A 57259-nucleotide genomic window follows, 5' to 3' on the forward strand; every position below is an offset into this window, starting at 1 on the left:
ATTGGTGGCCAGGGGCAGAATCGAACTGCCGACACGCGGATTTTCAATCCGCTGCTCTACCAACTGAGCTACCTGGCCATCTTGCTTTTGTCACGCTGGCTTTAGAAGCTCACGCAAGGCCAGCATTATAGCAAACTTCCGCGTTTCGTCTAGCCAAGTTCCAAAATTTTCTCAACTTAATCCCTTGTTTAAAAAATCGACAGGCTAAGGTATGCTCCGGGCTTGATTTAAAAAGTGAATTTCATGATTTCCGCGCTCCCTGCATTCTCAATTCCGCCTCTGGACATGACTTTAAAGGCCAGCCTACAGGCCAAGATCGACAACAAAACCAAACCTCTTGGCGCGTTAGGGCAGCTTGAGAACCTAGCATTGCAATTGGGCCTGATCCAGCAAACCCTGTCTCCTGCGCTGCGCCGTCCGCTCATCCTGGTGTTTGCCGGAGACCATGGCATTACCGAAGAAGGCGTCAGCCCTTATCCACAAGCGGTTACGCAGCAGATGGTGCTGAATTTCCTCGCAGGTGGTGCAGGGATCAATGTATTGACGCGCCTACACGGTATGGAAATCAAGATCGTGGATGCCGGTGTATGCCATGAATTTCCGCCGCATCCCGGCCTAATCAATGCCAAAATCGGTATGGGCACTCATAACTTCCTGAAGATGCCCGCCATGAGCCAGCAGGCATGTATGCAGGCACTAACGCAAGGCTATCAACTGGCTCAGGCAGAAGCCGGTGCGGGCAGCAATATCATGGGGTTCGGCGAGATGGGAATAGGCAACACCACCTCAGCTTCCGCGCTGGCAGCCGTGCTGTGCGATTTACCGGTAGCGCAATGCGTAGGCCGCGGCACCGGACTGGACGATGCGGGGGTTAAGCATAAAGCCGATGTTATCCACCAAGCCATTGCGCATCACCAGATAGAGTCTGCCGACACCCTGACAGTGCTGGCTACCTTCGGTGGCTTTGAAATCGTCATGATGGCAGGGGCCATGCTCGGTGCGGCGAAACGCCGCTGCGCCCTGCTGATCGACGGTTTCATCGCGACAGCCGCCTTGCTGACGGCGAGCCGGATTGCACCGGCCATTCTCGATTACTGCATTTTTGCGCACTGTTCTGATGAGGCAGGACATGCGTTGCTGCTGGAGCAGCTCAAAGCGAAACCATTACTCAATCTCGGTTTACGCCTGGGAGAAGGGAGCGGCGCGGCTCTGGCTTATCCTCTCGTGCAGGCCGCCGTGAATTTCCTTAATGAAATGGCCTCATTCGATTCCGCCAATATCAGCCGCCAAGGCGCAACATGACAAAGTACGCCATGAAGCGTCAATGGCGCTTATTCCTGCTGGCAGCAGGCTTTCTCACACGAGTGCCATTACCCATCATCAAGGATTTTGATCCGGCAGCATTGAACCATGCCGCGCGTTACTTTCCCCTCGTTGGCACGCTTATCGGGGCCGTAGCCGCGCTGGTATTCTATCTGGCCGAGCTGGTATTGCCTGCCACCGTCGCCATCATCCTGAGCATGATCGCGTCCCTCTGGCTGACTGGCGCCTTTCATGAGGATGGTCTGGCAGACACCGTAGATGGCCTGGGCGGCGGTTGGACCAGGGAACAGGCGCTCACCATCATGAAGGATTCGCGCATCGGCAGTTATGGCGCCATTGCGCTGGTGATGGCCTTGCTGCTCAAGTTCTCCAGCCTGTCCCATATCCGCATCGAGATATTGCCTGCAGCCATGGTGGCCGCGCATGCCGTCAGCCGACTGGCTGCCGTGCTGGTGATCGCCACCCAGGGATATGTGCGTGAAGAAGGCAAATCCAAGCCTCTGGCGCACAATCCCTCGGCCAGCACTGTATGGATCGCCATATTGACCGGCCTTGCGCCACTGTTTCTGCTGCCAACCAGCACTTGGCTGATGGCATTGCTGCCGGTAGTTGCCATCTGGCTGTGGTTCAGCAGAAAATTAAAGCAGCGCCTGGGCGGCTACACTGGAGACTGCCTGGGTGCCATGCAGCAACTCACCGAGTTGGCGTTTTATCTTGGAATATTGGCTGGGAACATGTAAATGGATATTTATCTGATTCGGCACACAAGGCCCGATGTCTTGCCTGGCACGTGTTACGGACAAAGCGATGTCGATGTGGCTGCAAGTTTCATGGATGAGTTTACCTTGCTGCACCCCAAGCTTCGGCATTTGCCGGAGCCTGTCATTTACAGCAGCCCCCTGCAGCGCTGCGTCAAGCTGGCCGAATCGGTGGCCGCCACTTTTGGCTCCCATTTGGATATACAACACGACGAACGGCTCAAGGAATTGAATTTCGGGGAATGGGAAATGAAGTCATGGAATGACATTCCCCAAGGGCTGATCGAGGTCTGGGCGGAAGACCATGTGCGGCATGTGCCTCCCAATGGCGAATCCTATCTGCAGCTTGCCGAGCGCGCGATGTCATTTTTGACCGAGCTGGAGCACGATGAACAGCCGGTGTTGGTATTCACTCACGCCGGGGTCATCCGCGCCTTGACTGGCCACGCGCTGGGTTTGCCGCTGGTAAATACGTTCAAGCTGCAAGTGGATTACGCCAGCGTCAGCAAAATCGTGCTGCAAGGATCATTGAGCAGCGTGGGTTTCGTCAACCGCTAAGCGCTGCATGGCAGGCCGGTAAAGCATGCAGCCTGGTCTGCAAAAGCGTATGCTGAAGCTTGAACCATTTTTTCTGCCAGATTGCCATAATCAAGCAGGGACACCAGTTTCAGGCTCATCCTTCAAGCTATTCAGCAATATGGCAATACTCAAGCAAGCCGGGAACAACAAGAAAAGCGAAAGGGTAATGTAATGACATATGCCAAAACATTGATGGTTCAAGGCACCACTTCAGATGCAGGTAAAAGCACGCTGGTGGCAGCACTATGCCGGGTGTTGCATCGCAAGGGTGTACGGGTAGCGCCATTCAAGCCGCAAAACATGGCGCTCAATTCCGCCGTCACCAGCGATGGCGGCGAGATCGGCCGCGCGCAGGCGGTACAGGCGCAAGCTTGCGGACTTGCTCCGCATACGGACATGAACCCGGTGCTGCTCAAGCCCAATACCGATACCGGCTGCCAGGTCATCATCCACGGACAGGCCATCGGCAATCAGGAAGCACAGGCCTACCACGACTACAAACCCCAGGCGCGCGAAGCGGTGATGGCCTCTTGGCAGCGCTTGCGCGAGCAATATGAATGCATCATCGTCGAAGGCGCGGGCAGCCCGGCGGAAATCAACCTGCGCCAGAACGATATTGCCAACATGGGTTTCGCCGAGGCAGCGGATTGCCCGGTGATCCTGATCGCGGATATCGAGCGCGGCGGCGTATTCGCCCACCTTGTCGGCACGCTGGCCCTGTTGTCCGAATCCGAGAGAAAGCGCATTGTCGGATTCGTCATCAACCGCTTCCGCGGCGACATTGCGCTGCTCAAACCCGGGCTGGACTGGCTGGAGCAGGAAACCGGCAAACCGGTACTCGGCGTGCTGCCCTACCTGCGCAACCTGCATCTCGAAGCCGAGGACTCCATCGCCCCGGACATCGAGGAAAAACCGCAAACCTGGCTACGCGTAATCGCACCGGTGCTGCCGCATGTCAGCAACCACACCGACATGGATGCCTTGCGCATGCATCCGCACGTGGATTTCCAGTTCATCGAACTCAACGAACCCGCGCCCCCGGCGGACCTCATCATCCTGCCCGGCAGCAAGAACGTGCGCGGCGACCTCGCCCTTCTTAAATCCCACGGCTGGCAAGACAAGATCGCCCGGCACTTGCGCTATGGTGGCAAGCTGCTGGGCATCTGCGGCGGATTCCAGATGCTGGGTCGGCAAATCCACGACCCGCACGGGGTAGAGGGCGAAGCGGGCTCCAGCAACGGCTTCGGCTGGCTGGACATGGAAACCACGCTCACCAAAAAGAAACACCTCAAGCAAGTCGAAGGCAAGCTCTCTTTTGCCAACGCCAAAGTCATTGGCTATGAAATCCACATGGGTGTTAGCAGCGGTCCTTCGCTCAAACAGCCCTTGCTGCATATCGGCACCCAGCCTGAAGGCGTATTGTCTGAAGATGGTCAAATAGCGGGCACTTACCTGCATGGCCTGTTCGACCATGCCGAAGCCACACGCGCCTGGCTGAACTGGGCTGGCTACAACCAACTTGCAAAAGCGCAGGAAGAGATGGCGCATTACGACTACATCGCCCTGCGCGAAGCCAGCCTGGAACGATTGGCCGATGAAGTGGAACAGCATCTGGACTGGGAGAAATTGGCGGGTTATCTACCTTTTCGCGCCCCTTGAGACACGAGAAGGTATTGCTACGATAAATAATTAAAAAAAACCTTAAGATATGCATGGGGAGGGGGAGATTAGTGTATTTCACAGCTCAGACAGGAGCAGTATTGCTGGCCATAGCAGCGTTGTATGGGGTAGCGACGCAATTTCATAGGTTGTCTTATTGGCCCGTATTTGTGGTCTTGATTGCCTTCACCATACCGGTGTTCGTCAGTTTCTCTGAGAGTATTCTGTTCAAGCGGCGTGCCATGCTTGAAAAAGCCGCATTGTCCGATAGCACGCTCAGGCGCTGGTTCTGGTCTGGCTATTTCAATATGGTGGTGCAGGTCTGCCGCGCTTTCTTCTGGACAGTATTGTTGCTGTGTATGGCGACACTGCTAACTACCGCGCAATGGATTGTGATGGCAGCTGATGGCCTGTTGTTGGTGCTGCTGGCCCTGCTTCTCAGCAAACGGTTTTCGCGCCAGATCAAGGCTGATTACCTGGGTGTATTCGTTCGTACCTGGCCATTGTTCTGGCTGAATACGATCGTCATTGCGATGGCTTTTTGCTTGCTGGATTATTTTTATGGCACGACAGATACGCGATCTTTGCCTTGGGAGACATTGCAAGAGGAGATCAGGGCGAATGTTATCCATCATTCGGCAACCCGTTGGGTTGGCTGGTTGACCGGGTGGTTGGAGGTGATTGATCAATCTGTCTGGCATGTTGCCCAGACACTAATCCCCAATATAGAAAGTAAATCGATCAAAGTCATGCTATGGATACTGATCTTGCTGCCCGCTGGTATCACGGCCTATAGCCTGAATCACTATCTACTGGGGATCTTGAGTATGGTAGAAGGGCTGCGCAAACAAACATTGCGTAGCTTTGCTTCCAATGTGCAGTTGAGGGCGTTGATCGCAATAAGCGTCATCCTGGCTGTGGTCTATTGGCAAGCGCCTGGGATTAGTTTCAAGCCGGTGATAGATCGGGCGCAAGCAATATTAAATCCATGCGAGATTGATGTCGCCAAAGTGGCATCGTTGCGGCAAACGGTCAGCAATCAACTACAGAAATCGAGTGTCAGCGCCCGCAGCATTGCTCATCAACAAATCGACCAACAGGTAGACTTGGCTTTCAGAGGAGTAGAGGCCCGTGTGAATGACTATCTCGACTGGTATTTTTCAGTCATTGGTGGATATAGTCGTTTAGCCACAGTGGCTGCTGGCAAGGTGGGTGGTCAGACGCTCGAAAGTCTACTGCAGGAGAAGCTGCAGGAAACTATGTTCAATCCTGAACCTATCGATGCCTTAGTGCAGAAGATTCCGGGACAGGTTTTCGGTCATTCGAGCTTGGTTGTGCAACATGCCGCCAGTAAGCTGCAAGGCCAACTGATTCAAGAGGCCAGGCTCATGCCCTGTGCCTTGGGGGCTATACAAGTACCTGCGCTGACTAAGCTGGATTTCTCGCGTGATGCAAAACGTGCAGCAATATCTCTTGGTGCAGGAATGGCAATGGCGGCTGGGCAGCGAGTATCTCGCTTGGCTGGTACCCTGTCATCAAGGATTTCATCAGGCTCCATTATCAGGACACTACTCGGTAAACGCGGTGGCAGCGCATTAGGGAGTGCGGGTACTGCGGCGGCCTTGTGTGCTCCTGGCGGCCCGCTGGCACTGGCGTGCGGCGTGGTGGTGGGTGGCGTGACCTGGTTGACTGTCGATACAGCGATGGTGGCATATGATGAGCTTCGCTATCGTGAAGAAATGAAAACAGAAATACAAACCTTGCTGGATCAACAGAAAAATAATTTAAAAATACAGATCAAGCATATCCACGATAATGCATTGATACAGATGACAGACCAAATACATCGCAATATCGACCAGACATTCATTCCTGCGCGCGATGGAGTATAGGCAGTTAAGATACTATCTGCCTGATAGGAGACGCAGGATTCATTTTTGTGCGTTCTATCAGGCGGAATATATGGGCTTGCCTGTAGTGGTTTAATCTCATATTGATTCAATAAATGGGAATGGTAGCCATGGCATCCGCAGAAAAAATAGGCGCTAACCAAGGTGACGACCTCGGCAAGAAGCCCGGCATCGTCGCCTTGCTGTTGTCTGTATTCTGCGTACTGGGCGTGGGGGTGGGGATATTGGCGCTGCTTAAATCACGCGCCGCCGGGTAAGGTAAGCTGTTTGCCCTCCTTGCCATCGACATCAACCTAGTTTATAACATTTTGCTGACGCTATTCCTTGTCAGCGCTATTATGTATCCAAGGACGAGGCAGCTCGCGTAGGGCGCAATCACCATCGGGCATTGCGCCTTTCCGCATTTCAAGCCGTCATGCCGCTATGCCTTAACAAAGCATCAATGCTCGGCTCCCTGCCCCGGAACGCGATGAACGATTCCAGCGCAGGACGCGAGCCGCCTTGCGCCAGTATCTCGTTCCAGAAGCGCTTGCCGGTTTCCGCGGAAAGCACGCCGTTTTCCTCGAACATGCTGTAGGCATCTGCGGAGAGCACTTCCGCCCATTTGTAGCTGTAATAGCCGGCCGCATAGCCGCCCGCGAAGATGTGCGAGAAGTTGTTGGGGAAGCGGTTCCACTTAGGCGGGCGCACCACGGCGACTTCGTCGCGGATGGCCTCGATGAGCGTGAGCGCGGTGGTGGTGTCGTATTCGCTGAAATCGGAATGCAGGCGCATATCGAACAGGGAGAACTCTATCTGGCGCACGGTCTGCATGCCGGCCTGGAAGTTCTTGGCGGCGACCATTTTATCGAAGAGTGCTTTTGGCAAATGTTCGCCGGTATCGACGTGCTTGGTCATGTGGCGCAGCACGTCCCACTCCCAGCAGAAGTTCTCCATGAACTGGCTAGGCAATTCCACGGCATCCCATTCCACGCCCTTGATGCCGGACACGCCGTAATCCTCGACGCGGGTCAGCATGTGATGCAGGCCGTGGCCGAACTCGTGGAACATGGTGATGACTTCGTCATGCGTGAACAGGGCGGGCTTGCCGCCGACCGGCGCGGAGAAGTTGCAGGTGAGGTAGGCCACGGGAATTTCGACGCCGTGGTTCTTCCTGCGGCGGGTGATGGCCTCGTCCATCCAGGCGCCGCCGCGCTTGTTGTTGCGCGCGTAGAGGTCGAGATAGAACTGACCGACCGGCTCGCCTGCCTGGGTGGTGATTTCGTAGAAACTGACGTCCTTGTGCCAGACCGGCGCTTGCTTCTTGCGCACCTGCAGACCGAAGATGGTCTCGGTGACCTTGAACAGGCCTTGCAACACTTGCTGCTCGGGGAAGTATTGCTTCACTTCCTGGTCGGAGAACGCGTACTTTTCCTCGCGCAGCTTCTCGGAGGCATAGGCGATATCCCAGGCTTGCAGCTCGGGCAAGCCCAGTTTCTCGGCGGCATATTGATTGAGTTCCTGCATGTCGCGCTCGGCGAAGGGCTTGGCGCGCTTGGCGAGGTTGTTGAGGAACTCTTCCACCTGGGCCGGGGTTTCCGCCATCTTGGTAGCGAGCGAGGTTTCGGCATAGTTGCTGTAGCCCAGCAACACGGCGGCCTCATGGCGTAGCGTGAGGAGTTTGCTGATGATCTCGGTATTGTCCCACTCCGGCTTGCCGAACTCGGAGGCGCGGGTGGCGTAGGCGCGGTAAAGCGTTTCGCGCAGCTCGCGGTTGTCGCCGTATTGCAGCACCGGCATGTAGGAAGGGAAGTGCAAGGTGAATTTCCAGCCGGTTTTTTCATCGGCCTTGGCGGCTTCGGCCGCGGCTTGCAAGGCATCTTCCGGGATGCCTTTCAATTGGGCTTCGTCCTCGATGAACAAGGCGTAGTCGTTGGTGGTATCGAGCAGGTTTTCCTCGAACTTGGCGGCCAGGGTGGAAAGCTCTTCCTGAATCGCCTTGAAGCGCGCCTTTTTGTCTTCAGGCAATTCAGCGCCGCCAAGGCGGAAATCGCGCAATTCGTTATCGACGATCTTGCGCTGGGCGGTGTTGAGCTTGTCGTAGTCCGCGCTGGCACGCAAAGCGCGGAACTTGGCGTACAGGCGCTCATCCTGCGAGAGGTCGGCATAGAACGCGGTCAGCTTGGGCAGGTTCTCGTTGTAGGCCTCGCGCAATTCGGGACTGTTGACCACTGCATTGAGATGACCAACCTGTGACCAGGCGCGCGAAATTTGCTCCTCGAAATCTTCCAGCGGGCGGGCGAAGTTGTCCCAGGTCGGCGCGACGGTATCTGTTGCCAGCACTTCCACCAGTGCACGGCCTTTTTCAAGCAGATGGTCCACGGCTGGCGTGACGTGTTCAGGTTTTACCTGGTCGAACTGTGGCAGGCCGGAGAAATCCAGCAAAGGGTTGTTGGCAGTGCTCATAAAATCCTTAGTTAATCAGTCGCAATGTAAACGGGTAACGGTATTCTTCGCCCTTGCTGGCGGCAATAGCGGCCAGCACGCAGAGGACGATGTTGGCCAGCCAGAGAATGCCGGCCAGCAGAAAGCCGATGAGGACATACATCAATATGGAGCTGATGACGTAGCCTATCAAGAGCGTGATCTGGAAATTCAGTGCTTCCCTGGCATGCTCACCGATGAACGGGCTCTCATCCTTTTTCAGCAGCCAGACGATCAAGGCGGGAAACAGGCTGAACAGCGTCCCCGCCAGGTGGGTAATCACGGCGATATTTTTCTCGTCCGAGCTTGGCACGGTAATCAGGTCGTTCATGGCGCATCCCCCTGGTTGATTGGCCGCCTGCTGGCGGCGCTTTGAACAGATTCTTAGACTATTGATTGAGTTTTTCAAGCAAAGGTTCGATCTTGTCGCTATCGTACGCGTTCATGATCTTGCGCACGAGCGGAGTAATACCTTGCAGGTCGGTCTGCAATACCTGACGCTTGATGGTGAGGATCTGCGCCGGATGCATGGAGAACTGGCGCAAGCCCATACTGAGCAGCAACCGTGTGAAACGGACATCCCCGGCCATTTCCCCGCAGACCGAGACAGGCTTGCCCAGTTTATTGCCAGCTTTGATTGTCATATCGATCAGCTTGAGCACTGCAGGGTGCGTCGGCTGGTAAAGATGCGATACCGCATCATCCGTCCGGTCGATGGCAAGCGCGTACTGGATCAGGTCATTGGTGCCGATGGAAAGAAAATCCAGCTCTCGCGCAAACGCCTCAGCATTGATGGCGGCAGCGGGAATCTCAATCATGCCGCCCAGCTTAATCTCCTCGTCGAATGGAATATTGTCCGCGCGCAGGCTCTCCTTGGCGCGCTCGAACTGCACCACCGTCTGCCGCAATTCAAACAGCGAGGACAACATGGGGATAAGCAGCTTGATCCTGCCGTAATGCGAAGCCCGCAGGATGGCGCGTAGCTGGGTAGAGAAAATTTGCGGCTCTGCAAGGCAGAGACGGATAGCGCGCAAACCAAGCGCCGGGTTGGTGCAATTACGCGCGGCTGCAGGGTTCACCTGCTTGTCTGCGCCCAAATCCAGGGTGCGGATGGTAACCGGCATGCCTTTCATGGTTTCAGCCACGGTGCGGTAGGCCGCAAACTGCTCTTCTTCATCCGGCATCTCCCGCCGGTTCATGAACAGGAATTCGGTACGGTAAAGGCCAATCCCGGTAGCGCCGAGCGATTTTGCCTTGGGCACGTCGGACGGTACCTCGATATTGGCGTGCAGCTCGACCTCCACGCCATCCAGCGTCACGGCCTTGGTCTGCCTGAGACGTTTGAGCTTCTGCTGCTCCAGCTCCCATTCTTCCTGGCGCAGCTTGTATTCCGCCAGCGTGCTCTTGTCAGGATTGACGAGCACAACGCCATGGTTGCCATCAACAATGATCAGCTCGCCATCACGGATCAGGTCGCATGCGCGGTGCAATGCCACGATGGATGGAATGCCCAGGCTGCGCGCGAGAATCGCGGTATGCGAGGTCACGCCGCCAACATCGGTAATGAAGGCAGCAAACTGATGATGCTTGAACTGGATGGCGTCGGCTGGAGAAATATCATGCGCTACGAGAATCAATGCGCTTTCATTCGGCCGCGTGGCAACCTCGCTGGGATGCCCGAGCAATACCTTGATAATGCGCTCCACCACTTGCACCACATCCTGCTTGCGCTCGCGCAGGTATTCGTCATCGATCAGCTCGAACTGGGCCACCAGCTCGTTCATCTGCTGCTTCAATGCCCATTCGGCATTGCACAGCTCTTGTTCAATAATCACTTTGGGCGCTTCCGACAAATGCTTGTCAGCCAGGATCATCAGGTGGGTATTGATAAAGGCCGCCAGCTCCGCAGGCGCGGTGACAGGCAATTGCTCCTTGATGGTTTCCAGATCATGCCGGACGCGTTCCAGCGCCTGCTCGAAGCGAAGAATCTCGGCCACCAGCGCTTTTTTCGGAATCTGGTAATGCACGACTTCCACCAGCGCATTGCTGATGATATGGGCCTGACCAATGGCAATGCCGCTGGACACGCCAACGCCATGCATGGAAAAACTGACCTTGCTGCCTTGAGCCACCATGAGCGATTCCTGAAAAAGGGAAGAAACTTAAGTGCTAGTAGATTATTCCGGCTCGCCGAACCGCTCATTGATCAGCTTGACCAGGGCGTCCATCGCCGCCTGTTCATCGCTGCCATTAGTCTCCAACGTCACAATACTGCCCTTGCTGGCCGCCAGCATCATCACGCCCATAATGCTTTTGGCATTGACGCGGCGACCATTGCGCTCAATCCATATTTCACAGGCATGCCGGCTGGCGGTCTGGGTGAGTTTGGTGGAAGCGCGCGCATGCAAGCCGAGTTTATTGATGATTTCTATTTCTTGTTTAATCATGATGCTTACAGGAATCCTTGGAAAAATGCACAACCCCGTCGCGGCCGCCACTGATGGCCTTCTCGACAAGGTTCATGATGCTGCCGTTTCTATAGGTCAGCACACGCACCAGCATGGGAAGGTTCACCCCTGCCACCCCCTCCACATGCCCTGGCTGCAACAGCCGGGTCACCAGATTGCAAGGTGTGGCGCCATATACATCGGAAAGTATCAGCACACCCAGCCCCTCGTCCAGTTCCTTGATCATCTGTTGGGCCTGCGGCAACAGCATGACCGGGTCGTCATGCGTTCCCACTCCCAACTGGCGCAACAATGGCGGCCTTGAACCCATGACATGGCTGGCGCAATGGATCAGGCTTTCACCCAATGTCCCATGCGCGATGATGAGTATTCCTATCATGCCGTTATATCCTGTTGAATCGTGATATCGCCAGCGCAGTCAGCTGCACTAGCCTTGCTCCAGTGAGCGATGTCTGACCATCACACGCTGTTGCTGATGGCGGAAATAGCTCGCCAGACGCTCCGTCAGGTAAACCGAGCGGTGCTGCCCGCCCGTGCAGCCGATCGCCACGGTCAGATAGCTGCGGTTATCCGCAACAAAGCTGGGCAGCCAGCGTTCGATGAACTGGCGGATGTCCTCATACATATCTTGTACGCTTTCATGCTGCTCAAGAAAATCGCATACCGCTTTGTCCTGCCCGGTTTTGGGCCTGAGCGCGAGATCGTAATAAGGGTTGGGCAGGCAACGCACATCGAATACATAATCCGCATCGAGCGGAATACCATGCTTGAAGCCAAAAGAGGAAAACAGCAGCACCAGCTCGCCGTTTCTCTGAGTAACGAATTCCCTGACCCAATGCCGCAAGGCGTTGGCGCTGAGATTGCTGGTATCGATGCGCAAGCCCAGATCCACCAATGGTTCCAGCAAGTGCCGCTCGTGGCTGATGCTTTCTGCCAGTGTACTGGTGTCGTTGCTCAACGGGTGGCGACGACGCGTTTCGCTGTAGCGTTTGACCAGGGTTTCGACATTGGCCTCCAGGAAAAGTACCTGGACATCCATGCCCTCTCCCTTGAGCGTGCGGATATTGCCCGGCAATGCTTCCAGGGATGCGCTGCGGGTATCGATGCTGATCGCTACGCGTTCATGCTGTACTTGGCCCAGGTGTTCGGAAATTTGTGGCAGCAAGGTGGCTGGCAGATTATCGACGCAGTAGTAACCGCTGTCCTCCAGCAGCTTGAGGACAATACTTTTGCCTGAGCCTGAAAGACCGGTGACGATAACGAGCTGCATCATTTCTCCGCTTGTTGCTTGAGCTTCCGTGCCGTGCGCGCCATCTCGCGATGCTGACGCTGCATGAACTGTTTGGTACCGTTGATGCCGCGCAACAGCAGCATATGATTGCGTACCGCCACTTCGACCAGTACGGCGATATTGCGCCCTGCTGCCACGGGAATCACCACCTTGGGGACGGTAACCTCAAGAATTTTCTCATGATGAGACTTGATCTTCAGTCTGTCCAGCGGCTCCATGGTATCCGCCATCTGCAACTGCACGATCAGGTCAAGCGGCTTGGTCGGTTTAACGGCATTGTCGCCGAACAAGGCGCGAATATTGAGCACGCCCAGGCCGCGCACCTCAAGGAAATCCTGCAGCAATGGCGGGCAACGCCCTTCCAGCCGGTCGGGGGCAACGCGGTAGAAATCGACGATATCATCCGCCACCAGGCGATGGCCGCGTGAAATCAATTCCAGTGCCAGTTCGCTTTTGCCGATGGCAGGATCGCCCTTGATCATGAGGCCAAACCCCTGCACCTCGAGGAATACCCCGTGCTGGCTTTCAGACACCGCCACCGCTTGCGCGAGGTAATGACTCAAGACATCCATCAGCTCGGGGCTACGTAGTGGTGAAGCCAGCAAAGGCGTCTTGTATTCGTCTGCAGCCGCAACCAGCTCATCTGGCGCCACTTCGCCATTAGCGACGATGATGGCGGCGAGGTCAGCGGAAAAAAGATTCTTGATAGCCTGCTGCAACTCGCGCGGATGCAGGCTGAGAAGATAATCCATCTCTGCGCACCCCAATACCTGTACCCGGTTGGGATGCACGAAATTCAGGTGGCCGATCAACGCCAGCGAAGGCTTGGTAACAGTTTCACTGGTCAACGGATTCTCGCCGCCCGCCAGACCTGCTATCCATTTGAGCTTGAGTTTGCGGCGCGTGTCGTTGTAGAGCTGGGAAACACTGATTTCGGCCATGTGGCTTGATTCTCTGGGAATGATCAGTCAGAAGAAACAACTAAATAGGGTACCGATTCCATCACTTCGACAGAAGCGGTACCCGTTTGCAGCATAGACAGGATTTACTCGACGGTTTGATGCTTGACGCCGCCGTCAGCCTGGTTATGGCTGCTGACCTTTTCCTTATGCTTCAATACTTGGCGATCCAGTTTGTCAGCAAGCGAATCAATCGCGCTATACATATTCTCCGCACCGCATTCGGCATGCAGGTCGTTCCCCGGAACACGCAGGGTGGCTTCCGCCTTTTGCACCAATTTTTCCACGCTGAGCGTCACCTTGAGATCAATGACATGATCAAAGTGATTGCTGAGTCGGGCCAGCTTGGACTGCACATATTCGCGCAGGGCTGGGGTAACCTCTAGATGATGTCCGGTCAGGTGCAAATTCATAACACTCTCCTTACTTAAAAAACGCGCAAATCAAAGCGACTTGCGCTGGTTGGCCGCGGGAATCTGTAGAGATTCGCGGTATTTTGCTATGGTTCTTCTTGCAACCACAATCCCCTGTTTACCGAGAATATCAGCAATCTGGTTGTCAGACAGCGGCTTCCTGGGATTTTCCTCGCCCACCATCTGCTTGATCAATGCGCGGATGGCCGTGGCGGAACACGCGCCACCGGATTCCGTTGCCACATGACTGCCGAAAAAATATTTCAATTCGTAGACGCCGCGTGGAGTGAGCATGTACTTTCTTGTCGTCACGCGTGAAACCGTGGATTCGTGCAAGCCAAGCTCATCGGCAATTTCACGCAGCACCAGCGGGCGCATGGCCACTTCCCCATGCTCGAAGAAATTGCGCTGCCGATCAACAATCGCCTGGGATACGCGCAGGATGGTAGAGAAACGCTGCTGGATGTTCTTGATCATCCATTTGGCTTCCTGCATCTGGCTCATCAAGTATTGGCTGGAACTGTCGCGGTTGCGTTTCAGGATGTTGGCATACAATTGATTGATGCGCAGCTTGGGTATCACTTCATCATTCAGGCTCGCGATCCAGATACCTTTGACTTTTCTGACCACGACTTCATGCTGGATATAGTGATCCGAGGCAATATGACTGAACTCGCTGCCAGGGCGCGGATTCAGTTGGGTCACAAGCTGCTGCACCGCTTTCAATACACCATCATCGCAATTCAGCAGCTTGCGCAAGCGCGTGTAATCCCGGCTCGCCAGCAAAGGCAGGTATTGCCCAGCCAACGTGATCGCCTGTGCCAAGTGAGGAGTGTCCTCGGGCAATGTCCGCAACTGCAAGACCAGGCACTCAGCCAGGTTGCGCGCGCCAATACCGGGCGGATCCAGGTTCTGGATATGCTTAAGTGCGATTTCCAGTTCCAACAACTCAATTTCCAACTCTTCCGGCAACAATGCTGCCAACTCTTCCAACGGTTGCTCAAGGTAGCCGTCATCATTGATGGCATCCACCAGCACCATGGCCAGCGTCTGGTCGCGCTCGGAAAGTGGCATCAGTTTGATCTGCCCCAGCAGATGCTCACGCAATGTAGGGTTTACTGCTTCCTGGAAGCTGAAATCGTTATCGTCGTCATGATTACCACCACCCTCCTCCCAGCGGTTGCTACCCTGAAAAGACTCGAAGTAGTCATCTGCCGCACCGCCGGATTCCGGCATTGGCAGATCGTCGGCTACGGGTTCGGATGTTTCGGCTGTCGTCTGGCCAGAGGCCACGTCATGAGAGGGGCCATAGCTATCGGATACGTCAGCAGCACCATCCGGGCCATCGACGCGTTCCAGCAAAGGGTTGGCCTGCAGCAGCGATTCCAGCTCCTGGTTCAGCTCTTGCGAAGACAGTTGCAGCAGCTTGATAGATTGCTGCAACTGCGGCGTCAATGTCAGATTCTGGGAAAATTTAAGCTGTAGACTTTGTTTCATCTTTACTTTTGTGCCACGACTACAGGCGGAAGTCCTTGCCTAGATACACTTCTCTCACACTTTCATTATGGATGATCTCGCTGGGCTTGCCCGAGGCAAACACGCGGCCCTCGTTCACGATATAGGCACGGTCGCAGATGCCCAATGTCTCACGCACATTATGGTCGGTGATCAGTACGCCGATACTGCGCTCGGTCAAAAAGCGCACGATCTTCTGAATATCCAGCACTGCGATCGGGTCGATCCCGGCAAATGGCTCATCCAGCAGAATAAAGCTGGGGTTGGTCGCCAGACAGCGGGCAATTTCCACCCGGCGGCGCTCGCCACCGGAAAGGCTGACGGCCATGTTGTCGCGTATATGGGTGATATGGAGTTCATGCAGCAGAGATTCAAGCTGTTCCTTGCGCTGTGCATCCGTCATATGGTGCTGCAACTCCAGGATAGCCTGGATATTTTCCGTCACCGTCATTTTGCGGAAAATAGACGGCTCCTGCGGCAGGTAGGCCAGGCCCATGCGCGCGCGCTGGTGAATCGGCATCCGGCTCAAATCCTTGCCGTCGAGCAGGATGCGGCCACCATCCAGCGGCACCAAGCCTACCATCATATAGAAACTGGTGGTCTTGCCCGCGCCGTTCGGCCCCAACAAACCTACTACCTCACCACTGTTGAGTTGCAGGGAGATATCCTGCACCACAGTGCGTGACTTATATTTCTTGCGCAGGCTTTCTACGATTAATTCACTCATGTATGCAATATCTAAACAGGGCAATATTCTTGGGTTCGCTTTCGCGCTGGAAGTTTCTTTCCATGTACTCGAGCTCAGGGGGCGTCTGCTGCCGGCTTTTTCTTGGGTTGGATGATGGCACGCACACGCCCGCCCGGCGTGGCTGGCGTGGCCGCCTGTGAGCCGCCGCTGATGACTTCCGCATATTCGGCGTTGGCGTCATACATGATGTAATCCCCATGCACGATATCTTCCCCGCGCTTGACCCATGCCTTGGTGAACAGCTGCACCTTGTCCATGCGTCCATCATACTCTATACGCTGGGCACTGCCCTCCATGTACTCGTTCTTGCCGTCGCGCTTCTGCTTGAAGGTAGTGGGGTTGCCATAGGAGGTGCTGTGCTGGAAGCCTTCCTTGTCCTCGCGCACGATCAGCCTGTCTCCACGGATCACCAGCGTCCCCTGAGTCAGGATCACGTTGCCGGTATAAGTGCTGGTCTTCTTGGCATCATTGACCTGTACCGAATCAGCTTCCAGTTCGATCGGTTTCTCCCGGTCCGCCTTTTCGGCATGAACATTGACGGCAAACATGCTTGCCATAAAAGCAAGCAATAAAGAATAACGCAGGGTGCGCATAAAATCTCCGCTGAAGAATTGCATTCTATTTTTTGGTTTTAGCTGGCAGCTTAGCATTTTTACTATTACCGGATTGGGTTTGTCTGCCAGCCTTGTTCACGGCAGGTTTTGCTGCCGCCTGTTTAGGCCGGGTTGTAGGTTGGGGTTTGCGGGCAGGCTGTTTTTTGACAGCCGGACGCTCGTAATGCGCACGCACGCGCTTGTTCAATTGGATGGTCTGGTTTTTCTTGTCATAGACCATGCCAACCGCCCGCACGATGCTTTTCGGCCCTTGAGTGATCACTACAGGCCGGTCGGTGGAGGCAATATTTCTATCCGGCTCTATCCGCAGGTATTCCGTCGTCAATGTCATCTCCTGGCGGTCGCCCCAGGCTGGTCGCACGACGCGTACATTGTCATAGATATCCACGATATCGCCTTTGCTGGAAACATGGCCGCGCTTTCCTTCGATAGTCGTGGGCGGAGCATTCACGCCATATTGCGTGAAATGCGGATTTTCCAGCTCGGTGGTGTCATCATCCGGGTAATGCCGCATCTCGGAGGCCTTGAGGATATGGCTGATGTTGCCTGCGGCGTCGGTCTTGGTCGTGGCAAAGTTGTTCAGGATATAGTCGGGATCATGGCGTGTGCTGCCATCCACTTTCGGTGCAGGCGGCTGCACCGTGCGATCTATCCATAGCGTCAGCAAGGCAAGCACGCCCAGCACCGCCAGCGGAAAAAAAATGGTATTGACGCGCCCCTGCATATCCGGCTTATTTCAGATACGGCGCCATTTGCGCATCGAATGTGCCCTGGGCCTTCATGAGCAACTCGCAAACCTCACGAACGGCACCACACCCGGCCTGGCGCTCGGTGGTGTAGTGGGCATACTCCTTCACCAGCGGCATGGCATGCGGTACGGTAATGCCTAGCCCGGCACGGCGCATGGGCGGGATATCAATGACATCATCGCCCATGAACAAACACTCTTCAGCAGATACACACTGCTTTTCCAGCAAGTCGTTAAATGCTTCCAGCTTATCGTCCACGCCCTGATAAATGATATGCACGCCTGTATTCTCGGCACGCTTGACTACCACATTGGATTTACGCCCGGTGATATACGCCAGACGGACACCGGTATTCCCCAGCAGCTTCATTCCCAAACCGTCCTGGGAGTGGAATATCTTGTATTCCAGACCATCATCGCCCAGCATCAAACCGCCATCAGTCAGGACGCCATCCACGTCAAATACCGCAACCTTGATGCGTTTTGCGCGCTCTTCCAGAAAAATCACTTCTAAACCACCTTTGCCATCAATAGGTCGTGCATGTTTAATGCCCCGACCAAGTTACCCTGCTGGTCAACGACCAACAGGCTGCTGATTGAATATTGCTCCATCAATGCCACCGCATCCACCGCCAGTTGCTCGGGCAGGATAGTCTGCGGATTCCGGTGCATCACGTCGCCCATACTGGTGCCGTGAATATCGACACCAGCCTCGAACGCCCGCCGCAAGTCACCATCAGTGAATATTCCCACCGGCTTGCCCGCATCATCGAGCACAGCCGTCATGCCCAAACCTTTGCGCGATATTTCCAACAGGCCGTCCTTGAGAAGGCTACTACTGGAAATACTTGGAATATCGCCGCCATGGCGCATGACATCCTGCACATGCAACAGCAGACGCCGCCCAAGCGAGCCGCCAGGATGTGCCAAGGCAAAATCCTCGCGCGAGAACCCGCGTTGATCCAGCAAGGTGACCGCCAGCGCATCGCCCAGCGCCAATGCCGCCGTGGTGCTGGCGGTCGGCGCCAGCCCGAGCGGACATGCCTCCTGCGACACATGCGCATCAAGGAAAACATCTGCCGCCTTGGACAAGGTGGAAAGCCGGTTGCCGGAAATGCTGATCAGCTTGGCGCCAATGCGCTTCAGCGGCGGCAGGATAGCCAGCAACTCATCCGCCTCGCCGGAATTCGACAGCGCGATCACCACATCATCACGGGTAATCATGCCCAGATCGCCATGGCTGGCTTCGGCAGGATGCATGAAAAAAGCGGGGGTTCCGGTGCTAGCCAGCGTGGCGGCAATCTTGTTGCCGATGTGGCCCGACTTGCCAATGCCAGTCACGACAACTCGGCCACGGCATTGTAAAATTAACCCAACTGCGTTGACGAAGTTCTCATCCAGGCGCTCGGCCAATGCCTGCACCTCACGCGCCTCGATCGCCAATACTTCTCGCGCAAGCTGCAATGGCGCAGTCGCGCTATCGCTTGTCTGTAACTCGGAAATTCCCATATATGCCAAGTATAAAAGGGAATGTTCGCTGAATAAAGGATATGCCGCGAAGTCGGCATAATTTTTGCGTAATGAATCTGTTCGAGCCGCTTTTCCCCATCATGGCCGTCTCCATGAAATGTCCATCATGAGCCAGCATGTCCTGATCGCCGGTGGTGGCATCGTCGGCTGCTTAACCGCCATGGAGCTTGCTTCCCGTGGCTGCCAGGTAACCATAGTCGAGCGCAACCAGATCGCCAGCCAAACCTCGGGAGAGTCCTCCTGGGCAGGGGCTGGCATCATGTTTCCATTGCTGCCGTGGATGTACTCCGAACACGTCAATACCTTGACCAACCGCGGCGCGGCGCAATATCAGAAGATATGCGAGCACCTACTTGAAGAAACCGGCATAGACCCGCAAATGCTCAAATCCGGTTTCCTGCTGCTGCCCAATTTTGACCATTCAGCGGCATTGTTATGGTGCGAGCAATATCAAGCGCAGGTAGAAGAAGTCCATGCCACCGATTTCGGCGTGCGCTCCCCCATCGAGGAAAAGGCATTATGGCTACCGAAAGTAACCCAGGTACGACCGCCCTGCCTTATGCACGCCCTGCGCGCCTGGCTGGAAAAAAACAATGTACGGCTACTGGAGCATACCGAGCTCATGCCGCTCAATACTACCTCCAGCAAACTCACTGGCTGGCGCACCACGGCTGGCGAACTGCTTGAGGCAGACCGCTTCATCGTGACCTCTGGCGCCTGGAGCTTCGAGTTGCTGAAAGAGGTAGCCAGCAAATTGCAAATCAAGCCCATGCGCGGCCAGATCCTGCTCTACAAGCCGGAACGCAACCCCGAAGCCATAATTTACCGCGAAGGCTTCTACCTGGTGCCGCGCCGCGATGGTTATCTATTGGCCGGCAGCACTCTGGAAGATGTGGGGTTCAATCCTTCCGTCACCGGACATGTGCGCGATGAAATCCATGCCAAGGCAACAGCCCTGCTGCCCGAACTCGCCTCCGCCCCCATCATCAAGCACTGGAGCGGCCTGCGCCCCGGCACGCCTGCAAACCTGCCCATCATCGGCCCGCATCCAGCGATAGAAAACTTGTTCCTCAATACCGGACATTTCCGCTATGGCCTGACCATGGGCCCAGCCAGCGCCAGCCTGATTGCAGCCATGGTCTGTGATGAGCAGCCCTGGACAGACCCTGCACCGTTTGCCTTGCCACGCTGAGCGGCAAATACCTGCCTGAAGGCACCACCAAGGCTGTCGAAGCCTGCTCTGAGAATGATTTTCACTATCTCAGCACGGTTTTGCCTATGGCAGAATGTGGGCCGATTTCGTCAATCCAACGTAAAAGAAGGAACAAGCATGGCCCACCAACTTCCGCCGCTCCCTTATGCCAAAGATGCCTTGGAACCTATCATTTCTGCTGAAACCATCGAGTTTCACTATGGCAAGCACCACCAGGCTTATGTCACCAACCTCAACAACCTGATCCAGGGTACCGAGTTCGAGAACGCCAGCCTGGAAGACATCATCAAGAAATCCTCCGGCGGTATTTTCAACAATGCAGCCCAAGTCTGGAACCACACTTTTTACTGGAATTGCTTCAAGCCCAATGGCGGCGGCGAGCCAACTGGCGAGCTGGCAGCGGCGATCAACAAGGCCTTCGGCTCTTTCGAAGATTTCAAGAAGCAATTCACCCAAAAAGCCATCACCACATTTGGCGCAGGCTGGGCATGGCTGGTCAAGAACGCGGACGGCAGCCTGAGCCTGGAAAGCACCAGCAATGCCGAAACTCCGTTAACCAAGGGCCAGATCCCATTGCTGACGATCGACGTCTGGGAACACGCCTATTACATCGACTACCGCAATGCCCGTCCGAAATACGCAGAAGAATTCTGGTCCATCGTGAACTGGGATTTCGTTGCAGCCAATTTCCAGGGCTAATAACATCCCATTGCAGGTGGCCTGACAACCGGCAGGCCCGACCCCATGCACGGCCAGGCACTTTATAGTTCTGGCCGTTTCTTTTTTTCACATTAGCCATGCTAAAATCGCAACCATGTTGCGTAGATTCATTCTCGGATATGTGCTTTCCCTCCTGCTGCTGTTCAGCCAGCAGGCGATTACCGCGCATGAGATTTCGCACCTGAGCGATCCGCTCACGCATACGCAGGACCAATCCCCGCAAAACAATTTGTGCAAAAAATGTCTGGGCTTCAGCAGCCTGGATGGCTCTTGCCCCACCTTTCATCTTGCGTTGCCTATCGCAACCGGCCATGACAGTTTCATTGCCCCTGCCAGCATTGAGCTGCGCAACGAGCGCATTGCTGCCTACATTTCGCGCGCCCCGCCCGCAATTCTCGCCTGATTCCATCAATATCCTATTTTGCACGGCAGGATAGGATCGTCATTGTGCCCAAGATCATTGGGCATACAGTGCATGCCAAGCATGGCTTGCCGAACAGTTTGAAATGCGAGATTCAAGATGCAAAACCGTGAAATAAGAACCCTTGGCCCAGCCTTCGCGCCGAGCAAAACCCTCAGCCTGATCACGCTGGCCTTTGGCAGCGCCATCATCGCGCAAACCGCCATGGCGGCGGATATCGAACTGCCGATCATCGCTGTGACCGCCAATCCGCTGGGTGTGGCTTCGGACGACATGGTGGTGCCGGTTTCCACCCTGAGTGGACGCGAATTGTCGCTCCAGCGCGAAAGTACCTTGGGCGAAACCCTGAAATCCATCCCCGGCGTATCTTCCACCTATTTCGGCCCTAATGCCTCGCGACCAGTGATCCGCGGGCAGGATGGCGAACGCGTGCGCATGATGCAGAACGGCGTGGGCATCCTGGATGCTTCCAGCCTAAGCTTCGACCATGCCGTGGCGCTGGATCCGCTGGTCATCGAGCAAATTGACGTAGTACGCGGCCCTGCGGCCCTGCTCTATGGCGGCAGCGCGGTCGGCGGCGTAGTGAATGCCATTGACCACCGCATCCCCCGCGAAGCGATCGACGGCGTCACCAGCCGCGCCGAAGCACGTTTTGGCGGCGCTGAGAACCAGAAGAACGGCGCTATCGTCATGGATGCTGGCAATGGCGTGCTCACGCTGCATGCGGACGCCTACAAGCGCAAGACGGACGACCTGGATATCCCGGGCTATGCCATGTCCCGCCGAAAGAGTGAACAGACAGGTGAAGCCCGCGAACACAAGGGCCGCCTGGTCAATAGCGGCTCGGATGCCGACGGCGGCGCCATCGGCGCTTCCATCGCGTTGGAGAACGGCTATGTCGGCATGTCCTATTCCACGTTCAACAGCAAATACGGCACGGTGGCAGAACCAGACGTCATGATCGACATGCAGAGTGACCGCTGGGATTTCGCCTCCGAGTTGGGCAATCTCGGCAGCATCATCAGCAAGGTCAAGGTGCGCATGGCCTATACCGATTACAAGCACCAGGAGCTGGAAGATGGCGAGGTCAGCACCACATTCAAAAACCGTGGCGTGGAAGGCTCCATCGAAGCCACGCATGGCAACATCGGCCCGCTGAACGGCGTCGTCGGGCTGCAATTCCACAACTCCAGATTCCAGGCATTGGGCGAGGAAGCCTTCGTTCCTTCCAATCGCACCAATACCCGCGCCCTGTATGTGTATGAAGAGCTGCCGCTGGTGGACGAGGACATCAAGCTGACGTTTGGTGGCCGCGTGGAACATGCCAAGATCGAATCCAGCGACAATGACGACTTCGGTCCGGGCCAGTCCCGCTCGTTCACGCCATACAGCTTCGCCGCCGGTGCGCTGTTCAAGCTGGACGAGCAATGGTCGGTCACCACCAACCTGTCGCACAACGAACGCGCGCCCAGTTATTTCGAACTGTTCGCCGATGGCGTGCATGTCGCCACCGACCAGTATGAAGTCGGCTCGCGCGACCTCAAGAAAGAACGTTCCAACGGCGTGGACGCCCAGTTGCGCTGGAAACAGAATCACAACTCCTTCAGCATAGGCGCTTACTACACCCGCTACAGCACCTTCATCGGCCTGTTCAACAGCGGTGTGCTCGTCAATGAGAACGGTGAAGCCAACCAGGCGGATTCTGAAATCACAGAAGCCATATTCAGTGGAGCGAAGGCAGTCTTCAAGGGCATTGAGGCCGAAGGCAAATTCCGCATCTACGACAAGGTGGGTGAGCTCGACTTGAACCTGCGCGGCGATTACGTGCGCGCCACCAACCGCGACACAGGCGATTCACTGCCGCGCATCTCGCCGTTGAAACTAGGGTTCGGCCTGGATTACCGCTTCAGCCGCTTCGGCTCACGCCTGGACGTGCTACGCGCCTTCAAGCAGAACCGCACTGATGAAAACGAACTGGCGACCGACGGCTATACCCTGGTCAACGCCACCCTGACCTATAAGCTGCCAACGCCGCAGTATTTCCAGTTGGAGGCTTTCGCCAAAGCCTACAACCTGCTAGATCAAACCATCCGCGACCATACCTCCATCCTCAAGGATATCGCGCCCATGGGTGGACGCTCGCTGCTGGTCGGCCTGCGCGGCGAGTTCTAGGTCTACGTACCTGCTCAAGCTGCCACGGTATCGCCGCCGATAGCAGCTTGCGCTATGATGTCGGTCTTGATTCACTCTTTGATAGACCGACATCATGGCACGTACCGTTTTTTGCATTAAGCTGGGCCGCAATGCCGATGGCCTGGATTTTCCTCCGTTTCCCGGCGATCTCGGCAAGCGCATCTACGATAATGTCTCCAAGGAAGCCTGGGCGGGCTGGCTCAAACATCAGACCATGCTGGTCAATGAAAACCGCCTGAGCCTGGCGGATGCCTCTGCCCGCAAATATCTGGCTGAACAGACTGAAGCCTACTTCTTTGGCGATGGCGCAGATACGGCAGAGGGCTATGTACCGCCGAAAAGTTGATTAATATTTCATTAATCTGTCATATTACGGGCATACACTGAGGTTTTTATATCATGTTGCCCGTCAAATTGAGTCCAGAATACTTTATCAATCGTGAACTCGGCATTCTCGCTTTCAACCGTCGCGTGCTGGCCCAAGCCGAAGATGACCGCGTTCCCTTGCTGGAACGCCTCAAGTTTCTCTGTATTTTCAGCAGCAACATGGATGAGTTCTTCGAGGTGCGCGTCGCCGGCCTCAAGAACCAGATCAAGTACAATTCCCCACATATAGGCCCGGACGGCCTCCTGCCCACGCAAGCGCTGGCAAAAGTCAGCAGCCTTGCGCACGAGATGGTCGAGCACCAATACAAGATCCTCAATGAAGTGGTCTTGCCGCAATTGGCAGCGCAGGAAATCCGCTTCATCCGCCGCGGCGACTGGAACGATACCCAGCGTGAATGGATTGCCGCCTATTTTTTCCGCGAGCTGATGCCCATCCTCACCCCGATCGGCCTTGATCCTGCCCATCCGTTCCCCCGCGTGCTCAACAAGAGCCTGAACTTTGCCGTGGAACTGGAAGGCAAGGATGCTTTCGGGCGCAATTCGGGCGTTGCAATTGTGCAGGCGCCCCGCGCCCTGCCGCGCGTCATTCGCCTGCCGCGCGAAATCGCGGGTTGCGATCACGGGTTCGTGTTCCTATCCTCCATCCTGCACGCCCATGTCAGCGAGCTGTTCTCCGGCATGACGGTGAAAGGCTGCTATCAGTTCCGCGTCACGCGCGACACCGACCTGATCCTGGATGACGAGGATACAACGGACCTCAGGCTGGCCTTGCAAGGTGAGTTGGTGCATCGTCAATATGGCGATGCTGTGCGTTTAGAAGTAGCGGACAACTGCCCAGCGGAAATGTCGGCCTTCCTGCTTGGCCAATTCGGCCTCATGCAAGAGGACCTTTACCAGGTCAACGGCCTGGTAAACCTGGTGCGGTTGATGCAGATTCCGGACAGCGTGGATCGCCCTGATCTCAAATTCCAGCACTACACGCCCAGCCTGCCCAGGGAATTGCTCAAGGAAACCGATATCTTCAAGGCAATCGGCAAGCAGGATATCCTGTTGCACCACCCGTTCCAGTCGTTCAACCCGGTGATCGAATTCATCAAGCAGGCCTCCGAAGACCCGCAGGTATTGGCGATCAAGCAGACCTTCTACCGTACCAGCGCAGATTCCACGCTGATGAAATCACTGATCGAGGCGGCGCAGCGCGGTAAGGAAGTCACCGTGGTCGTGGAACTGCTGGCGCGCTTTGATGAAGAAGCCAACATCAATTGGGCCGCCAAGCTGGAAAATGCAGGCGCCCACGTAGTGTATGGCGTGGTCGGTCACAAGACCCATGCCAAAATGGCCATGGTGGTGCGGCGCGAGGAGGACAAGCTGCGCCGATACGTGCACGTCGCCACCGGCAACTACCACCAGCGCACCGCACGCCTCTACACCGATTTCGGCCTACTGACCTGCCAGGAGGAAATCAGCGAGGACGTCAATGACGTATTCGCCCAGCTCACTGGCCTGGGCAGGGCGTCCAAGCTGCGCCATCTCTGGCAATCTCCCTTCACCTTGCACCAACGCACGGTCAAGGCCATCCAGAATGAAGCGGAAATCGCCCGCTCCGGCAAGAAGGCGCGCATCATAGCCAAGATGAACGCCCTGCTTGACCCCGACGTCATCCGCGCGCTCTACGACGCCTCCAGCGCCGGCGTGCAGATCGACCTCATCGTACGCGGCGTATGCGCCCTGCGTCCCGGCATTCCCGGCATCTCGGAGAACATCAAGGTACGCTCTATCGTTGGCCGCTTCCTCGAACATACCCGCATTTTCTATTTCTACGACAACGGCGCCGAGCATATCTATCTTTCCAGCGCCGACTGGATGTACCGCAACTTCTTCCGCCGCATTGAAGTCTGCTTCCCGCTGCTGGATGCCAAGGTCAAGCGCCGCGTCTTCAAGGAAGGCCTGGAGCCCTACCTCAAGGACAACACCAACGCCTGGGAAATGCAGTCCGACGGCACTTATGTGCTTAAACCGAACCGCCGCGCCAGCTTTACCGCGCAACAGTTTCTGATGGGCGAATACGGCCAGGAGGCCTTGCCGGAGGTATAGCGCTAGGTTGCCAATTTGTCGCAAAACCTTTATCGTGCCCTTCCCGGACAAGATCACTTTATCATGTTGCTCAGGCGGTTAAAAAGGTTCTCGCTGTATATGGTCATGGTGCTTGCGCTGTTGCAGGCACTATTGCCGCTGCTGCACGCCCACCCGGCCAGCGCGCCGTCGTCGGACACCGGCAGCGGCATCCATATGCATGAGCTCATGACCGACCACCTGTCCCATCCTTGGACAACCCCGTCGCTGGAAACGGAGCACGACCATGTGCAGGTGATCAGCGTCGGCATCGCCCACGAGCCAGAGTCCATCCACCTGCCCGTCTTAGTGGGCTTCGCCACTTTCCTGCTGGTTGCCCTGTTCTTTGGCCGCTCCGCCCATCCCATTACCTGGCGCGAGCATGACTTCCAGCTAGTCCCGGCTGCCGATTTTTTCATTTCCCCTCTCCGCGCCCCGCCTCAGTCCTGACCTCACCCTGACCAGCGCCTGATTACTTTCACAGGCTGCCGGATAAACCGTGCTCTCGCAGCACGCGGAATCAATTCATTTGAGGTAAGGATCTTGAAGCCCTATCGACTGGCATGGCTTGCATTGGCCATGAACTGCCTGCTTGCCCAGGCACAGGCAACGCCTTTTGAAATAGACCACGACAAAGCATTACCAGCCATCCACATCGACCACGACGATGTGCTGGAAGGCAGCGCGTCGCTTTCCATGCGTAACGTGCTGGAAGCCGCCTATGCGCGCAACCCGGAACAGAAGCTGCTGCAAGCGCTGGACAGCGAGGCGCAGGCAAGCTACGCGAGGGCGGCAAGCGCGCTGCCCATGGCTCCGGCCGCCGGGCTGCGCCATATCAACGACAGCCTGGCCAGCGGGCGCGGCGAGCGCGAGTGGGAAGCGGGGATCGACCTGCCGGTGTGGCTGCCCGGCCAGCGCGCCGCCAGGCAGTCCATCGCCGCGCATGCGCGTCAGGGCGTTGCCGCCAGCCGTGAGGGCTTCATGATGCAGCTTGCCGGGCTGGTGCGCGACACGGTCTGGGATATCGCCATGCGGGAAAACAGCTTCAAGCTGGCGCAATACCGTCTCGACACCGCGCAGGCCATCCAGAAGGACGTCATGGCGCGCTATCAGGCCGGAGAGCTACCGCGCACCGACACCATGCTGGCGGAGGACGAAACCCTGAAGGCACAGGCGGCCCTGATGCGCGCGGAAGCTGAAGTCAAGCATGCGCGCCATCGCTACACCCAGCTCACCGGGCTAGATATCCTGCCTGCGCGTCCTACCGAGGACCTTTCCCCCATCCGCAGCCTGCAGGATACGCACCCCCTGTTGAAAGAGGCCCAGGCCAGGCTGGCATTGGCGGCAGACGAGCTACGCCTAGCCAGTATCGAAAAGCGCGAGAACCCCCAGGTAAACATCGGCGCCCGCACCTCGCGCGGCGGCTTCGATACGCAATTCAACAGCGCCCTGACCCTGAGCGTGCGCATTCCATTGGATGCTGAGGTCCGCTCCGCCCCCATGCTGGCTGCAGCCAACAGCAATCTCGCCAGAACCTCCGCGGCGCTGGATCGCCTGACCCTCGCCATGCAAACCATGCTGCACGAAGCCATGCACAACCTTGCCGTCACCCATGCGGAGCTAGAGATCGCCACTCACCAGCGTGCGCTGGCCCAGGAAAACCTGCACCTGGCGCACAAGGCGTTCAAGCTCGGCGAAAACGACCTGGTCGGCCTGATGCGCATCCAGGCGCTCGCCACGGAAGCCGAGCGCGCCTATCTCAACCGCCAGACCCAGATGAAATGGGATATCGCCAAATTCAACCAGGCAGTAGGAGTCTTGCCATGAACCACATCCGACCTTTTCTCATGACGCTATGCCTGGGCTGGGTCCTGCAGGCCACTGCCACGGAAATCATTGCCATTACGCCGCAACAACAGGCTGCGCTCGGCATCCGCCTGGGGCAGGCCGAACCAGTGGCGTCGTTCAGCAGCCTCAAGCTCCCCGGCGAGGTCATCCTGCCCGTCGGCAAGGAATATATCGTCAGCGCGCCGCAGGCAGGGCTTATCGACCGGATGTATGCGGCCGCCGGCCAGCAGGTGCGGCGCGGACAGCCCATGGCGCACCTGAGCAGCCAGGAGCTGGCCCTGCTGCAGCGCGACTACCTGCAATCGCAAACCCGGCAGCGCCTCGCCAGGAAAAACCTCGACCGCGATGCGGAGCTGTTCAAGGACGGCATCATCGCCGAGCGCCGCTTCCTGGCAACGCAGGCCGAGTTCGAGGAAGCCGATGCCGCTTTGCAGCAGGGCCGCCAAAGCCTGCTTATCGCTGGGTTGGGAGAACACGCCATCAACCAGATCAAAAGCGCGCGCCACCTGGGCAGCGGCACTACCTTGACTGCGCCGATCAGCGGGCAGGTGATCGAGCAGAATGTCAACGCGGGGCAGCGCGTGGATCCTGCCACGCCGCTGTTCAAGATTGCCGACCTGTCCACATTGTGGCTGCTGGTGCATGTGCCGGTGGATGCATTGCATGCCGTGCGCCAGGGTTCCAGCGTCAGCATCGGCGATACCGGCATTGAGGGCAAGGTGACCGCGATCGTGCGCAACGCCAACCGCAGCGAGCAGACGGTCCAGGTGCGTGCCAAATTCCGCGACCCGGCACAGCGGCTGGTGCCCGGACAGTTTGTGGAAGCGCGGCTGTCCCTGGATGAGGCTAGCGCCGACACCGGCGGCAAGATCCGGACTTACCGCCTGCCGCGCAATGCAGTCACCCGGCATGCGGGCAAGGCCTATGTCTTCGTTAAGGCCGGTCAGCAGAATTTCGAGTTGCAGCAGGTAGAAGTCGTCGCCGAAACCGGTAGCCAGGCTACCATCAAATCCGCCGTCCCGCTGGACCGGCCCGTAGCCGTGAGCGGCATCGCCACCCTCAAGGCGGCATGGTTGGGCCATTCCGGGGAGGAGGAATAAATGCTCGCTTCCCTGATCCGGCTGGCATTGACGCAACGGCTGCTCACGCTGGTCTTGACGCTCATCCTCATCGGCGCTGGCACGCAGGCCTTCCGGCAACTACCCATCGACGCCTTTCCCGACGTGTCGTCCACCCAGGTCAAGATTATCATCAAGGCGCCAGGCATGCCGCCCGAAGATGTGGAAGCGCGCATCACCGCCCCGATCGAAGTGGAGATGCTGGGGCTTCCGCACCAGACCATGCTACGCTCGATGGCAAAGTATGCGCTGACTGACATTACCATAGACTTTGCCGACGGCACGGATATCTACTGGGCCCGGCAACAGGTTACCGAACGGCTCAACGGCGTCTGGGACAAGCTGCCGCCCGACGTCACGGGTGGCGTGGCTCCGCTCACCACCCCGCTGGGCGAGATGTTCATGTTCACCGTCGAAGGGAACATTTCCCTGCAGGAGAAGCGCAGCCTGCTTGACTGGGTGATACGCCCCCACCTGCGCACCGTGCCAGGCGTTGCGGATGTGAACGTGCTGGGCGGCACGGTGCGCAGCTTCGAGGTCGTGCCTGACCGCGCGCGCATGTACGCGCGCGGCATCGGTATGGAGCAACTGCAACAGGCGCTGGAACTCAATAACCGCAACGACGGCGCAGGCCGCCTGGACGACGGCGAGGAATCCCTTCTGGTGCGCGCCGAGGGCCGTTTCCAGTCCCTGCAGGACGTGGAAGCCACCGTGGTACGCAGCACCCACGGACATCCAGTGCGTATCGCCGATATCGCTGAAGTAAGAATAGGCGCCTTGACGCGCTATGGCGCTGTCACCGCCAACGGCAAGGGGGAAACCGTGCAAGGACTGGTGCTCAGCCTGCGCGGCGCCAATGCCAAGGAAGTGGTGCAAGGTCTGAAAAACCGGCTGGCAGAGCTTGAACCGCAATTGCCTCCAGGGGTAATGCTTAATGTGTTCTACGACCGCAGTTCTCTGGTGGACCGCGCGATCGGCACCGTCAGCAAGGCGCTCATGGAGGCCATCGTGCTGGTCGTGCTGCTGCTGATCCTGTTCCTGGGCAATCTGCGCGCCGCCCTGACCGTGGCGCTTTCCCTGCCGCTGGCGGTGCTCATCACCTTCATTCTCATGCACCAGTTCGGCATTTCCGCCAACCTCATGAGCCTGGGTGGGCTGTCCATCGCCATCGGCATGCTGGTCGACGCCGCCGTAGTGGTGGTCGAGAACGTGGTGTCCCACCTTGCACACGGTGGGCAATCACGCCTGCCCCACCTGCACCTGGTCTTCCGCGCCGTGAAGGAAGTCAGCGTGCCCGTCGCTTCCGGCATGATCATCATCGTCACGGTGTTTCTGCCGCTACTCACCCTGCAAGGCCTGGAAGGCAAGCTGTTCTCGCCGGTCGCGCTCACCATCGTGTTCGCGCTCACCGGCTCGCTGCTGCTGTCGTTTACCGTCATTCCCGTATTGGCCTCCTTCCTGCTCGGCAAGGTCAGCCACCAAGAGCCCTGGCTGGTGCGCCAGGCCTTGCGGCTGTACCAGCCTGTCCTGCACTGGGCGCTGGATCACGGCCGGGCGGTATTCGGCATTGCGCTGGCGCTGCTGGCCGCCACCGCCCTCGTCTATCCCTTGATCGGCAAGACCTTCATGCCACAGATGGATGAAGGCGACGTGGTGATGCAGACCGAGAAGCTGCCTTCCATCAATCTCGAATCGGCACTGACCATCGACCAGGCGGTGCAGCAGCAGATCCTGGCCCGGGTGCCGGAAGTCACGCAGGTCGTGGCGCGCACCGGCACCGACGAGATCGGCCTGGACCCCATGGGCCTCAACCAGACCGACAGTTTCCTGGTGCTGAAGCCGCGTGCGGAATGGCGCTCGCCGGACAAGGATGCATTGCTGGACGCGCTGCGCGGAGTAATGCACGACATTCCCGGCATGCACTATGCCTTTACCCAGCCGATCGAGATGCGTGTCAACGAGATGATTCTGGGCGTGCGCGGCGACCTCGCCATCAAGATTTTCGGCAACGATATCGACGAATTGAACCGGCTGGCGCTGCAAACCGTGGAGGTGCTACAAACCATCCGCGGCGCCGAGGACGTCTACACCCCAATCAACAGCGGCGTGCAATACCTGCGCATCAATATCGACCGCTTGGCGGCAGGCCGCCTGGGCCTAGACATCGCCCGGCTCGAAGACACCCTGCGCACCCAGCTTGAAGGCAGACAGCTCGGCATCGTGCAGGAAGGCCAGCGGCGCACGCCGGTATTGCTGCGCGGCAGCCGGGACATCCAACGCTCCGCAGCAGAGTTCGGCAACCTGCGCATCACCCTGCCCGACGGCAGCAACGTGCCGGTGACTACCGTTGCTAAGCTGGAGCGCGTCGACGGCCCGGTGAAGATAGAGCGCGAACGCGGCAACCGCATGGCGGTGGTGATCGCCAACGTGCGCGACCGCGACCTGGTGGGGTTCGTCGACGAAGCGCGCGGCAAGGTGCAGGCATCGGTGAAACTACCGCAAGGCTACCTCATGAAATGGGGCGGCCAGTTCGAAAACCAGCAGCGCGCCGCCGCACGCCTGGCCATCGTGGTGCCATTGGCGGTCGGGTTGATTTTCCTGCTGCTGTTCACCACTTTCCGTTCCGCAAGACAGGCAGGCCTCATCCTCTGCAATATCCCGTTCGCGATGATAGGCGGGGTATTCGCCTTGTGGGCTTCAGGCGAATACCTTTCGGTGCCAGCCTCGGTAGGCTTCATTGCCCTGCTCGGCATTGCCGTGCTCAACGGCGTGGTCATGGTGAGCTATTTCAACCAACTGGTGGAGCAAGGACTGCCCATTGCGCAGGTTGTCGTCGAAGGCGCCAAGCGCCGCCTGCGCCCGGTGCTGATGACGGCAAGCATTGCCGCTTTTGGCCTCGTGCCGTTGCTGTTCGCAACCGGCCCAGGCTCCGAAATCCAGCGCCCGCTGGCCATCGTCGTGATCGGCGGGCTGGTGACTTCCACCCTGCTCACGCTGGTGCTGCTGCCCATCCTCTATCGCCGCTTCGGCATTCAGGCAAGGAACTGACATGACGCAAACCCTGGTGCACATCCTCATCCCTCCCAGGCTGGAGGACGCCATGATCGACTGGCTGCTGGCCCAGCCGCAGCCCCTGGTATTCGAAACCAGCCGGGTGCAGCAATATGGCCGAGCGCTGGATAGCCTGGCCGAGCGGGTAACCGGCTTCCGCCAGCAGGTGCTGTTCATGCTGCCCATCCCGGCAGCGTCGCTGGACGGTTTCCTGCATGCATTCAAGCAAAGCTTCGGCGCGCATCTCGGCACCGGCATCGTGAGCTACCGCGCCCTGTCCCTTTCTGCCAGCGAAGCAGCCTGGCAGCCGGGTTGAGTCGGGGCGCCCGGCTGGCTATGGTATGATGGCGCGCTCAACCATCAGCGACCGAATACCATGGCCAGCCATACCGATATTGACGCCCGCGAGCTGTACGCCTTGCTTGCCTCGCAGAAAGCCATTCTCGTCGACGTGCGCAACGACGACGAAGTCGCGCGCGGCATCATCGACGGCGCCATGCACCTGCCTATAACCGTGATCCCCGGCATGGGCAACCTGCTGTGCGAGCACGGCGATACCGCGCTGATTTTCTACTGTCACAGCGGCATACGTTCGGCACAGGCTGCCGCCTTCATCGCAGGCATGGATCGCGACAACGTCTACAACCTGCGCGGTGGTATTCTGGCGTGGGCTGACGCCGGTTATACCTTTGTAGCAAAGATGGATTGATCATGGAATTTCATCAGGAACTCGACGCGCGCGGGCTCAAATGCCCGCTTCCCATCCTGCGCTGCAAAAAAGCGCTGGCAGGCGTTGCCGCCGGCGAGATATTGAAGGTCACGGCGACCGACCCGGGCTCAGTCAAGGATTTTCAGGCATTCTGCAAACAAACCGGACATGAAATGCTGTCCATGGTGGAAAATGCAGAGATGCCGCAGAAAGAATTCATCTTTCATATCAGGAAACGTACAGCGTAACGTCCATTGAAAGAATAGATCGGCATGAGCAAGGGTCTGCGGTTATCAGAAAAATGGTTCAGGCGCGGCTTATGGCTGGTCGCCATTATTTTCGCCTATCTGCTGACATCGCTTGGCAACAGCATCATCCACGACTTGCCACAGGTAGAACACCAGTTCTCCCATGAGGATTTCATGGACAAGGCGCAGGCGACGCCATTACGTGAGCAACTGAAATTCATCCGCCAGCAACAACAGGATATTGATGAGTACCTGCAACAGGTGCAGCTGAAGCTCAACAGCGCCAGCACCAATTACAGCACCGCTCGCGCGACCTTCAACAACTGGCTCTCCACCCGCCATGCCACCCAGCTGGCATCGCAGGACAGCGAGCTCATCAAACGCACGGAAGAACTGGAAACGCTCAAGAAAATCGAGCGTCAGGTACAAACCGAATCCGAGCAATTGGCACAGCAATCGCTGGATATCCGCCAACAAGCCTCGGGGCTGCAAAACCAACTGCGACAACTGGAAAACAGTGCTTACGAGCAATATTCCGACGCGCTGCGCAAACAGGAAGTTCGTGTTTTCCTCTATCGCCTGGCGCTTACCCTGCCCTTGCTACTGATCGCATCCTGGCTGTTTCTCAAGCACAGAAAAAACACTTACTGGCCGTTTGTCTGGGGCTTTATTATCTTTGCGGCATTTGCCTTCTTTGTGGAATTGGTGCCCTACCTGCCTAGCTATGGCGGCTATGTACGGTACGGTGTTGGGCTGCTGCTCACTGGCCTGATTGGACGTCAGGCAATCATCTCGCTGAACAAATACCTGGAAAAGCAAAAACTCGCGGAGCAACAACCTGAACTCAAACGCCGGGAGGAATTAAGCTATGACACCGCATTGACCAGGTTGTCGAAGAATGTCTGTCCCGGCTGCGAGCGTAATGTAGATTTAAAAGATGCGCGAAACGACTTTTGCCCACATTGCGGCATTGGCTTGCACAACTATTGCCACAACTGCCAGGCCCGTAAAAGCGCATTCTCCCGCTTCTGCCACCAATGTGGCGCCTCCGCGTCACACTAACCAATCTTCTCTATTTATTCAGGCAGGAAAGCTCACTTTTCTGCCTGAGCATCCGCATCAGCTATAACAATATGCCTTCTTCAGGCTGTAACGATGGCGGCAGAGGCTCGCCCAGCATCTCCAGCACTGCAGCCTCGATATTCCGGCTCATGGCATTTAGCGCCAGGTCATTGGGCTGGACGTCGAACGGATCTGAAATCTGGTCTCCCAAGGCATCCAGACCAAAGAAGGTATAAGCCAGGATGCAGACTGCCACCGGCGTCAGCCAGCCTATACTATCCACCAGGCAGAACGGCAGCAGGAAGCAATAGACATGCACAATACGGTGCAGCATGAGGATGTAAGGGTAGGGAATCGGCGTACTCTTGATGCGTTCACAGCCTCCAAGCACGCGCGACATATGATTCACCTACCTGTCCATCTGCATCAGCAGGATGGGGTCCAGCTTGGTGAGCCTGGCATATTCAGCCAACCGTTTGCCGAGCACGCCCAGCATCATGGAGGGAGACTGCATATGCTGGCGCACCTCTTCGTCTGCGATCCGGTTGGCATTCTCATATACAACGCTGCGTAAAAAATTACGCAGCGCATAAGGGTAGGCCAGCAATGGCTGCAACAGGTACAACCGCTCTTCACGGTCTAATTGCGGGAAATATTGCCGTACCTGGCGGGTCAGGTTGCGGGCGCTGACAAGCAAATCGCCCCATAAGGTACGCGCCTCCCAGAACCGCTGGTAGGCCGCGCTGTTGCGGAAACCGAGGAAAATCGCCAGCGTCAACCCCCACAGCGTGAACGGTGTGGCCGTCAATGTGACCTTATAGTGGTAAGAGCGTACCGTGGGTCGTCACCACCAGCGAACTGAGCAAGGTGGTGAACAGCACCTTGCGCCAGATCACCGGAATGATGGAGCCCTTGAGCGAAAACAGCAGCACTCGCGCGCTGGGATTCTGAGGATGCGTAATCATGAACTGGTCCTTTCGTCCCGCGCCGGGTGAGATTTATTTCAGCTTGGCAAGCTGCGCCTGCAATTTTTCCAATGTATCGCTGAATGCCGCCAGCCTGGCTTTTTCCTGCTCGACCACGGCAGCTGGCGCGCGCGCCACGAAGCTTTCATTGCCCAGCTTGGCCTGCGCCTTGGCAATCTCCCCTTCGAGGCGACTGATTTCCTTGCCCAGGCGCTCCTTCTCGGCAGCGACGTCAATCTCGATCTTGAGCATGAGCTTGAAGTCACCTGCCAATGCCACCGGCGCTTCCGCCTCGGGCAAATCAGCCATGATTTCGACTTCGCTCAACTTGGCCAGCGCCTTGAGGTAAGGCGCATAGACCGCCAGTTTGTCGTTATCACCGACAGCGATCAGCGGCACGCGCGCGGCGGGCGATACGTTCATCTCGCCGCGCAGGCTGCGGCAGGCATCCACCGCCTCCTTGAGCAAGACGACCCAGGCTTCGGCCTGCTCGTCCAGCTTGGCCGGCTGGCTGGCCGGATATTGCTCCAGCATGATGCTGGGGCCGGTACGGCCGGACATCGGGCCTACAGTCTGCCAGATTTCCTCGGTAATGAACGGCATCAAGGGGTGCGCGAGACGCAGGATGGTTTCCAGCACGCGTAGCAGCGTGCGGCGCGTGGCACGTTGTTGTGCCTCGCTGCCGTTCTGCAATTGCACCTTGGCCAGCTCCAGGTACCAGTCGCAATATTCATCCCAGACGAACTTGTAGACGGCCTGCGCCACGTTGTCAAAACGGTATTCGGCAAAGCCGCGCTCGATGTCGGCCTCGGTACGCTGCAACAGGCTGACGATCCAGCGGTCGGCCTGCGAGAAGTCCAAATAGCCTGCGGGCTGGGTTTCGGCGTCTTCGAGGCCGCAATCCTTGCCCTCGGTGTTCATGAGCACGAAGCGCGTGGCGTTCCACAGCTTGTTGCAGAAGTTACGGTAGCCTTCGCAACGCTGCAGGTCGAACTTGATATCGCGACCCGGCGAAGCCAGCGAGGCGAAGGTGAAACGCAAGGCGTCGGTACCGAACGCCGGAATGCCTTCCGGGAACTCCTTGCGCGTGCGCTTCTCGATCTGCTCCGCCTGCTTGGGGTTCATGAGGCCGGTAGTACGCTTCTTCACCAGCTCTTCGATGCCGATACCGTCGATCAGGTCAATTGGGTCGAGTACATTGCCCTTGGACTTGGACATCTTCTGCCCTTCTGCATCGCGGATCAGGCCGTGGACATAGACATCCTTGAACGGAATCTTACCGGTGATGTGCTTGGTCATCATCACCATGCGCGCCACCCAGAAAAAGATGATGTCGAAGCCGGTCACCAGCACCGAGGACGGCAGGTATTGCTGCAAGGCCAGGTTGGCTTTGTCCTTTTCCTCGTTGCCGGTCCAATCCAATGTGGAGAACGGCCACAAGGCGGAAGAATACCAAGTATCCAGCACGTCTTCGTCACGCTTCAGGTTGCCGCGGTAACCGTCGTTGGCGGCGAGCTGGATCGCCTCGGATTCGTCATGCGCGACATAGACCTTGCCGTCGTCGCTGTACCAGGCGGGAATCTGATGGCCCCACCAGAGCTGGCGCGAGATGCACCAATCCTGGATGTTATTGAGCCACTGGTTGTAGGTGTTGACCCAGTTTTCCGGCACGAAGCGGATTTCGCCGTTGGCGACCACTTCCAGCGCTTTTTCGGTAATGCTCTTGCCGTCCGCGCCTGGCTTGCTCATGGCGACGAACCACTGATCGGTGAGCATGGGTTCGATCACGACGCCGGTGCGGTCGCCGCGCGGCACCTTGAGTTTGTGTTTATCGACCTTGACCACGAAGCCCTGCGCTTCGAGGTCGGCCACCACCTGCTTACGCGCGGCAAAGCGCTCCAGGCCCTGGTATTGCGCCGGCGCGGCATCGTTGATATGGCCGTCCAATGTGAGGATGCTGATCATCGGCAGCTTGTGGCGCTGGCCCACGGCATAGTCGTTGAAATCGTGCGCAGGCGTGACCTTGACCACGCCGGTACCGAACTCGCGGTCCACGTAATCGTCCGCAATCACCGGAATCTCGCGGTCGCACAATGGCAGCTTGACCTGCTTGCCGATCAGGTGCGCATAGCGCTCGTCCTCGGGATGCACCATCACGGCAACGTCGCCGAGCATGGTTTCAGGCCGCGTCGTGGCGACAGTCAGCTCGCCATTGCCGTCCGCCAATGGATAGCGGATGTGCCAGAGATGGCCGTCCTCTTCCTCGGAAATCACTTCGAGGTCGGAAACGGCCGTGTGCAGCTTGGGGTCCCAGTTCACCAGGCGCTTGCCGCGGTAGATCAGGCCCTCGTTATACAGACGCACGAAGGTTTCCGTCACGGTATGCGACAAGCCCTCGTCCATGGTGAAGCGCTCGCGGCTCCAGTCCGGCGAGGTGCCCAGGCGGCGCATTTGCTTGGTGATGCTGCCGCCGGAATATTCCTTCCACCCCCAGACCTTTTCAAGGAATTTTTCGCGGCCGAGGTCGTGGCGGCTGACGCCTTGGGCATCAAGCTGGCGCTCGACGACGATCTGCGTGGCGATGCCGGCATGGTCGGTACCTGGCTGCCACAAGGTGTTGTCGCCGCGCATGCGGTGATAGCGCGTCAACGCGTCCATGATGGTCTGGTTGAAACCGTGCCCCATATGCAGCGTGCCCGTCACGTTGGGCGGCGGCAGCAGGATGCAGAAATTGTCTTGTTTGCTGGAATCCAGCCCTGCGGCATAGTAGCCGCGCTCTTCCCAGAATTGGTACCAGCGGCTTTCTATGTTCTTGGGTTCAAAGGATTTATCCAGGGTTTGGCTTGCAGTGGTATCGGTAGTCATAGGGGTGGGATTTTAGCATAGCGCATTCATGCGAAAACGCTGTCACGCTAAAAACCGGCCCGACTGCAAACGCAGCAACGCCAGCATGAGCGCCACGAACACCAGCCCATGCAGCCAACATAACAATAAATAACGCCGCTTGAGGCGCTGCGGCGAGAGGCTGGAAAGCAGGAACAGACGGCCATCGGCTGGCGCCCGCATCACATGCACGCCGGGCGCGGCGCGCAACTCGCGATGCTGCCTCTCCACCTCGCGCGCGGCGGCCCGGCGCGCCAGCTCCCACTCCTTGAGGTCGATCTCGCCGTTGCCGTCGAGGTCAAAGCGCTCCAGCAGGCCCGCTTTGTCGCGCTTCCATTCCGCGAGCAGTTCGGAAACATCCTCCCTCTGGTTAAGCGGCATATTCGAGCCGCCCACCGTGGTGAATTCGCCCAGCACGTAAATCGACCCGGCAAACAGGATTTCCTCCACGCGCTTGTAGTCCCCGGCATAGCTGACCCGGCGCTCTGGCCCGACGACTTCTGCATGATCAGGGTCGACAAAACACTGGCCAGTGCCGTCGCTGATGACAAAGGTTTCATGGCTGGCGCCTTCATGCGTCAGGCGCCAATGCCTGCGGTCATGGCGCTGGAACACCTGGAAGCGGTACCAGACGCAGCGCACAGCGGAAAACGGGCTAACGATCAAATGCTCGGGATCGGGCAGTGCCCGCCCATACAGCTCGACATAGCCCTGCGCGGCAGAGCCGATGCGTGAGGTGGGCAGATCCGCAATCGCGCGGTTGCGCCTGTAGTTGCCGGCCCAGGCCACCAGGCTAACCAACGCGGCGAGTACCAGGCAAATCGTCCATGCCTTGAGGTTGTTCGACTGGGCGGCCACCGCAAGCAACAATAGGTAGGCAGCACCGCTCAGGCAATCCAGGTAATAGCTACGCCAGCCGCGCCACAGGAACCGCATCGGGTTGATTCAGCAACTATTGCTTGAAACGCGCCGCGATATCGACATCCTTGAGCTCGCTGCGGGCGAAACGCAGCATGGTCTCGCGATTGAAGCCCAATGTGCGTGCCACCAGCAGGTCGGGAAATTGCGCGATGCGCACATTGTGCAGGTTGACGCTCTCGTTATAGAACTCGCGCCGGTCGGCAATGGCGTTTTCCAGGCTGCTGATGCGCGCCTGCAGATGCAGGAACTGCTCGTTGGCCTTGAGTTCGGGATAGGACTCCGCCACGGCAAACAACGTCCCCAGCCCGGCACGCAATGCGCTTTCCGCCGCGCCCAAAGCCGCGACGTCATGATGCTTGCTCGCCTCCTGTACACGGGAACGCGCTTGGATCACCTGCTGCAAGGTGGCCTGCTCATGCTGCATGTACTGCTTACAGGTATCGACCAGCTTGGGCAACTCATCATGCCGCTGCTTGAGCAATACATCAATATTGGCCCAGGCTTTCTCGACATTATTCTTGAGGTTCACCAGCCCGTTATAGACCATGATGAAATACACGACTGCAACCACCAGCAATGCCAGCAAGAAAATCTGCATACTCCCTCCCCTTTTTGCAGGCAGTGTAATCCGCATCTTCACACTCAGGCAACGCCGTCAAACAAAAAGCCAGCATTGCTGGCTTTTTGGATTTTCCTGCTTATATGAACTCAGCCAAGCATTTTGCGCCGGGCAGCGAACCCCAGCAATCCCAGTCCTGCCAGCAACAAGCCATACATGCTTGGCTCCGGCACCGGCGCAAGCGTGGCCGTGAACGCCAGGTCGCCGCCAAGGTCGGTATTCCAGTCCACGCTGGTCAACTGGCTGCGGTCATTGCCATTGTTGAGGTAGACAAAAGTGCCGCCCGCATAAGCCTCATCTGGCGTGAACCCCCATTCGTTCATGCTTTCCACATCACTCTGGATACCAGATGTCGTGAAATACAGCACGTACTGGCTATCAGCATTCAGTGTTACATCAGGGAACGCCATGATCTCCATGTAGTCACTGGTAGCAGCAAACTTGAAAGGGTCAGAGCGATAAATGACCTCGTCCACCCTGCTCCCGGTCCAGCTACCGACTTCAACGGTGAAGGCCACGCGTAGATCGCTGAGAATAAAGGAAAACGACTCCAGCACCTGTGCCGTATCGCCGATGGTAATGGTCTGGCCATAAGTAGCCGTATCCGGCGTACCGAAGGGCGAGACAGTGCTGTCCCAGTAATCCATTGTGCTGATGGTATTGGCGCTGGCTGCTGATGCGTATGCCAAAGATAAAACAAACCCCAATGCTGGAATTTTCATAAGATCTCCTTGTAATAATAGATATTTGGAAGTCCCGGCTATAAAGCCCGTGACTGAAAATTCCCCCCGCCTGCGAGACAGCAACCTCATTTTAAAGTTCTGGTACGATGGCGGACTAAACACTCGACAGGAAGCAGTGCATGATGCTGGAACCGCTCTGGATATGGGGCATACTCGGATTAGCCCTGATCGCGCTGGAAATGCTCACAGGAACGCTGTATATACTCTGGTTCGGCATTGCAGCCTTGTGCCTTGCTTTGCTCACTTACCTGTTGCCGGCATTGGGCACCGCCTGGCAGTTATTGCTCTTCGCCGTGCTTTCCCTCGGCTCTCTCGCCGTCTGGAAGCAGTTCTACCGCCGGGAGAAAGACGATTCCAGCATCGGCCAATCGCGCGGCGAGGAAATCGGGCGCATCGGCATCATCACCGAATCCGTCAGCCCGCGGCATAACGGTCGCATCGAGTTTGTCCAGGGCGTACTAGGCAGCCGGCAATGGATCGCCATCGCCAATGAGGAAATCGAGGCCGGCGTAGACGCAATTGTCGTCGCAGTGGAAGGCAACCGCCTACGCGTCAGCAAGAAAACCACCTGAACCATATAACGAGGAAAAACCATGTTTGAATTTGCATTCGTATTGATCGCCGCTGCCGCCATCCTGGCCTGGAAAGGCATCCGCATCGTGCCGCAGGGCGAGGAATGGGTGGTAGAGCGCCTGGGCAAGTTCAATGCCGTCATCACGCCCGGCCTGCATGTCATCAACCCGGTGTTCAGCAAGGTCACCTACAAGGTCACCACCAAGGACATCATTCTCGACGTGCCCGAGCAGGACGTCATCACCAAGGATAACGCCGTCATCCTCGCGAATGCCGTCGCCTTCATCAAGGTCACCAACATCGAGCGCGCCGTCTACGGCATTGAGGATTTCCGCGAAGCCATGCGCAACATGGTGCAAACCAACCTGCGCTCCATCATCGGCGGCATGGACCTCAACGAAGCCCTCACCTCGCGCGAACGCATCAAGAGCGAACTGAAAAATGCCATTGCCGACGAAGCCGCCGATTGGGGCCTCACCGTCAAATCCGTTGAAATTCAGGACATCAAACCCTCCATGAACATGCAGAACGCCATGGAGCAGCAGGCATCGGCGGAACGCGAACGTGTCGCCGTGGTGACGCGCGCCGAAGGCGATAAGCAATCGCTTATTCTCAACGCCGAAGCAAGGTTGGAGGCGGCCCGCAAGGATGCGGAAGCGCAAAAGGTGGCGGCTGAAGCCTCAGCGGAATCCATCCGCCTAATCGCGGAAGCCGTCAAGCAGAACGACACCTCCGCCACCTTCCTGCTCGGTGACCGCTACATCCAGGCATTACAACGCATGTCCAACGCCAACAACAGCAAGATTGTCGTCATGCCGGGAGATGTGGTCAGTGCGGTGAAAGCATTGGTCGGCGGCGGAAAATAAGAATATTCCTGGTATCCCCAACAATGAAATACCGGGCAAATGCCCGGTATTTTTTATATCCTGTGGCTATTCACAAAAAAATAGCAGCGAGTGGAAATTGCGTAAGTAATTTGGCACCTGCCGCCCTAGCGCTTAGCAGCCGCCTTATATACCAAGTTACGCTCACGCTTGCCGACAGCCACCACAATCACCAGCAGTTCATGATCTCGAACCTCGTATATAAGCCGGTAGCCAACACTACGCAGCTTGATTTTGTAACGCTCTTTATGTCCGCTCAACTGGGCAGAAGGCACATGAGGATTCTCCAACCGCTCGGTCAGCTTTGTCTTGAATTGCTCGCGCACATGGTTATCGAGCTTTTTCCACTCCTTCAGCGCTTCTTCCAGAAAAGCAAGCTCAAAGCTCATCAAGCGTGACCTTGATTACAGCTTGCCCTTCCCGCGCATCCGCAATCGCATTCAGCTCCATGTCTTCGAGCTTTTCCATCATCGCTTCATAAGCCTTCGCCGGGACACAGTAAAAAGCCGGCGCATTCCGGTTGAGAATCGCCACCGGGAAACCGTCTCCCGAAGCAACAGTACCCATGGGATTTTTCTTCAATTCGGAAACACTCGCAGTAGTTTCAGCCAGGATCAAGTGTGACATGACCACTCCAGGGTTATTCAACAGCACCTATAATAGTGCTATTAAACAGTCATATCAACATCAATGGAAAGTGAAATATCCCGTAAGTGACGGTACCCAGTTAAGCTGCAGTAGCCGGCCCGCACACAGGACAAGCAGGGTCTTTCGCCAGTTTGAGGCTGCGCCATTCCATGGTGATCGTATCCAGCAGCAGCAACCTGCCTTGCAGGCTCTTGCCCAAGCCAAGCAACAACTTCATCGCCTCCGCCGCCTGCGTGGTGCCTATCATGCCCACCAGCGGCGCGAATACGCCATTCTCCGAGCAGCGCAAGCCTTCGTCGCCACCAAGATTAGGGAACAGGCAATGGTAGCAAGGGCTGTCGTCATGGCGCATATCGAACACCGTCACCTGTCCCTCGAAGCCGATCGCCGCGCCAGACACCAGCGGCTTGCGCAGCGCCACGCACACTTGGTTGAGCGCATAGCGCACCGTGAAATTATCCGTGCAATCGACCACCACATCCGCCGCCTGCGCCAAGTCGCGCAAGCTGGCCTCATCCACCCGCTGCATCACGGGGCGCACCTGTACCTCAGGGTTAATCGCAGCAATCGTATGGGCGGCAGATTGCGCCTTGTTGCTGCCGACGGACGCCGTAGTGTGGATAATCTGCCGTTGCAGGTTGGTCAGATCCACCTCGTCAAAATCGCAGATCGTCATTGTGCCAACACCGCCAGCGGCAAGATACAAAGCCACCGGCGAACCCAGCCCGCCCGCGCCGATCACCAGCGCATGACTGTTGACGAGCTGTTCCTGTCCTTCATAACTAATCTGCGGCAGGAGAATATGGCGGCTGTAACGGAGAAGCTGGTTATCGTTCATAGATTGGCAACATATCCCGTAAGGGAAGATAAATCATTTATAGAAAAAGGTAGGAATCTAATTTGAGATCAATAATGCTGCCAAAGATTCAGGGTAATTGCCCGGCCTGAATCATGGCGTTGTAGAGGACGTAGGGGGAGATCCAGACCAGCCTGTGATCAAACTCGCCAGTGGAGCCATTGGCTTGAATATCGTGACTGACAAATTCATTATCTCCATCAAGATTTTCATCTTCATCTGCTCCCCCTGAATTCAAATCCTTGCCTGTCGAATAAACCACAGCCACAGCATTATCAATCATCGAGATACCGCCCACACCATTAAGTATCTTCAAAGTGGGGGTTAGGTTTTGCATACGTGCGGCAGCCATACCATTGGTAGTAGTGAACGGGGCAGAAACTATTGGAATCGAAACAGAAGGAGTTTGTGTAACAGCATAGCGGATACGATGTCCCCAGCCATCAAGGGAAAATCCTGCGGCAATACCTAGGGTGGCAGCAGGTAAATATCCATCAGCCACGGATTGGGCTGTATTACACATCCCCCCTTGAGGTTGCTCTTCCCCTGGTTGCCCCACCCCATCAAGTGCCGGACAAGGCAACCGGCCATTTGCCTGTGCAAATCCAATCAATGCTTTTTTGGCAATTTCCAATTGATTGTCTGTATGTCGCAGAAAATTGGCTTCCCTTTGTGCTGTAATGGGCAATATCAATGCAGTAATCACAAAACCAAGAATGACCAGAACCACGGCCATTTCCACCAATGAAAAACCATCAGCATAACTCTTGATTTTCCGCTTTTCCCTCATTGTTTCCATGCTACAGCTCCATCCATGCTATTGACTTCAGCAAAGCTATTTGTCGCTTTTGCACCCTTTGCCAGATCATCAATATTTTTCGCAGCTCTGGAAAACACTAATTGCTTGATGCCTTGTACTGACTGGCCACGCACATCAAGTGTCAGGCAACTAGTTAAACACATTCCCTCTCCAGTCATCGAATCAAATTCCTCAGCGACCGCATAAATATATTCATCCCATTTATTTGTGAAATACCATTGCGGCCAACCTGTAGGCTGAGTAATCAAGCTTTCGTTATTCACGATGAAATAACTATTCAATGCGGGACCTATCGTTCCTTTTTTATTCCCGTCTTTATCCAGTATTTTTATTGCCTCCTGACCCGTCATCCTGTCAAAAACAAAAGGATAATCTGTCATTGGCGTTGTGATACTCAAGATATTTTCTCTTGCATCCAATGCAGTTGCTTCACAAACCATTGCATCCTGTAGCTTCCATTTGCAGTTGAAACTTTGTGCAACAGTCGGCTGATGATAATAATTGGAATCTATCGTCCCGGTAATCACATATGCACCTGCATTGCTCCATTTAAGAGATGCCTGAAACTCTTTAACACACCCACTTAAAGTGCATCTGACCATCTCAGATGTGAAGTTAAGATTTCTTACCTCCCTGACTACCCGTTTCTCAAGCGCGCTGATCAACTCATCAATAGTGATGTAAATCAACCTGTCATTAAAACTGGAGTCTTCATTCTTTTTGATAAATGTCTGGTTGTTATCAATCGCACTTTCAAGAAAATTATTCGCACTTGGACTCCCTGCCCTATTCTGGTTGGCAAGAGGCCTTCCAGGTGCGATCAACACAACGGCCACACGATTTGACACAATATTGCCATTGGCATCTATGACTTTTAACCATGGATCAAGGCTAGCTGCATTAACAATCATGCCAGGGTTAATCACTGGACTGGATGATGTCTGATGGTTCCTGACAATATTTCTGGACACGGCATACCATATCCGGTTGCCTTCCCCATCCTTGAACTCATGCCCAATACCGGGGTATGTGCTATATCCAGCATAAACAGTTGACCCTGTATTTGGATCAAGGCACGGGCTGGTTGCTGGCAAACTAGGCAATTGTCCAATGAATAGTGATTGTGAAAAGGAATTCGTTGCACAATCACTGCTGCCATCATAATTCCCGTCACCTACTCTATCCGGCCATGGCATTTGGCCTGGCGTAAACTTATGTCCAACCGTCCACGCAATCAACGCTTCCTTCGCCTCCGCCAGCGCCTTCATGGTTTTTTCATCCTGCCGGGCTTTCATTTCAGCGGCATTGTAGGATTTCATCACCAAGGCCGTGACTGCCAGGCCAATGATGAACATGACCATGATGAGCGCTGCGCCGCGCTGGCGGGTTGGTCGGGATGTAATGGATGGCCTCATCATGGCGCGGGCCTAGTGGATGATACCTTGGCTGGTGGTATTGGGAGGTAACTGCGGCGAGAGTGCAGCGGGAGGCTCGGTAGCCTGGACGTTGCGCTCGTTTATTTCGCCGGTTTCCGGGTTGAACACCTGCCCGGCCTTGAGCCGCACGCTGCGGCCATTTTCGCGGATGGTGACAGGGATACCATTCTTGTTGACCTTGCCTACCTGCACCTGGCCGTTGTCGCTGCCTTCCTGCAATGGCTGGTGGTTGATCCAGACCGTGCCTTTACCGCCGTCGCTGCGCTGGATGTATCCCTGGACGCTGAGCGATTGAGGCGGCGCAGGTTCGAGAATAGGGTCGTCGGCTATCGGTGTTTCCGGGATGGTTGCCTGCTCCAGCAATTGTCCACGCTGATTTTGGCGCAGCCTGTCCAGCGCCTCGCGTTCGGCAGGCGTGGTAAACAGGCGCCCCAGCGGCTCTGCCGCCACGGAGAGCTGCGCTGCCAACAAGAGAACCAGAATCAATAAGCGCTTCATGGCATGGCTCCTGTGGCAGATTCGCGCAGGGTAAGCCAATCCAGCTCGCAAGTGGCGCTGGCGACGGGCGCGAGGATGGTCACAGTCGCTATGCCTATGCGCTGGATAGTGCAATCACGCAGGATGAAGGGGGTGGCCTGGCTGCGTCTGAGGCCGTCGAGCAGGGCCAGGAGGTCTTCTTCATGCAGCAACGAGAGTTCCAGCTTCATGATGGAGCGATATAGGGTGAATGGCGCGGTATTGCCGATCGCGTCAGATTGATATGGCGCTTGTGCGCCTATGCTGTATTTGATGCCAAACAGCCGCTGTGACTGATGAACGCTGCGCAAGGCATCCACCCACTCAATACGGCGCTCCTCGCCGATAAACCCCTGGTTGATGAGGCGCTTATAAACAGGCAGATAACGGATGATGTTTTCACGCTCCTGGTCTGACGAGAGCAGGCGTGATTTAGCCTGCATCAACTGGTTCTGTTGCTGCTGCAACCGTTGCGCGGCCTCATCCTGGTAATCCTGGGCATAGCTCACAATGACGACAGCAAAAATGCAGGCCACCAGCAGGGAAGCCGCAGGCAAGGCTAGTCGGTTCCAGTCCTGGCGGTCCAGTTTGATGAATGCGCTCATTGCCGCGCCTCCGGTTTCAGCACCAGCTTGAGCTTGAACACGGCTTTTTCATTTTGGGCCGCGCGCGCGTCCGAAGTGCTGCCCTGCAAGCTGGAGTAAGAACTTACATTCACGGGTTGCTGCACCACGGCGACTTCCAGCATGGTCGGATTCACCTTCAATGCTTCCGCAAACTGCTGCACGGTTTCCAGCGCGGCACGGTAGTCGCCATTGAACCCGCGGATTTCGCCCGTGACAAAGCCGATCTGGTACATTTCCCCGCTCTGGCTGGCCTGCGTGGGTTGTGCTGTCGCCTGTCCCTCTTCATCCTTGATGTTCAGATCCTGGCTCATCACCCAGCGCAGACGGTTGAGCTGGATAGTGCTCATCTGGTTTAGGATAGCCCCAAGCACCTGCATCATGCGGGCCGGGCTGGCCTCCTGCCTGAGGATGGCCTCGTAGGCATGGGCTGCCACCTGCAAATCCATGCCCTGGACGGGCGTGGCAGGGAAATTATTGGCTACCTCGTTATAACGCTGCTCCTGTATTCGTGTTTCCACCGCCAACTCATTTGTCCTCGTCGTATCTTGAATGGATTGCACCAGATACAGCAAGGTCAACAGCAACCCCAGCAAAGCTACCATCAGGGCAGATACCACCAGCGCCTTGCGCAGGAACTCCATCCTGTAGGTCTTGACCAGCGGCCCAGGCGCAAGGTTATCCGGCCTATAGCCACGCGCCAGCAATTGCATATGCACCAGCTCCGGCACTTCGCGCGCTTGCTCCAGCGGCAAGCCACTACTCTTTGCCAACTGGATGAGATCGACAGGCTCGCATTGCAGGCCTTGTTCCTGCTGGATATTGCGGCTGATCTGCCCAGCGTCCTCTTCGGGAGTCAACACCACAACCTTGAGCGCCGTTTCCCGCGTGATCAGGCGCTGGCTCAGGAGATATAGCCGGGCTTTATCTGTTTCCACAAGGTGGAAGTAGCCGATCTGCTGATGCGCCTCCGGCGGTATCTGCACCAAACGGCTGAGCCGCAGCCTGCCTTGGTGCAGGTAGCTCTGACGCAGGCCGGAGGATAATTGCTCGCTAAACAGGATATCGCCGGTTTTGTACTTGAGCTTGTTCAGCAAAAGCTGGCTGACCATGGGCAAGCTATAGACCCCGGCAAGCGGCGCCTGCTGCTGGGAGATGATATCCAGCCATGGCTGCAAGAATTCGGTATTGTTCAGCGCGACGAAGAGGAAACGGTCGTCGCGGCGTTTGTCCCGCTCGCGGTTGAGGAACTGCGCCGCGCGGAATACCGTGCCGCGATAGGATTGGTTGAGCTTGCGTTGTAGCAGCTCCGCGCGTGAACGCCCGGAGGTGTGGGGCAGGGTTTCCAGATGGAAATCTTCCTCCTGCGCATCCACCATGAGATAGATCGGCGCGAAGCGGCGGCCCGCCAAGAACTCGGCAAATGCGAGATGGCCCTGCGCCTGGTTGCTGAATATTTCCACCTCGCGCAAGCGGCCCAGGCGCCACCGCCCGGCGATCAGCCGGTCATGCGTTGCACAGAGAATAAGTCGCTCGAACATAAGACCTATAACTTGAGTTGACTGAAGGAATCGTACACCGGACCGAGCACGGAGAACATGATCAGGGCCAGGATGGCACCCAGCACCACGGTCAGGGCAGGCTCGATCATCTTGAGCAACCTTTCCACGGATTCATTGACATCCCTGTCATAGAAATAGCTGACGTTGAGCAGGGCCTTATCCAGTCCGCCAGTGCTCTCGCCCACTCTGATCATGCGCACCACCAGCGGCGGGAACAGGCCGACATTACGGAAACTGTCACTCATGCTTTCGCCCGCATTGATCTGGTGCAGGGCGCGGTTCAGTGCTTCCGCCACCACGCGGTTATCGACAATTTCCTCGCAGTTGCGCAGACCATCCAGCACTGGAATGCCGGTTTGGTACATGAGCGCAAAATAGCGCGAGAAGCGCGCGAGGATAATCTTATTGAGGATTTCCCCTGTTACCGGCAAATGCAGCTTGGCAAAATCATAGCGGTAACGCGCCTCCTGGCTGCGATGGATGGCAATGCCGAGCGCCATCGCCGCCAGTGCAGGCAAGCCCAGCATCAGCCACCAATATTCCACCACCGCATTGGAAACCGCGATCAGGATACGCGTCTGTAAAGGCAATGCCTGGCCCATATTGTTAAGGAACGAGACCATCTGCGGCACAAGATAGACCATGAGGAATATCACGGCAGACAAAACCACCACCAGCACGAATGCGGGATACACCAGCAGCTTGCGCGTTTGCGCAATCAGTTCATCCTGCCATTTCAGGGTGTCCGCAAGATGGCGGAAGATATCCGGCAGGCGGCCCGTCTGCTCCCCGGCCTTGACCAGGCTCACGAACACGCGGTTGAACACGTCGGGGTGCTCGGCCAATGCTTGAGAAAGCATTTTGCCGCCTTCCACGGATGACACCATGGAGCCTATGGTTTTCTGGAAATTGGGGTTGGTCGTGCTGTCGCGCAAATCCACCAATCCTTCGAGCAGCGGCACGCCGGCGCTCGTCAATTGCTCAAGCTGGAAACAGAAAATCACCAGGTCCTGCAAGCTGACCTTGCGGCGGCTGAACAACGACGGGCGCGTGCTGGAAGGCCGGAATGTAATCAGATCCAATCCGACACGCTTGAGCCGCAATTCCAGGTCAATCTCGTTCAGGGCGTCAATCTGCCCATGCGTCGTCCTGCCTGTCTGATCAACCGCCTTGTAGCTGAAGGTAGGCATGTGCGGGCGTTCTATTGAATCCGGCTGGTCAGGTCGATGACCCGCATCACTTCAGATAGGCTGGTATGACCTTCAATGATGCGCCGGATGCCGTCTTCCGCCAGCGTGGTAAAGCCCTTTCGCAGGGCCAGGTCGCGCATTTCATCAAAATGCGCGCGGCGCGCCACCAGTGCATCCATATCGCTATCGACCCGCAACAGCTCCATGATAGCCATGCGCCCGCGATAACCGGTATATGCGCAATGCTTGCAGCCGACCGCGCGGTAGATGTGTTGATCCGGGCCAATGCTCTTGCCAAGCAGCTTGCGCTCATCGTCGTCCAGCAAATAAGCTTCCTTGCAGTGTTGGCACAAAACGCGCACCAGGCGCTGCGCCACCACGCCGATGATGTTGCCTGCCATGATGTCAGGCGAAATACCGATATCGAGCAAACGGGGGAATGTCCCTAATGCCGAATTGGTATGCAGCGTGGTAAACACCTGGTGCCCAGTCATGGCCGCGCGGAATGCCATGGTGGCGGTATCGGTATCGCGCACCTCACCAACGAGGATGATGTCCGGGTCCTGACGCATGATGGAACGGATGCCGTTGGCAAAATCCACCTTGTTCACCTCTGCCACCGAGGTCTGGCGCATCATGGTCACCGGATACTCCACCGGGTCTTCCAGGGTCATGATATTGACCCCTTCGGTATTGAGGAAGGACAGCAGAGAATACAGCGTCGTGGTTTTGCCGCTACCGGTCGGGCCTGTCACGATTAGGATGCCTTCCGGCCTGGTCATCATGAGCTTCAATTCATCCAGCGCCTGCTCGCGCAAACCCATGCGGTCCAGCGGAATAATCGACTTTTCGCGATCAAGCACGCGCAACACAATGTTCTCGCCATGGATCGTGGGATGGCTGGCGACGCGAAAATCAATCGGCCTGCCCGAGAGATTCATGTTCAGCCGCCCATCCTGCGGCGAGCGGGTTTCCGCGATGTCCATGCCGCTGATGACCTTGAGGCGCACGGCAATGCCCGGCCAGTAGGTCTTGTGCAGGCTGCGCACCTGCTGCAATACGCCGTCGATGCGGTAGCGGATGCGCAGAAAAGCATATTCGGGTTCGAAATGGATATCCGAAGCGCCCTTTTTCACCGCATCCATAAGCAGGGCTCCGACCAGGCGCACCACGGGCTGGGTATATTCATCGCCGCCGGATTGCAGGCTCTGGTAATCGATCTCGCCGGTTTCGATCTCGCGCAGGATGCCATCGACGGAAAGCTCATAGCCATAGAACTGGTCGATATAGTCCTCAAGCTGCGCTTCCGCCGCCAGCACCGGCTTGACCAGAACCTGAGAGCCCAACGTGGCGCGCAATTGGTCGAGCGCGACCACATTGAACATATCGGACATCGCCACCGTCAACTGGCGGATATTGGCATCGAACGCAACAGGCAATAGATGGTAGCGGCGGGCAAAGCCCTCCTGCACCATCTTCAGCGCCTCACCATCAGCCACCACAGTCGAGAGATCAATACTCTCCTGGCCTATGGTATGCGCCACCAGGTCGCGCACCACGGCCTCGGTGACGAATCCCAGGCGCACCAACTGACGGCCCAGGGGAATATTGCTCTGCTCCTGCTCCATGAGCGCGATGCGCAACTGGTCCTGACTGATCAGGCCCTGTTGTACCATCAACTCTCCTAGCCGGAGCTTGCGTCGCTGTTCTGCCATGAATGAATCTTAAATATCCGTTATGTTTCAGCGGGGATCAGGCCGGGCGACATTTCTTCCCCGGCCAGCGAAAATACTATTGAAGCTGGCGTATCCTGGCAGCCAGTTGCGCCGGATTCACGGCGGTGGAATTCCCGCCAGCCAGCAATGCCTGGGTCTGCTGATAATATTGCAGCGCCAAGCTGGATTTACCCAGTTGATCGAGGCTGACTGCCAGGTTGAACGCATATTCGGGATTGGCGGCATCAAGGTGATGCGCCTGGAAAAAGGATTGTTGCGCCAGCGCCCACTGCCCCTGCTCAGCATAATGGTTGCCCAATGCCGCATGCAAATAAGCCGCCTGCGGTTGCTGGCTGATGAGATTCTTAATCTTGGTTTCGCTGCTCAATGGATCGGCCTGCCCCTGCAGCTCCAGCAAGGCGGCCTGCGCCACGCCGTTACGCGGTTCCACCTGCTGCACTTGCTGATACCAGCCTATCGCGTCCTGCTGGCGATTCTGTCGCGCGGCAATGGCGGCCATGCCCAGCAAGGCGTCGATATTGCGCACATCCGCCTGCAACGCCTGCCTATACGCCTGTTGCGCGGCTGTATCGTCGCCACGGTTGAAGGCGTCATAGCCTTCAAGCACATGCTGATTGACCGTCATGGCAGGTCGGTTGCGCGTGACAGCGACATTACTATTGGCAGTCTGTTTGGGTGGCTCGCCAAATACCGGTGGAACAGCTGGCGCGGCTACTGCCGGCCTGGAAACAGGCGCAGCAGCCTGAACTGTCTGTTCTGTTGTGTCCTGCGCTGCTCCTGGCTCGCTGGCTTCTGCCGCCGAATCAGCGACAGGAGCATCCTCAATGCCGTCCTGCTGCACCTCAACTAACGGTTGCATCGTATTGGCCTCCGGCGCTGCACCCAACGCAGCGGCCGGCCGTGGCACGATTACTTCCGGCTGGGATAGCGAATTGACATACCAAAGCATTGCTCCGCCAATCAGCAGCACAACCAACAGCAACAACAACCCGATCACCAAAGAAGAAATACGCAGTTCAGGCCTGGCAGAAGCAGCCCTTGCCGCAAAAAGCCGAGCGGCCTGTTGCTGCGCCGCGTGTTCTCCTGCCAGGGACTGCTGAGAGGAAACATCAGTTTCCTCCTGGGCGGACGAAGCCGCGTAACTGCCGTGCACCGGCTCGCGCGGAGCAAGGTCGAGCAGCAAATCCTCTGCCTCCGCTTTTTCCAGCGGCTGCTGTCTGCCCTGCTCAGCCTTTTGCAATGCGTTAATTAACAGACTCATCAATCAACCTCTGCAATTGCTGCGCAGGCAGGTATTGCTTGTAGCCGCTCAGTTCTTCACTTTCCAGGCTGGCATTCTGGATCACGACGGGACGCAGGAAGATCACCAGCTCGGTCTTGACATTGAAATTGCTGCGGGCGGTGAACAGCTTACCCACCAGCGGCACCTTGGAAATGCCGGGCACCTTGTCTGTCGCCTGCTGGATATTGTCCTGCATCAACCCTCCCAGCACAGCGGTGTTGCCGCTGTTGATGCGCAACATGGACTCGAATTCCCTCACCTGGATTTGGGGAATCTCGCTAATAATTCGTGTAGTGCCTACCATCAACTGCGGGTTGGGATCTTCCACATAGCGCAATACACGTGAAATGGTGGGTCGGATATTGATATTCACCGCGCCGTTATCATTGATTTGAGGAGTCACGCTCATCACCACGCCAACCGGCACCGTATTCGGTGTCGTCGTTACCGATTGCAGGTTAGTAGAGCCTTGCCCAACACCTTGGGAAACCTGGGATTGAATCGTGAAGTAAACCAGGTTATCCACTACTTTCAACACGGCTGTTTGATTGTTCAGCACCATCAGCTTGGGACTGGAAAGCACTTTGGTATCGCCAAATCGCTGCAATAATCTCAGGTTGAAATCCACATTACTGTTATCGCTCGAATAACCGATGCTAAAAGGAGCCACTGTTCCGGCTGTACCCGCAACGCCAGCAGGCGTCATCAAAGTGCTCAAGCCTAATTGATTGGTCATATTGATGCCATTGCCCAGCTTTGTCCAATCTATCCCTGCTTGGTAAGTATCATTCAGCGTCACCTCGACAATGGACGCCTCGATCAGGACCTGGCGCTTGGCGCTATCCATCACCTTATCAAGGAACTCCTGCACTTTTTCATGCTGACGATGGGTGGCGCGCACGCTGATGATGCCTGTCTCCGGACTAGCTATGACAGTGGCCGCAAACAGGGTCTTGTATTCGGTACGCGCCTCATCGCGCTCCTGGACAGTATTACGTGGTGCAGCCTGCGCCCCATCGCCGGCTTCAGCAACGACAGCTTCATTGGATTGAGATGAACCCGTACCGGTACGGGTGATGATGACCTCTTTATCCGTTTCAGCCAGGATATCCTTGAGGTTCTGCACCAATGTTTCCCAGAAGTGATTGGTGGCCAGGCTGTTGACAGCAGTACGCGAACTGTTCGCCGCGCCTGTGCCAGTGCTTGAGGAAGTACTGGATGATGTGCTGCCGCTCGTGCCGCTGGTCGTCGAAGCACTGCGGCCTGTGCTGGCGATCTCTGCCGCCGCGCCGATAAAACCCGTGGTATCGCGCGACATGTTGACGTAATCCACCTTGTAACTGCGCAGCACCGGCATATCCGGCGTGATGCTGAGCACATTGCCATCGACGCGGTAGGTCAAATCCACCTGCTTGGCGAGACGCTCCAAGATGGCAGGCAGGGTCTGGTCAACGGCATTGAGCGTGGCGCGGCCCTGAATCGCTGGGTGGATATCAATATTGAGCTTGCTTTCACGTGCCAGCGCGAAAAGGATTTCCTTCACCGGCACATCATTGACCACTACGCTATAGGTCTGCTCCTTGACTCTGGGCTTGGGTGGCGGCAGGTAATTGCTGCTCTTGACCGGCTTGGGAATGTCCGCAGCCTGCACCACTGCTGGCGGACCGTTATCGATATGGCCTTCAGATGGCGCAACGGCGGATTGGTGGGCACAACTTGTCAGGCCAAGCATGCATGGCAGAATCAGAATGCTGGCAACTCTTGGCAATTGGCCGGACAACGTCTCACTCCCTTTTATTGATGGTTTTGGGTCTTATAAACTCTGGAGTTTATCCCACAATCACTATCTGATGGCAACCAAGCTATTGATGTTGCGCCACTTCTTCCCGGACGCCCGCAATCGTGCGCAACTGGGCGCCTGCTTGCAGCTCTTCCGGCAACGACTCGAGTTCCGCCAGCGCAGCCTGGCGGTTTTCGTATGCGCCATACCATATATTAACGCTGGGTTTGCCATCGACTTTAGTCGCCGAAGCATATAGATCATCCAGCACCAGCCGCGACCATACTGGTTGCAGGTATTGTTCCACCCTCGCCTCTTCAGCGTCGCGCATCAGTTCTATGGTGAGATGGCCGGGCGGCACAGCCGCCAGCCAGGCAGGCGTAAGACCTTCACGTTGCGCTATCATCCCGGCGATATCCTGCGTCACTGCTGGCTCCGGTTTTTCCTCAGCCGACGGTTCCGCCACTGTGGCAACAGGCGCTGGCAATATATTGTCGACAGTGAATAATTGCCGCTGCCATGCTATATAGGCGGTTATTCCCACCATCACCAGCAACAATGCGACTACAGTCCATAACATGGGCCAGCGCCTGGCGCGCGGCATTTCACTGGCAAACTCGCTGTCGCGGATAGCGGCAGTGACGTGCTTCGGCGTCACCTGATAGGTATTGGCGGCAAACGCGGACAGCAATGCCTTGTCCGCGAGGATATTGATTCTGCGCACCAATCCCTGCGCAGTTTCCGCCAGCCGCTTAACAGCGCGCCTAGTAAATAGCGGCGGCCCATGATAGCCAGCGGCGCGTAGACGGAACATCAGGTATTCCGACACTTCATCCTTATTCAGCGGGCCAAGATAAAAACTATGGGTGACCCGTTCCTTGAGCTGGCGGATTTCCCTTTGGTTCAGGTTGTCATCCAGCTCCGGCTGGCCGAACAATACAATTTGCAGCAGCTTGTCGTGGCGCGTTTCCAGGTTGGTCAGCAGACGAATTTCTTCCAGCGTCGCGAGCGGCATGCCTTGCGCCTCTTCGACGAACACCACGACCCGGCGCTTGGCCTCATGTTTTGCCAGCAATGTTTGTTGCAACTGCTGCATCACTTCCAGCCTGCTCAATCCTGGTGGGATATCCAGCCGCAACTCCAGCGCAATCGCATGCAATACGTCTTCGGGCGCCATGCTGGGATTAGCCAGATAAACATTGTCCACATGCTCCGGCAACTGCATCTGCAGCATGCGGCACAGCATGGTCTTGCCACTGCCCACTTCCCCGACTACCTTGACGATGCCCTCGCCATGCAAAATGGCGTAGCGCAATGCCTCCAGCACGGCGCCACGATTACCTCCGCCAAAGAAAAAATCCGTGTTGGGCGTGATCTTGAAAGGCGGCTCTTTCAGGCCGAAATGTGCGTAATACACTATTCGCCTTTGTAATCCTGCTGCAACTGGATACGGCTATAGAGCGTCGTGCGGTTGATGCCCAGCAGCTTGGCCGCCTGGCTCAGGTTGCCATGGGTGATCTTCATTGCCGCGTCCACATAAGCACGCTCCCAGGATTTCAGCACCTGGTCGAGATTGACATTGGCTTGAGTCTGTAAATGCTTGATCACCTGGCTGGACATGGCAGCTTCGTCCGCGATCAGCAACACATCTGCATTGCCGCTGACACTGTTTGAGGCGATGCCTGCATGCATGAGATCAAGCTCGGCGGCCAATTGGGCGTCCGTGACCATCTTGCCCGAATATTTGGCCACCAGGCGAATAATGATGTTGCGCAGTTCGCGCACATTGCCTGGGAAATGATAGTCCAACCAACGCTGCCTGGCCTGCTCATCCAGCGTGAAAGGCTGCTGGCCGGTTTCACGCGCATAGAATTGATTAAAGTGTTCCAGCAGCAGATAACGATCCTGCTCCAAATCACGCAACGGTGGGACGCGCACGGAAAAAACGCTCAGGCGGTGGTAGAGATCAAGCCGGAAACGGCCTTCGCGAACCTCCTCGCGCAAATCGCGATTGGTCGCCGCTACAATGCGGGCGCGGCTGCGGCGGGTCTGGGTTTCGCCTATGCGCTGGTATTCGCCGTTTTCCAGCACGCGCAGCAGCTTGGCCTGCAACTCCAGCGGCAATTCGCCGATTTCATCCAGGAACAAGGTACCTTCCGCTGCATCTTCAAAATAGCCGCTATGCGCATTGGCCGCGCCAGTAAAGGCGCCCTTGCCATGCCCGAACAGGATGGATTCCGCCAGGTTTGGGGAAATCGCCGCGCAATTCAACGAGAGATAAGGCTGGGCAGAACGACGGCTGAAACGGTGAAAGCAACTTGCCACCAGCTCCTTTCCGCTGCCAGACTCCCCTTCGATCAACACCGGGAAAGGCGCATCGGCAAACTGCGTGATCTGCGTGCGCAAGGTCTGCATGGGCAGGCTATTGCCCAATAATCCCCAGCCATCTTCTGCGCTGGCCGTTTCGCCGCGCTCCACATCCTGTAGTTTGAGCGCATTGTGCAGCAACTCGCGCAAACGCTCCACATCGCAAGGTTTGGGAATAAAATCCACCGCGCCCAGTGCCAGCGCATGTTTAACGTTGGCCTCTTCGTTCTGGCCGGATAGCACGAGAATTTTCATGGTCGGCGCATGCGCGAGCAATTCGCCAATTACCTTGAAACCCTCATCAGGCTTGTGAGGCACGGGTGGCAAGCCCAAGTCCACCAGCGCCAGCGGCGGTGGATTTTCAAGCTGCCGCAACAGGCTTCTGGCCTGCATGCGCGACTCCGCGACATATACTTCAAAATCCTTGCCAAGCAGGAAATGTAGGGTATCAGTAATCAGGGGATCATCATCAATGATGATTAATGCAGGGAGCTGAGCTGCCATCAGAACTGCTTTCGATAAATCAAACCGGGGGAGAAAATGAGTAAAAGCATGGCGCTACTATAAGCATAACGCCCTGTTCACACAAGGTTACAGGAAGCCCGGCAATCCATTGAAATGCGGTTTTATATCGGCGGAACAACTCTGCAGGAATATGAAAATAAAGGCCGGAATTTTTACCGGGAAGTCGTCAAGCTTGCAAAAAGTCGATCCATCCGGTCTTTTTCACTTTTCTCCTGCTTGATGGCATAGCTCAGGAAAATATAAATCATGGCATTGAAAGGCAAGGCAATA

56 protein-coding genes, 1 tRNA gene and 1 pseudogene (1 of these 58 cut by a window edge) are annotated in these 57259 nt (G+C 56.7%); 22 read left to right on the top strand and 36 right to left on the bottom strand.

Annotated features, from left to right (window positions below):
• Window positions 1-2: 2 nt before the first annotated feature.
• Window positions 3-78, bottom strand: a tRNA-Phe gene (locus V7Z75_RS11780).
• 165 nt (window positions 79-243) lie between these two features.
• Between V7Z75_RS11780 and cobT the strand changes: the two genes are divergently transcribed.
• From cobT to V7Z75_RS11810, 6 genes are all read left to right on the top strand, one after another.
• Window positions 244-1302 carry a nicotinate-nucleotide--dimethylbenzimidazole phosphoribosyltransferase gene (cobT, locus tag V7Z75_RS11785; protein WP_334108870.1) on the top strand — a complete coding sequence of 353 codons (1059 nt, stop codon included), beginning with the start codon at window positions 244-246 and terminating at the stop codon, window positions 1300-1302.
• Entirely contained in the window at window positions 1299-2063 is a 765-nt protein-coding gene (locus V7Z75_RS11790; RefSeq protein ID WP_334108871.1) for an adenosylcobinamide-GDP ribazoletransferase, read from the top strand. Before cobT ends, V7Z75_RS11790 begins: the two co-directional genes overlap by 4 nt.
• Entirely contained in the window at window positions 2064-2639 is a 576-nt protein-coding gene (gene cobC, locus V7Z75_RS11795; protein ID WP_334108872.1) for an alpha-ribazole phosphatase, read from the top strand.
• A 213-nt stretch (window positions 2640-2852) separates the two neighbouring features.
• Window positions 2853-4319: a cobyric acid synthase gene (locus tag V7Z75_RS11800; protein WP_334108927.1), complete on the top strand. Its 1467-nt coding sequence runs from the start codon at window positions 2853-2855 to the stop codon at window positions 4317-4319.
• 359 nt (window positions 4320-4678) lie between these two features.
• A complete protein-coding gene (locus V7Z75_RS11805; RefSeq protein ID WP_334108873.1) occupies window positions 4679-6211 on the top strand; it encodes a hypothetical protein in 1533 nt (510 codons plus the stop codon).
• A 128-nt stretch (window positions 6212-6339) separates the two neighbouring features.
• The gene (locus V7Z75_RS11810) at window positions 6340-6486 is read left to right on the top strand and encodes a hypothetical protein (RefSeq protein ID WP_334108874.1); all 147 of its coding nucleotides are present in this window, start codon (window positions 6340-6342) and stop codon (window positions 6484-6486) included.
• A gap of 148 nt (window positions 6487-6634) precedes the next feature.
• Here the strand turns inward: V7Z75_RS11810 and V7Z75_RS11815 are convergent, their stop codons facing one another.
• The 14 genes from V7Z75_RS11815 to V7Z75_RS11880 all read right to left on the bottom strand — a co-directional run bounded on the left by V7Z75_RS11815 (window position 6635) and on the right by V7Z75_RS11880 (window position 18957).
• Window positions 6635-8674, bottom strand: a complete 2040-nt coding sequence (locus V7Z75_RS11815) for a M3 family metallopeptidase (protein WP_334108875.1) — start codon at window positions 8672-8674, stop codon at window positions 6635-6637.
• A gap of 7 nt (window positions 8675-8681) precedes the next feature.
• Window positions 8682-9023 carry a DUF4870 domain-containing protein gene (locus V7Z75_RS11820; protein WP_334108876.1) on the bottom strand — a complete coding sequence of 114 codons (342 nt, stop codon included), beginning with the start codon at window positions 9021-9023 and terminating at the stop codon, window positions 8682-8684.
• A gap of 58 nt (window positions 9024-9081) precedes the next feature.
• Window positions 9082-10827 (bottom strand): phosphoenolpyruvate--protein phosphotransferase, encoded by a 1746-nt coding sequence (gene ptsP, locus V7Z75_RS11825; RefSeq protein WP_334108877.1) that lies wholly within the window; start codon window positions 10825-10827, stop codon window positions 9082-9084.
• Window positions 10828-10869: 42 nt separating this feature from the next.
• Window positions 10870-11139, bottom strand: coding sequence for an HPr family phosphocarrier protein (locus V7Z75_RS11830; RefSeq protein WP_334108878.1), 270 nt, complete (start codon window positions 11137-11139; stop codon window positions 10870-10872).
• Window positions 11132-11539, bottom strand: a complete 408-nt coding sequence (locus V7Z75_RS11835; RefSeq protein ID WP_334108879.1) for a PTS sugar transporter subunit IIA — start codon at window positions 11537-11539, stop codon at window positions 11132-11134. The genes V7Z75_RS11830 and V7Z75_RS11835 overlap by 8 nt, the downstream gene beginning before the upstream one ends.
• 48 nt (window positions 11540-11587) lie before the next feature.
• The gene (rapZ, locus tag V7Z75_RS11840) at window positions 11588-12430 is read right to left on the bottom strand and encodes an RNase adapter RapZ (RefSeq protein ID WP_334108928.1); all 843 of its coding nucleotides are present in this window, start codon (window positions 12428-12430) and stop codon (window positions 11588-11590) included.
• Complete coding sequence (hprK, locus tag V7Z75_RS11845) at window positions 12430-13392, bottom strand: HPr(Ser) kinase/phosphatase (RefSeq protein WP_334108880.1); 963 nt, start codon at window positions 13390-13392, stop codon at window positions 12430-12432. The genes rapZ and hprK overlap by 1 nt, the downstream gene beginning before the upstream one ends.
• Before the next feature lie 104 nt (window positions 13393-13496).
• Entirely contained in the window at window positions 13497-13823 is a 327-nt protein-coding gene (gene hpf, locus V7Z75_RS11850; protein WP_334108881.1) for a ribosome hibernation-promoting factor, HPF/YfiA family, read from the bottom strand.
• Between the two features lie 30 nt (window positions 13824-13853).
• Window positions 13854-15320 (bottom strand): RNA polymerase factor sigma-54, encoded by a 1467-nt coding sequence (locus tag V7Z75_RS11855; RefSeq protein ID WP_334108882.1) that lies wholly within the window; start codon window positions 15318-15320, stop codon window positions 13854-13856.
• Between the two features lie 19 nt (window positions 15321-15339).
• Window positions 15340-16065: an LPS export ABC transporter ATP-binding protein gene (lptB, locus tag V7Z75_RS11860; RefSeq protein ID WP_334108883.1), complete on the bottom strand. Its 726-nt coding sequence runs from the start codon at window positions 16063-16065 to the stop codon at window positions 15340-15342.
• 74 nt (window positions 16066-16139) lie between these two features.
• Window positions 16140-16679 carry a lipopolysaccharide transport periplasmic protein LptA gene (gene lptA / locus V7Z75_RS11865; RefSeq protein WP_442919914.1) on the bottom strand — a complete coding sequence of 180 codons (540 nt, stop codon included), beginning with the start codon at window positions 16677-16679 and terminating at the stop codon, window positions 16140-16142.
• A gap of 25 nt (window positions 16680-16704) precedes the next feature.
• On the bottom strand, window positions 16705-17424 hold the full coding sequence (gene lptC, locus V7Z75_RS11870; protein WP_334108884.1) for an LPS export ABC transporter periplasmic protein LptC: 720 nt from the start codon (window positions 17422-17424) through the stop codon (window positions 16705-16707).
• Between the two features lie 7 nt (window positions 17425-17431).
• The gene (locus tag V7Z75_RS11875; RefSeq protein ID WP_334108885.1) at window positions 17432-17956 is read right to left on the bottom strand and encodes a KdsC family phosphatase; all 525 of its coding nucleotides are present in this window, start codon (window positions 17954-17956) and stop codon (window positions 17432-17434) included.
• Window positions 17957-17958: 2 nt separating this feature from the next.
• Entirely contained in the window at window positions 17959-18957 is a 999-nt protein-coding gene (locus V7Z75_RS11880; RefSeq protein WP_334108886.1) for a KpsF/GutQ family sugar-phosphate isomerase, read from the bottom strand.
• A 127-nt stretch (window positions 18958-19084) separates the two neighbouring features.
• On the opposite strand from V7Z75_RS11880, the gene V7Z75_RS11885 reads away from it, so the two are divergent.
• The 14 genes from V7Z75_RS11885 to V7Z75_RS11950 all read left to right on the top strand — a co-directional run bounded on the left by V7Z75_RS11885 (window position 19085) and on the right by V7Z75_RS11950 (window position 34060).
• On the top strand, window positions 19085-20170 hold the full coding sequence (locus V7Z75_RS11885) for an NAD(P)/FAD-dependent oxidoreductase (protein WP_334108887.1): 1086 nt from the start codon (window positions 19085-19087) through the stop codon (window positions 20168-20170).
• A 138-nt stretch (window positions 20171-20308) separates the two neighbouring features.
• Window positions 20309-20890, top strand: a complete 582-nt coding sequence (gene sodB / locus V7Z75_RS11890) for a superoxide dismutase [Fe] (RefSeq protein ID WP_334108888.1) — start codon at window positions 20309-20311, stop codon at window positions 20888-20890.
• A 115-nt stretch (window positions 20891-21005) separates the two neighbouring features.
• Complete coding sequence (locus tag V7Z75_RS11895; protein WP_334108889.1) at window positions 21006-21314, top strand: hypothetical protein; 309 nt, start codon at window positions 21006-21008, stop codon at window positions 21312-21314.
• A gap of 117 nt (window positions 21315-21431) precedes the next feature.
• Entirely contained in the window at window positions 21432-23504 is a 2073-nt protein-coding gene (locus tag V7Z75_RS11900; protein ID WP_442919915.1) for a TonB-dependent receptor, read from the top strand.
• Window positions 23505-23598: 94 nt separating this feature from the next.
• On the top strand, window positions 23599-23871 hold the full coding sequence (locus tag V7Z75_RS11905) for an oxidative damage protection protein (RefSeq protein WP_334108890.1): 273 nt from the start codon (window positions 23599-23601) through the stop codon (window positions 23869-23871).
• A gap of 53 nt (window positions 23872-23924) precedes the next feature.
• Window positions 23925-26006: a polyphosphate kinase 1 gene (gene ppk1, locus V7Z75_RS11910; RefSeq protein WP_334108891.1), complete on the top strand. Its 2082-nt coding sequence runs from the start codon at window positions 23925-23927 to the stop codon at window positions 26004-26006.
• 99 nt (window positions 26007-26105) lie between these two features.
• Complete coding sequence (locus V7Z75_RS11915) at window positions 26106-26474, top strand: hypothetical protein (RefSeq protein WP_334108892.1); 369 nt, start codon at window positions 26106-26108, stop codon at window positions 26472-26474.
• Window positions 26475-26567: 93 nt separating this feature from the next.
• Window positions 26568-27851, top strand: a complete 1284-nt coding sequence (locus tag V7Z75_RS11920) for a TolC family protein (RefSeq protein WP_334108893.1) — start codon at window positions 26568-26570, stop codon at window positions 27849-27851.
• Entirely contained in the window at window positions 27848-28972 is a 1125-nt protein-coding gene (locus tag V7Z75_RS11925) for an efflux RND transporter periplasmic adaptor subunit (RefSeq protein WP_334108894.1), read from the top strand. Before V7Z75_RS11920 ends, V7Z75_RS11925 begins: the two co-directional genes overlap by 4 nt.
• The gene (locus V7Z75_RS11930) at window positions 28973-32038 is read left to right on the top strand and encodes an efflux RND transporter permease subunit (protein WP_334108895.1); all 3066 of its coding nucleotides are present in this window, start codon (window positions 28973-28975) and stop codon (window positions 32036-32038) included. It begins immediately after the preceding gene.
• 1 nt (window position 32039) lies between these two features.
• Window positions 32040-32357: a DUF3240 family protein gene (locus V7Z75_RS11935; RefSeq protein ID WP_334108896.1), complete on the top strand. Its 318-nt coding sequence runs from the start codon at window positions 32040-32042 to the stop codon at window positions 32355-32357.
• 60 nt (window positions 32358-32417) lie between these two features.
• Complete coding sequence (locus tag V7Z75_RS11940; protein WP_334108897.1) at window positions 32418-32750, top strand: rhodanese-like domain-containing protein; 333 nt, start codon at window positions 32418-32420, stop codon at window positions 32748-32750.
• A 2-nt stretch (window positions 32751-32752) separates the two neighbouring features.
• Window positions 32753-32998 (top strand): sulfurtransferase TusA family protein, encoded by a 246-nt coding sequence (locus V7Z75_RS11945; RefSeq protein ID WP_334108898.1) that lies wholly within the window; start codon window positions 32753-32755, stop codon window positions 32996-32998.
• Window positions 32999-33022: 24 nt separating this feature from the next.
• Complete coding sequence (locus V7Z75_RS11950) at window positions 33023-34060, top strand: double zinc ribbon domain-containing protein (protein WP_334108899.1); 1038 nt, start codon at window positions 33023-33025, stop codon at window positions 34058-34060.
• Between the two features lie 61 nt (window positions 34061-34121).
• On the opposite strand, the pseudogene V7Z75_RS11955 reads toward V7Z75_RS11950, so the two are convergent.
• The 6 genes and pseudogenes from V7Z75_RS11955 to V7Z75_RS11980 all read right to left on the bottom strand — a co-directional run bounded on the left by V7Z75_RS11955 (window position 34122) and on the right by V7Z75_RS11980 (window position 40170).
• Window positions 34122-34868: pseudogene (locus tag V7Z75_RS11955) on the bottom strand (bestrophin family protein).
• Between the two features lie 7 nt (window positions 34869-34875).
• Window positions 34876-35025, bottom strand: coding sequence for a bestrophin family ion channel (locus tag V7Z75_RS11960; RefSeq protein ID WP_334108900.1), 150 nt, complete (start codon window positions 35023-35025; stop codon window positions 34876-34878).
• A 33-nt stretch (window positions 35026-35058) separates the two neighbouring features.
• Window positions 35059-37890: a valine--tRNA ligase gene (locus V7Z75_RS11965; protein ID WP_334108901.1), complete on the bottom strand. Its 2832-nt coding sequence runs from the start codon at window positions 37888-37890 to the stop codon at window positions 35059-35061.
• A gap of 42 nt (window positions 37891-37932) precedes the next feature.
• Window positions 37933-38844 (bottom strand): hypothetical protein, encoded by a 912-nt coding sequence (locus V7Z75_RS11970; protein ID WP_334108902.1) that lies wholly within the window; start codon window positions 38842-38844, stop codon window positions 37933-37935.
• Between the two features lie 16 nt (window positions 38845-38860).
• Entirely contained in the window at window positions 38861-39427 is a 567-nt protein-coding gene (locus V7Z75_RS11975; protein WP_334108903.1) for a LemA family protein, read from the bottom strand.
• Between the two features lie 110 nt (window positions 39428-39537).
• Window positions 39538-40170 carry an FxDxF family PEP-CTERM protein gene (locus V7Z75_RS11980; protein WP_334108904.1) on the bottom strand — a complete coding sequence of 211 codons (633 nt, stop codon included), beginning with the start codon at window positions 40168-40170 and terminating at the stop codon, window positions 39538-39540.
• 140 nt (window positions 40171-40310) lie between these two features.
• Between V7Z75_RS11980 and V7Z75_RS11985 the strand changes: the two genes are divergently transcribed.
• Both V7Z75_RS11985 and V7Z75_RS11990 read left to right on the top strand, forming a co-directional pair.
• Window positions 40311-40763: an NfeD family protein gene (locus V7Z75_RS11985; RefSeq protein ID WP_334108905.1), complete on the top strand. Its 453-nt coding sequence runs from the start codon at window positions 40311-40313 to the stop codon at window positions 40761-40763.
• 21 nt (window positions 40764-40784) lie between these two features.
• Entirely contained in the window at window positions 40785-41630 is an 846-nt protein-coding gene (locus V7Z75_RS11990) for an SPFH domain-containing protein (protein ID WP_334108906.1), read from the top strand.
• 125 nt (window positions 41631-41755) lie between these two features.
• Here the strand turns inward: V7Z75_RS11990 and V7Z75_RS11995 are convergent, their stop codons facing one another.
• From V7Z75_RS11995 to V7Z75_RS12065, 15 genes are all read right to left on the bottom strand, one after another.
• Window positions 41756-42037: a type II toxin-antitoxin system RelE family toxin gene (locus V7Z75_RS11995; protein ID WP_334108907.1), complete on the bottom strand. Its 282-nt coding sequence runs from the start codon at window positions 42035-42037 to the stop codon at window positions 41756-41758.
• A complete protein-coding gene (locus tag V7Z75_RS12000; RefSeq protein ID WP_334108908.1) occupies window positions 42027-42275 on the bottom strand; it encodes a type II toxin-antitoxin system Phd/YefM family antitoxin in 249 nt (82 codons plus the stop codon). Before V7Z75_RS12000 ends, V7Z75_RS11995 begins: the two co-directional genes overlap by 11 nt.
• A 100-nt stretch (window positions 42276-42375) precedes the next feature.
• Window positions 42376-43134: a HesA/MoeB/ThiF family protein gene (locus V7Z75_RS12005; protein ID WP_334108909.1), complete on the bottom strand. Its 759-nt coding sequence runs from the start codon at window positions 43132-43134 to the stop codon at window positions 42376-42378.
• An 88-nt stretch (window positions 43135-43222) separates the two neighbouring features.
• On the bottom strand, window positions 43223-43951 hold the full coding sequence (locus V7Z75_RS12010) for a type II secretion system protein (protein ID WP_334108910.1): 729 nt from the start codon (window positions 43949-43951) through the stop codon (window positions 43223-43225).
• Window positions 43939-45390, bottom strand: a complete 1452-nt coding sequence (locus tag V7Z75_RS12015) for a hypothetical protein (protein ID WP_334108911.1) — start codon at window positions 45388-45390, stop codon at window positions 43939-43941. Before V7Z75_RS12015 ends, V7Z75_RS12010 begins: the two co-directional genes overlap by 13 nt.
• 9 nt (window positions 45391-45399) lie before the next feature.
• The gene (locus V7Z75_RS12020; protein ID WP_334108912.1) at window positions 45400-45906 is read right to left on the bottom strand and encodes a hypothetical protein; all 507 of its coding nucleotides are present in this window, start codon (window positions 45904-45906) and stop codon (window positions 45400-45402) included.
• On the bottom strand, window positions 45903-46529 hold the full coding sequence (locus V7Z75_RS12025) for a hypothetical protein (RefSeq protein WP_334108913.1): 627 nt from the start codon (window positions 46527-46529) through the stop codon (window positions 45903-45905). Before V7Z75_RS12025 ends, V7Z75_RS12020 begins: the two co-directional genes overlap by 4 nt.
• Window positions 46526-48088: a hypothetical protein gene (locus V7Z75_RS12030; protein WP_334108914.1), complete on the bottom strand. Its 1563-nt coding sequence runs from the start codon at window positions 48086-48088 to the stop codon at window positions 46526-46528. Before V7Z75_RS12030 ends, V7Z75_RS12025 begins: the two co-directional genes overlap by 4 nt.
• Window positions 48089-48093: 5 nt before the next feature.
• The gene (locus tag V7Z75_RS12035) at window positions 48094-49299 is read right to left on the bottom strand and encodes a type II secretion system F family protein (RefSeq protein ID WP_334108915.1); all 1206 of its coding nucleotides are present in this window, start codon (window positions 49297-49299) and stop codon (window positions 48094-48096) included.
• A gap of 11 nt (window positions 49300-49310) precedes the next feature.
• Window positions 49311-51014, bottom strand: coding sequence for a GspE/PulE family protein (locus V7Z75_RS12040; protein WP_334108916.1), 1704 nt, complete (start codon window positions 51012-51014; stop codon window positions 49311-49313).
• 76 nt (window positions 51015-51090) lie between these two features.
• The gene (locus tag V7Z75_RS12045) at window positions 51091-52296 is read right to left on the bottom strand and encodes a hypothetical protein (RefSeq protein WP_334108917.1); all 1206 of its coding nucleotides are present in this window, start codon (window positions 52294-52296) and stop codon (window positions 51091-51093) included.
• Entirely contained in the window at window positions 52280-54049 is a 1770-nt protein-coding gene (gene mshL / locus V7Z75_RS12050; protein ID WP_334108931.1) for a pilus (MSHA type) biogenesis protein MshL, read from the bottom strand. The genes V7Z75_RS12045 and mshL overlap by 17 nt, the downstream gene beginning before the upstream one ends.
• Window positions 54050-54179: 130 nt before the next feature.
• Window positions 54180-55514 (bottom strand): ExeA family protein, encoded by a 1335-nt coding sequence (locus V7Z75_RS12055; RefSeq protein ID WP_334108918.1) that lies wholly within the window; start codon window positions 55512-55514, stop codon window positions 54180-54182.
• Window positions 55514-56968, bottom strand: coding sequence for a sigma-54-dependent transcriptional regulator (locus V7Z75_RS12060; protein ID WP_334108919.1), 1455 nt, complete (start codon window positions 56966-56968; stop codon window positions 55514-55516). The genes V7Z75_RS12055 and V7Z75_RS12060 overlap by 1 nt, the downstream gene beginning before the upstream one ends.
• Before the next feature lie 173 nt (window positions 56969-57141).
• A protein-coding gene (locus V7Z75_RS12065) for a sodium:solute symporter family protein (RefSeq protein ID WP_334108920.1) crosses the window boundary here: on the bottom strand, window positions 57142-57259 show its end. The gene runs 1346 nt beyond the window's last position; only the last 118 of its 1464 coding nucleotides appear in the window; its start codon lies beyond the right edge, outside the window; it ends in the stop codon at window positions 57142-57144.

Source organism: Methylobacillus sp. (assembly GCF_036844465.1).
Taxonomy (GTDB): Bacteria; Pseudomonadota; Gammaproteobacteria; order Burkholderiales; family Methylophilaceae; genus Methylobacillus.

Excerpts from the sequence above, each read along its gene's own strand:
- V7Z75_RS11835 (WP_334108879.1), bottom strand. The coding sequence starts at position 11,539 with ATGATAGGAATACTCATCATCGCGCATGGGACATTGGGTGAAAGCCTG.
- V7Z75_RS11800 (WP_334108927.1), top strand. The coding sequence starts at position 2,853 with ATGGTTCAAGGCACCACTTCAGATGCAGGTAAAAGCACGCTGGTGGCA.
- V7Z75_RS11790 (WP_334108871.1), top strand. The coding sequence starts at position 1,299 with ATGACAAAGTACGCCATGAAGCGTCAATGGCGCTTATTCCTGCTGGCA.
- ppk1 (WP_334108891.1), top strand. The coding sequence starts at position 23,925 with ATGTTGCCCGTCAAATTGAGTCCAGAATACTTTATCAATCGTGAACTC.
- sodB (WP_334108888.1), top strand. The coding sequence starts at position 20,309 with ATGGCCCACCAACTTCCGCCGCTCCCTTATGCCAAAGATGCCTTGGAA.
- V7Z75_RS11965 (WP_334108901.1), bottom strand. The coding sequence starts at position 37,890 with ATGACTACCGATACCACTGCAAGCCAAACCCTGGATAAATCCTTTGAA.
- V7Z75_RS11805 (WP_334108873.1), top strand. The coding sequence starts at position 4,679 with ATGGCGACACTGCTAACTACCGCGCAATGGATTGTGATGGCAGCTGAT.
- V7Z75_RS11880 (WP_334108886.1), bottom strand. The coding sequence starts at position 18,957 with ATGGGAATTTCCGAGTTACAGACAAGCGATAGCGCGACTGCGCCATTG.
- hpf (WP_334108881.1), bottom strand. The coding sequence starts at position 13,823 with ATGAATTTGCACCTGACCGGACATCATCTAGAGGTTACCCCAGCCCTG.
- V7Z75_RS11995 (WP_334108907.1), bottom strand. The coding sequence starts at position 42,037 with ATGAGCTTTGAGCTTGCTTTTCTGGAAGAAGCGCTGAAGGAGTGGAAA.
- V7Z75_RS11925 (WP_334108894.1), top strand. The coding sequence starts at position 27,848 with ATGAACCACATCCGACCTTTTCTCATGACGCTATGCCTGGGCTGGGTC.
- V7Z75_RS11900 (WP_442919915.1), top strand. The coding sequence starts at position 21,432 with ATGCAAAACCGTGAAATAAGAACCCTTGGCCCAGCCTTCGCGCCGAGC.
- V7Z75_RS11905 (WP_334108890.1), top strand. The coding sequence starts at position 23,599 with ATGGCACGTACCGTTTTTTGCATTAAGCTGGGCCGCAATGCCGATGGC.
- V7Z75_RS11985 (WP_334108905.1), top strand. The coding sequence starts at position 40,311 with ATGATGCTGGAACCGCTCTGGATATGGGGCATACTCGGATTAGCCCTG.
- V7Z75_RS11820 (WP_334108876.1), bottom strand. The coding sequence starts at position 9,023 with ATGAACGACCTGATTACCGTGCCAAGCTCGGACGAGAAAAATATCGCC.
- lptA (WP_442919914.1), bottom strand. The coding sequence starts at position 16,679 with ATGCGCACCCTGCGTTATTCTTTATTGCTTGCTTTTATGGCAAGCATG.
- V7Z75_RS12025 (WP_334108913.1), bottom strand. The coding sequence starts at position 46,529 with ATGAGCGCATTCATCAAACTGGACCGCCAGGACTGGAACCGACTAGCC.
- V7Z75_RS11815 (WP_334108875.1), bottom strand. The coding sequence starts at position 8,674 with ATGAGCACTGCCAACAACCCTTTGCTGGATTTCTCCGGCCTGCCACAG.
- V7Z75_RS11855 (WP_334108882.1), bottom strand. The coding sequence starts at position 15,320 with ATGAAACAAAGTCTACAGCTTAAATTTTCCCAGAATCTGACATTGACG.
- V7Z75_RS11945 (WP_334108898.1), top strand. The coding sequence starts at position 32,753 with ATGGAATTTCATCAGGAACTCGACGCGCGCGGGCTCAAATGCCCGCTT.
- V7Z75_RS12040 (WP_334108916.1), bottom strand. The coding sequence starts at position 51,014 with ATGGCAGAACAGCGACGCAAGCTCCGGCTAGGAGAGTTGATGGTACAA.
- ptsP (WP_334108877.1), bottom strand. The coding sequence starts at position 10,827 with ATGGTGGCTCAAGGCAGCAAGGTCAGTTTTTCCATGCATGGCGTTGGC.
- V7Z75_RS12010 (WP_334108910.1), bottom strand. The coding sequence starts at position 43,951 with ATGGAAACAATGAGGGAAAAGCGGAAAATCAAGAGTTATGCTGATGGT.
- hprK (WP_334108880.1), bottom strand. The coding sequence starts at position 13,392 with ATGGCCGAAATCAGTGTTTCCCAGCTCTACAACGACACGCGCCGCAAA.
- V7Z75_RS11960 (WP_334108900.1), bottom strand. The coding sequence starts at position 35,025 with ATGATTACGCATCCTCAGAATCCCAGCGCGCGAGTGCTGCTGTTTTCG.
- lptB (WP_334108883.1), bottom strand. The coding sequence starts at position 16,065 with ATGAGTGAATTAATCGTAGAAAGCCTGCGCAAGAAATATAAGTCACGC.
- V7Z75_RS11810 (WP_334108874.1), top strand. The coding sequence starts at position 6,340 with ATGGCATCCGCAGAAAAAATAGGCGCTAACCAAGGTGACGACCTCGGC.
- cobC (WP_334108872.1), top strand. The coding sequence starts at position 2,064 with ATGGATATTTATCTGATTCGGCACACAAGGCCCGATGTCTTGCCTGGC.
- V7Z75_RS12015 (WP_334108911.1), bottom strand. The coding sequence starts at position 45,390 with ATGATGAGGCCATCCATTACATCCCGACCAACCCGCCAGCGCGGCGCA.
- V7Z75_RS12030 (WP_334108914.1), bottom strand. The coding sequence starts at position 48,088 with ATGTTCGAGCGACTTATTCTCTGTGCAACGCATGACCGGCTGATCGCC.
- V7Z75_RS11915 (WP_334108892.1), top strand. The coding sequence starts at position 26,106 with ATGGTCATGGTGCTTGCGCTGTTGCAGGCACTATTGCCGCTGCTGCAC.
- rapZ (WP_334108928.1), bottom strand. The coding sequence starts at position 12,430 with ATGCAGCTCGTTATCGTCACCGGTCTTTCAGGCTCAGGCAAAAGTATT.
- V7Z75_RS11895 (WP_334108889.1), top strand. The coding sequence starts at position 21,006 with ATGTTGCGTAGATTCATTCTCGGATATGTGCTTTCCCTCCTGCTGCTG.
- V7Z75_RS11980 (WP_334108904.1), bottom strand. The coding sequence starts at position 40,170 with ATGAAAATTCCAGCATTGGGGTTTGTTTTATCTTTGGCATACGCATCA.
- V7Z75_RS11935 (WP_334108896.1), top strand. The coding sequence starts at position 32,040 with ATGACGCAAACCCTGGTGCACATCCTCATCCCTCCCAGGCTGGAGGAC.
- V7Z75_RS11930 (WP_334108895.1), top strand. The coding sequence starts at position 28,973 with ATGCTCGCTTCCCTGATCCGGCTGGCATTGACGCAACGGCTGCTCACG.
- V7Z75_RS11940 (WP_334108897.1), top strand. The coding sequence starts at position 32,418 with ATGGCCAGCCATACCGATATTGACGCCCGCGAGCTGTACGCCTTGCTT.
- V7Z75_RS12020 (WP_334108912.1), bottom strand. The coding sequence starts at position 45,906 with ATGAAGCGCTTATTGATTCTGGTTCTCTTGTTGGCAGCGCAGCTCTCC.
- V7Z75_RS12000 (WP_334108908.1), bottom strand. The coding sequence starts at position 42,275 with ATGTCACACTTGATCCTGGCTGAAACTACTGCGAGTGTTTCCGAATTG.
- mshL (WP_334108931.1), bottom strand. The coding sequence starts at position 54,049 with ATGCTTGGCCTGACAAGTTGTGCCCACCAATCCGCCGTTGCGCCATCT.
- cobT (WP_334108870.1), top strand. The coding sequence starts at position 244 with ATGATTTCCGCGCTCCCTGCATTCTCAATTCCGCCTCTGGACATGACT.
- lptC (WP_334108884.1), bottom strand. The coding sequence starts at position 17,424 with ATGCAGGGGCGCGTCAATACCATTTTTTTTCCGCTGGCGGTGCTGGGC.
- V7Z75_RS11830 (WP_334108878.1), bottom strand. The coding sequence starts at position 11,139 with ATGATTAAACAAGAAATAGAAATCATCAATAAACTCGGCTTGCATGCG.
- V7Z75_RS12035 (WP_334108915.1), bottom strand. The coding sequence starts at position 49,299 with ATGCCTACCTTCAGCTACAAGGCGGTTGATCAGACAGGCAGGACGACG.
- V7Z75_RS12060 (WP_334108919.1), bottom strand. The coding sequence starts at position 56,968 with ATGGCAGCTCAGCTCCCTGCATTAATCATCATTGATGATGATCCCCTG.
- V7Z75_RS11885 (WP_334108887.1), top strand. The coding sequence starts at position 19,085 with ATGAGCCAGCATGTCCTGATCGCCGGTGGTGGCATCGTCGGCTGCTTA.
- V7Z75_RS11970 (WP_334108902.1), bottom strand. The coding sequence starts at position 38,844 with ATGCGGTTCCTGTGGCGCGGCTGGCGTAGCTATTACCTGGATTGCCTG.
- V7Z75_RS11950 (WP_334108899.1), top strand. The coding sequence starts at position 33,023 with ATGAGCAAGGGTCTGCGGTTATCAGAAAAATGGTTCAGGCGCGGCTTA.
- V7Z75_RS12005 (WP_334108909.1), bottom strand. The coding sequence starts at position 43,134 with ATGAACGATAACCAGCTTCTCCGTTACAGCCGCCATATTCTCCTGCCG.
- V7Z75_RS11975 (WP_334108903.1), bottom strand. The coding sequence starts at position 39,427 with ATGCAGATTTTCTTGCTGGCATTGCTGGTGGTTGCAGTCGTGTATTTC.
- V7Z75_RS12045 (WP_334108917.1), bottom strand. The coding sequence starts at position 52,296 with ATGAGTCTGTTAATTAACGCATTGCAAAAGGCTGAGCAGGGCAGACAG.
- V7Z75_RS11990 (WP_334108906.1), top strand. The coding sequence starts at position 40,785 with ATGTTTGAATTTGCATTCGTATTGATCGCCGCTGCCGCCATCCTGGCC.